General features: G+C 61.0%; 37 protein-coding genes, 2 tRNA genes, 1 other RNA gene and 10 pseudogenes (2 of these 50 running past the window's edge). 30 read left to right on the forward strand and 20 right to left on the reverse strand.

The features are described from left to right. Both LN139_RS00790 and LN139_RS00795 read left to right on the forward strand, forming a co-directional pair. Window positions 1-1,641: the 3' portion of a DEAD/DEAH box helicase gene (locus tag LN139_RS00790; RefSeq protein ID WP_236357961.1), read on the forward strand. The gene continues 1,395 nt to the left of window position 1, outside the view; the window shows 1,641 of its 3,036 coding nt (coding positions 1,396-3,036); the start codon falls outside the window, past its left edge; it ends in the stop codon at window positions 1,639-1,641. A 147-nt stretch (window positions 1,642-1,788) separates the two neighbouring features. After that, the gene (locus tag LN139_RS00795; protein WP_236357962.1) at window positions 1,789-6,294 is read left to right on the forward strand and encodes a sacsin N-terminal ATP-binding-like domain-containing protein; all 4,506 of its coding nucleotides are present in this window, start codon (window positions 1,789-1,791) and stop codon (window positions 6,292-6,294) included. A gap of 158 nt (window positions 6,295-6,452) precedes the next feature. On the opposite strand, the gene LN139_RS00800 is transcribed toward LN139_RS00795, so the two are convergent. The 8 genes and pseudogenes from LN139_RS00800 to LN139_RS00835 all read right to left on the reverse strand — a co-directional run bounded on the left by LN139_RS00800 (window position 6,453) and on the right by LN139_RS00835 (window position 16,430). Continuing rightward, on the reverse strand, window positions 6,453-7,709 hold the full coding sequence (locus tag LN139_RS00800; protein WP_236357964.1) for an integrase domain-containing protein: 1,257 nt from the start codon (window positions 7,707-7,709) through the stop codon (window positions 6,453-6,455). A gap of 184 nt (window positions 7,710-7,893) precedes the next feature. Continuing rightward, window positions 7,894-8,284, reverse strand: a transfer-messenger RNA (tmRNA) gene (gene ssrA, locus LN139_RS00805). 91 nt (window positions 8,285-8,375) lie between these two features. After that, window positions 8,376-8,663, reverse strand: a complete 288-nt coding sequence (locus LN139_RS00810; RefSeq protein WP_236357966.1) for a hypothetical protein — start codon at window positions 8,661-8,663, stop codon at window positions 8,376-8,378. Window positions 8,664-8,963: 300 nt separating this feature from the next. Then, window positions 8,964-11,775 (reverse strand): annotated as a pseudogene (locus LN139_RS00815) (FAD-binding and (Fe-S)-binding domain-containing protein). Continuing rightward, the gene (locus tag LN139_RS00820) at window positions 11,772-12,443 is read right to left on the reverse strand and encodes a LutC/YkgG family protein (RefSeq protein WP_236357968.1); all 672 of its coding nucleotides are present in this window, start codon (window positions 12,441-12,443) and stop codon (window positions 11,772-11,774) included. Before LN139_RS00820 ends, LN139_RS00815 begins: the two are co-directional and overlap by 4 nt. Next, a complete protein-coding gene (locus LN139_RS00825) occupies window positions 12,440-13,897 on the reverse strand; it encodes a LutB/LldF family L-lactate oxidation iron-sulfur protein (protein ID WP_236357970.1) in 1,458 nt (485 codons plus the stop codon). The genes LN139_RS00820 and LN139_RS00825 overlap by 4 nt, the downstream gene beginning before the upstream one ends. Continuing rightward, the gene (locus LN139_RS00830; RefSeq protein ID WP_236357972.1) at window positions 13,894-14,718 is read right to left on the reverse strand and encodes a (Fe-S)-binding protein; all 825 of its coding nucleotides are present in this window, start codon (window positions 14,716-14,718) and stop codon (window positions 13,894-13,896) included. The genes LN139_RS00825 and LN139_RS00830 overlap by 4 nt, the downstream gene beginning before the upstream one ends. Before the next feature lie 79 nt (window positions 14,719-14,797). Next, window positions 14,798-16,430 (reverse strand): annotated as a pseudogene (locus LN139_RS00835) (lactate permease LctP family transporter). Between the two features lie 217 nt (window positions 16,431-16,647). Between LN139_RS00835 and LN139_RS00840 the strand changes: the two are divergent. Next, entirely contained in the window at window positions 16,648-17,415 is a 768-nt protein-coding gene (locus tag LN139_RS00840) for an FCD domain-containing protein (protein WP_236357974.1), read from the forward strand. A gap of 159 nt (window positions 17,416-17,574) precedes the next feature. On the opposite strand, the pseudogene smpB reads toward LN139_RS00840, so the two are convergent. Beyond that, window positions 17,575-18,056, reverse strand: a pseudogene (gene smpB / locus LN139_RS00845) (SsrA-binding protein SmpB). 155 nt (window positions 18,057-18,211) lie between these two features. On the opposite strand from smpB, the gene LN139_RS00850 reads away from it, so the two are divergent. Together LN139_RS00850 and LN139_RS00855 are read left to right on the forward strand one after the other, a co-directional pair. Then, window positions 18,212-18,646: a type II toxin-antitoxin system RatA family toxin gene (locus tag LN139_RS00850; RefSeq protein ID WP_236357975.1), complete on the forward strand. Its 435-nt coding sequence runs from the start codon at window positions 18,212-18,214 to the stop codon at window positions 18,644-18,646. Next, window positions 18,639-18,953, forward strand: a complete 315-nt coding sequence (locus LN139_RS00855) for an RnfH family protein (RefSeq protein WP_236357977.1) — start codon at window positions 18,639-18,641, stop codon at window positions 18,951-18,953. The genes LN139_RS00850 and LN139_RS00855 overlap by 8 nt, the downstream gene beginning before the upstream one ends. Window positions 18,954-19,011: 58 nt before the next feature. Here LN139_RS00855 and LN139_RS00860 read toward each other — a convergent pair. Continuing rightward, window positions 19,012-19,532: pseudogene (locus tag LN139_RS00860) on the reverse strand (outer membrane protein assembly factor BamE). Between the two features lie 98 nt (window positions 19,533-19,630). On the opposite strand from LN139_RS00860, the gene fur reads away from it, so the two are divergent. Then, window positions 19,631-20,038, forward strand: coding sequence for a ferric iron uptake transcriptional regulator (gene fur / locus LN139_RS00865; protein WP_236357979.1), 408 nt, complete (start codon window positions 19,631-19,633; stop codon window positions 20,036-20,038). A 63-nt stretch (window positions 20,039-20,101) separates the two neighbouring features. Here the strand turns inward: fur and recN are convergent, their stop codons facing one another. Then, entirely contained in the window at window positions 20,102-21,772 is a 1,671-nt protein-coding gene (recN, locus tag LN139_RS00870; protein ID WP_236357981.1) for a DNA repair protein RecN, read from the reverse strand. A 232-nt stretch (window positions 21,773-22,004) separates the two neighbouring features. Here recN and grpE point away from each other — a divergent pair, with 232 nt between their 5' ends. The 8 genes and pseudogenes from grpE to LN139_RS00910 all read left to right on the forward strand — a co-directional run bounded on the left by grpE (window position 22,005) and on the right by LN139_RS00910 (window position 32,317). Further along, a complete protein-coding gene (grpE, locus tag LN139_RS00875; protein ID WP_236357983.1) occupies window positions 22,005-22,571 on the forward strand; it encodes a nucleotide exchange factor GrpE in 567 nt (188 codons plus the stop codon). Between the two features lie 104 nt (window positions 22,572-22,675). Beyond that, window positions 22,676-24,598, forward strand: coding sequence for a molecular chaperone DnaK (dnaK, locus tag LN139_RS00880; protein ID WP_236357986.1), 1,923 nt, complete (start codon window positions 22,676-22,678; stop codon window positions 24,596-24,598). A gap of 234 nt (window positions 24,599-24,832) precedes the next feature. Next, on the forward strand, window positions 24,833-25,966 hold the full coding sequence (gene dnaJ / locus LN139_RS00885) for a molecular chaperone DnaJ (protein ID WP_236357988.1): 1,134 nt from the start codon (window positions 24,833-24,835) through the stop codon (window positions 25,964-25,966). Between the two features lie 21 nt (window positions 25,967-25,987). After that, window positions 25,988-26,791: a 4-hydroxy-tetrahydrodipicolinate reductase gene (dapB, locus tag LN139_RS00890; protein ID WP_236357990.1), complete on the forward strand. Its 804-nt coding sequence runs from the start codon at window positions 25,988-25,990 to the stop codon at window positions 26,789-26,791. Window positions 26,792-26,974: 183 nt separating this feature from the next. After that, window positions 26,975-28,111, forward strand: coding sequence for a glutamine-hydrolyzing carbamoyl-phosphate synthase small subunit (gene carA / locus LN139_RS00895; protein WP_236357992.1), 1,137 nt, complete (start codon window positions 26,975-26,977; stop codon window positions 28,109-28,111). A gap of 117 nt (window positions 28,112-28,228) precedes the next feature. Beyond that, a pseudogene (gene carB, locus LN139_RS00900) lies at window positions 28,229-31,450 on the forward strand (carbamoyl-phosphate synthase large subunit). Beyond that, window positions 31,447-31,920 (forward strand): transcription elongation factor GreA, encoded by a 474-nt coding sequence (greA, locus tag LN139_RS00905; protein WP_236357993.1) that lies wholly within the window; start codon window positions 31,447-31,449, stop codon window positions 31,918-31,920. Before carB ends, greA begins: the two are co-directional and overlap by 4 nt. Then, on the forward strand, window positions 31,898-32,317 hold the full coding sequence (locus tag LN139_RS00910) for an MFS transporter (RefSeq protein WP_236357995.1): 420 nt from the start codon (window positions 31,898-31,900) through the stop codon (window positions 32,315-32,317). The genes greA and LN139_RS00910 overlap by 23 nt, the downstream gene beginning before the upstream one ends. Before the next feature lie 15 nt (window positions 32,318-32,332). Here the strand turns inward: LN139_RS00910 and LN139_RS00915 are convergent, their stop codons facing one another. Beyond that, entirely contained in the window at window positions 32,333-32,641 is a 309-nt protein-coding gene (locus LN139_RS00915) for a YhbY family RNA-binding protein (RefSeq protein ID WP_236357997.1), read from the reverse strand. Window positions 32,642-32,746: 105 nt separating this feature from the next. Between LN139_RS00915 and rlmE the strand changes: the two genes are divergently transcribed. From rlmE to LN139_RS00995, 16 genes and pseudogenes are all read left to right on the forward strand, one after another. After that, complete coding sequence (rlmE, locus tag LN139_RS00920) at window positions 32,747-33,367, forward strand: 23S rRNA (uridine(2552)-2'-O)-methyltransferase RlmE (protein WP_236357999.1); 621 nt, start codon at window positions 32,747-32,749, stop codon at window positions 33,365-33,367. 222 nt (window positions 33,368-33,589) lie between these two features. Then, window positions 33,590-35,493: pseudogene (ftsH, locus tag LN139_RS00925) on the forward strand (ATP-dependent zinc metalloprotease FtsH). 8 nt (window positions 35,494-35,501) lie between these two features. Next, a complete protein-coding gene (gene folP / locus LN139_RS00930; protein WP_236358001.1) occupies window positions 35,502-36,368 on the forward strand; it encodes a dihydropteroate synthase in 867 nt (288 codons plus the stop codon). Window positions 36,369-36,370: 2 nt separating this feature from the next. Next, a pseudogene (gene glmM / locus LN139_RS00935) lies at window positions 36,371-37,707 on the forward strand (phosphoglucosamine mutase). 66 nt (window positions 37,708-37,773) lie between these two features. After that, window positions 37,774-38,529: a triose-phosphate isomerase gene (gene tpiA, locus LN139_RS00940; RefSeq protein WP_236358003.1), complete on the forward strand. Its 756-nt coding sequence runs from the start codon at window positions 37,774-37,776 to the stop codon at window positions 38,527-38,529. A 4-nt stretch (window positions 38,530-38,533) separates the two neighbouring features. After that, window positions 38,534-38,920 carry a preprotein translocase subunit SecG gene (gene secG, locus LN139_RS00945; protein ID WP_236358005.1) on the forward strand — a complete coding sequence of 129 codons (387 nt, stop codon included), beginning with the start codon at window positions 38,534-38,536 and terminating at the stop codon, window positions 38,918-38,920. A 21-nt stretch (window positions 38,921-38,941) separates the two neighbouring features. After that, window positions 38,942-39,027: transfer RNA gene (locus LN139_RS00950), tRNA-Leu, on the forward strand. Between the two features lie 99 nt (window positions 39,028-39,126). Next, window positions 39,127-39,203 (forward strand) — tRNA-Met (locus LN139_RS00955). Between the two features lie 129 nt (window positions 39,204-39,332). Continuing rightward, a complete protein-coding gene (gene rimP / locus LN139_RS00960; RefSeq protein ID WP_165830332.1) occupies window positions 39,333-39,791 on the forward strand; it encodes a ribosome maturation factor RimP in 459 nt (152 codons plus the stop codon). A gap of 65 nt (window positions 39,792-39,856) precedes the next feature. Continuing rightward, window positions 39,857-41,338, forward strand: coding sequence for a transcription termination factor NusA (gene nusA / locus LN139_RS00965; RefSeq protein WP_097085723.1), 1,482 nt, complete (start codon window positions 39,857-39,859; stop codon window positions 41,336-41,338). A gap of 26 nt (window positions 41,339-41,364) precedes the next feature. Continuing rightward, window positions 41,365-43,903, forward strand: a pseudogene (gene infB, locus LN139_RS00970) (translation initiation factor IF-2). A gap of 110 nt (window positions 43,904-44,013) precedes the next feature. Further along, window positions 44,014-44,400, forward strand: coding sequence for a 30S ribosome-binding factor RbfA (gene rbfA, locus LN139_RS00975; RefSeq protein WP_236358007.1), 387 nt, complete (start codon window positions 44,014-44,016; stop codon window positions 44,398-44,400). Between the two features lie 2 nt (window positions 44,401-44,402). After that, on the forward strand, window positions 44,403-45,320 hold the full coding sequence (gene truB / locus LN139_RS00980; protein ID WP_236358009.1) for a tRNA pseudouridine(55) synthase TruB: 918 nt from the start codon (window positions 44,403-44,405) through the stop codon (window positions 45,318-45,320). A 111-nt stretch (window positions 45,321-45,431) separates the two neighbouring features. After that, window positions 45,432-45,701: a 30S ribosomal protein S15 gene (gene rpsO, locus LN139_RS00985; protein ID WP_110968912.1), complete on the forward strand. Its 270-nt coding sequence runs from the start codon at window positions 45,432-45,434 to the stop codon at window positions 45,699-45,701. Window positions 45,702-45,939: 238 nt separating this feature from the next. Continuing rightward, a complete protein-coding gene (pnp, locus tag LN139_RS00990) occupies window positions 45,940-48,048 on the forward strand; it encodes a polyribonucleotide nucleotidyltransferase (RefSeq protein ID WP_236358011.1) in 2,109 nt (702 codons plus the stop codon). Window positions 48,049-48,318: 270 nt separating this feature from the next. Next, window positions 48,319-48,663, forward strand: coding sequence for a BON domain-containing protein (locus LN139_RS00995; RefSeq protein WP_236358013.1), 345 nt, complete (start codon window positions 48,319-48,321; stop codon window positions 48,661-48,663). Window positions 48,664-48,778: 115 nt separating this feature from the next. Here the strand turns inward: LN139_RS00995 and LN139_RS01000 are convergent, their stop codons facing one another. The 8 genes and pseudogenes from LN139_RS01000 to LN139_RS01035 form a co-directional block, all read right to left on the reverse strand. Beyond that, entirely contained in the window at window positions 48,779-49,396 is a 618-nt protein-coding gene (locus LN139_RS01000; protein WP_236358015.1) for a hypothetical protein, read from the reverse strand. A 113-nt stretch (window positions 49,397-49,509) separates the two neighbouring features. Next, window positions 49,510-52,440 (reverse strand): annotated as a pseudogene (locus LN139_RS01005) (DUF748 domain-containing protein). Between the two features lie 89 nt (window positions 52,441-52,529). Then, window positions 52,530-53,394 (reverse strand): annotated as a pseudogene (locus LN139_RS01010) (oxygenase MpaB family protein). Between the two features lie 43 nt (window positions 53,395-53,437). Then, entirely contained in the window at window positions 53,438-55,102 is a 1,665-nt protein-coding gene (gene pgi, locus LN139_RS01015) for a glucose-6-phosphate isomerase (protein WP_236358017.1), read from the reverse strand. A 204-nt stretch (window positions 55,103-55,306) separates the two neighbouring features. Continuing rightward, entirely contained in the window at window positions 55,307-56,164 is an 858-nt protein-coding gene (panC, locus tag LN139_RS01020) for a pantoate--beta-alanine ligase (protein WP_236358019.1), read from the reverse strand. Further along, the gene (gene panB, locus LN139_RS01025; RefSeq protein ID WP_236358021.1) at window positions 56,161-56,961 is read right to left on the reverse strand and encodes a 3-methyl-2-oxobutanoate hydroxymethyltransferase; all 801 of its coding nucleotides are present in this window, start codon (window positions 56,959-56,961) and stop codon (window positions 56,161-56,163) included. Before panB ends, panC begins: the two co-directional genes overlap by 4 nt. A 184-nt stretch (window positions 56,962-57,145) precedes the next feature. Further along, window positions 57,146-57,634, reverse strand: a complete 489-nt coding sequence (folK, locus tag LN139_RS01030) for a 2-amino-4-hydroxy-6-hydroxymethyldihydropteridine diphosphokinase (RefSeq protein WP_236358023.1) — start codon at window positions 57,632-57,634, stop codon at window positions 57,146-57,148. Continuing rightward, a protein-coding gene (locus tag LN139_RS01035; RefSeq protein WP_236358025.1) for a polynucleotide adenylyltransferase PcnB crosses the window boundary here: on the reverse strand, window positions 57,631-57,671 show its 3' end. The gene runs 1,333 nt beyond the window's last position; 41 of the gene's 1,374 nt are visible here — the last part of the coding sequence; its start codon lies beyond the right edge, outside the window; the stop codon is at window positions 57,631-57,633. The genes folK and LN139_RS01035 overlap by 4 nt, the downstream gene beginning before the upstream one ends.

Below are 57,671 nucleotides of genomic sequence, written 5' to 3' on the forward strand. Positions count from 1 at the left end.
TCTTTGCAATCGTTCAAGCTTCTAGATCCCCAGCTTGGTATCTGCGAATTTACGCTGGCCACGCATAAACGGGTGAATGAAGCTGAGATCAACCCCTTCGATTTGTTTAGGCTTGAACTAGTCAGGGAAGGCAGTCAAAAGGAAACGCTCTCCAAAGCACTTGAAAAGGCGATTTCCGGCGATTTTGTAGCGCCTTCGGTGCACAGTGCGATCTTTACACTTGACCCTGAGCCCGTCGAGACGTCGAATCTGGGACAGGAAGCAGTACTCCAAATCTTGGCGTCAAAAGAGCCCGTACTGGCAGTCTGGGGACCCCCGGGGGCTGGGAAGACCACCACCTTGGTGCAGTGGCTCAAAACCCTGTTTCCAGAACAAGCACCACATCTCTGGCCACGCATACTGATCACCGGCCCTACTCACGTAGCGGTAACTAAGCTGATTGAAGATCTACTCAAGGCCGCAGAGTACTTAAGGCCTGTCACGGTTCGCTACGGTAAGGAGGACAAGATCAGTGAAGCGCTTGAAGCCAACTGGCATCAAATCAAAATCGATGCACTGAGCGCAGGAGATGCGCAAATCAATCCCCAGCTGCACGATACTTGGTTGTCCCTCCTGAAGTCTCGCAAGGGGCGCGAAGCGGCAAGTCGCTGGACGTTCCGCGACAAGTTGATCCACGGTGCCACCTGCACAGGGATGGCGCGTACTGACTTTGCTTTGATTAAGGAACCTTTCGATTGGGTGATCGTGGATGAAGCAGGCAAAGCCTTTGCTGCCGAGCTAATGATCCCGGCTGCCATTGCTCGGCGGATAGTCCTTGTTGGGGATCACAACCAGCTGCCACCCACGGTGACTACCGATGTGTTGGATGAGCGCATTGGCTATACATTGCCTCTGGCGGAGGTGGAAACCCTACTGCGAAAAAATTTCTTCCAGGAATTGTATGAAGGGTTGGAACCACAGGCCAAGGGAATGCTGACCGTACAGTACCGAATGCATGAAGATATCGGTGACTTGGTCAGCGCGCTATTTTATGAAGACCAACTGCGATCGCACCGCAAGGGTGGTACCTGGGCGCTGACGGCTGCCCGCGCATTATTTGTAGACTTTTCCAAGATGCAGAACTATCGGCACAAGAAGGCAGGTACAGGAGATTCTCCTTCATCGCTGGTTAACTCCACCGAGCGCGCTGCGCTCTACCAACTGCTGAATGCGCTGCACAAAAAGGTGAGAGCAACAAAAACTCCCTTGAAGCTATTGATTGTGTGCCCTTACAAGGGGCAGCTGGAAATCGTCACCCAAGATACGGAAGGCAAGCAATACGCATTCGAATTGTCTGTTGCGACTGTTGATGCCGTACAGGGCGGAGAAGCCGACATGGTGATTCTGCTGATGACCCGCGCAAGCGGAGACACTCAGTTTCTTCTGGATCGCCATCGCCTGAATGTGGCGCTATCAAGGGCTCGTGATTCAGTCATTATCCTAGGTCACCTGGATTGCCTGGCAGGCGATGGTCAAGGCCCAGTTGCGGAGCTGGTCGCGGTGGGGCGAGCAAAGAAAAGCTTGAAAGTCATTTCACTGCCCGCTGAGGCAAAATTTCACAAAGACCTAGTGCCGGCGGTATTTCCGAGCGCAACGGCTTAGGCGACTTATTTCATTTCCAAGGGATCTCACACCGCTTCAGCAACAGCAAAGGCTCCAGTCAATTCGTTCGACCTTGTGGGGCGTGCGAAAGGGTTGTGCCTGCAGATTGGTTTGGCGAAAACGAAGAATCACGAACTAGGTGACGCAATGGCACTACAGCGGGAGCAGCGGATTTTTACTGCTGAGGATTCACAATGGCATGCCCGCGAAGTCGTTCACCACGACCCCGCAATGCGTCGTGCCTTTTCGTTTGTTCCTCTAGATGGACTTGCTGCAGACGCTGGTGTCGCAGCACTTTCGACCCAACTCAAGACGCTGCCTGCAAGCATTCGGAATGCTCTGGCCAATGCTGAATCGAGTGCTGGTCATATCAGCGATGATCGGCTGCAAGGGCTTGCTGAGCTCATTCAAAATGCCGACGATCTCGGTGCAACATCTGCAGAGTTTGTAGTTGACGTGAACGGGTCGCGCCTCATGTTTCGGCACAACGGGGCCGGGCTTACTCTTCACGACGTGTGGGCACTCGCGATTCCCTGGCTAAGCCTCAAATTCGACGATCCGAACCAGTTGGGTCGATTTGGAATTGGCTTGAAAACGCTTCATGCGCTGTCAGAGATCCTTGAGGTCCATCAGGGCCATTTTCGCGTTCGTTACCAGGCAAACGATCTGTCGGTTGCCAAAAGCGATGTGACGTGGCCGGGCGAAGAGCCAACGGACGCCATGACCACGTTCGTGATCCCATTGGAGGCTGACGCATCAACCGCAGCGATCGTGGCCCAGTGGCTGAAGCATTGGAGTGATGCCGGATTGGTTTTCTTGTCCTCTCTCAATACTGTGACGTTGCGAGGGGCTACCGGTGATGTGCTAGCCAGACTTCACATAGATCGCACCGCTCCTGAGACTGTAAAGGGCACGGGTGGTGAGATGACTCGGCGTATTGCCAAGGCCTCCGACTCTCGCGAGTGGGTCATCTATTCACGATCAGTCCGGGTGCCCACGGGCCACGCTCGAGCACGCAAGGCCCAGACGCGTTACACACCAATCGCTATTGCGTTTTCTCTCGTCGGGTTAGATGCCGGACATTTGCATGTTGGCCTTCCGGTACGTCCAATCGGCCTGCCATTTCGAATGATGGCCCAGTTTGATCCACTGACCAGCCGCCGAGACATCTCTGACGATCCATGGAATCACTCATTAGTCGAGCCGCTGAGCGCCCTGTGGCTTGACGCTGTGCTTGAACACTTTGAGCGCAATCCTGCTGCCGCATGGGCTGCGATTCCCCTGAACAGCGATTTGGATGACGACGGACAAACAATTGGACTACTGCGAGCCGAAATTGACCGTCATTTGATGGAAAATGCCAGAACGACATTTGCCAAGAAAATTACTCTACAGGACGGTCAGCAGCGCTATCACCTTCATGAACTATCGTACGAAGTCCCTGAACTTGAGCATGTCTTGACCCCTCACAATGTCAAGACCGTCGCAGGCACCGCTGGAACAGTTATCGCGGCAGTAAGATCAGGCGACAACCGTTGGCGAGATGCCCTTGAAGAGCTCCGCGGCATTGGAGCGCAAGCGCCAACACTCGTCGAGGTGGTCGACGCCCTTCAACTACTCGACGACGTCCATTGCTCTCCTGCATTCGTCGCGGACCTTGTCGCTATCGCTGTAGAGAAAAACTCCACGAATGAACTGGAAAATCGTCCCTGCCTCGTTCTGAATGACTCCGCCCGAGTCACCCCCATAGATGTCATCGGACTTGGCGTGCTGCTGCCTGAAGAAGCCGCAAATTTGTGGGACATTCTTGACATCGGTCGACGACTTCATCCGGCATACAGGGAGCGGCCGGGATGGAAGAGCGTGCGGGAATGGCTCCACAGAGGTGATCGGCTTCTGATCGAGGCCACCGATAAGGTGGCATTGGGTGTGCTCGCGAAAGCAGGCAACAACGGCGTTGAACTCAATACACCATTAACCGACGATCAGGCTGACGGGTTACGAAAAGCGTTTGAGCAACTGTCAATTGGCGATCGCCAAACGTTGGGAGAAGGTATCGGTCGGGCGGTCCGATTCGCTGCTATCACCTACGACGAGGCCGGAAAGAAAATACTCATGGCCGCGAGACCGAGTGAGGCCTACATCATCGAGCGTGAGACGAACGCATGGAAAGTGGCCGCGGGCAAAACTCCCGGCCTGGTCTGGCTTCACAGTCGATATGCGGAGAAGTTTCGCGCCGAGTCCGGCCGTGAAGGGATCGGGGCTCAGCGTCTGTTTCGCTATATGGGGGCAGAGACTGCTCCTCGGCTGACCAAGCATTCAGCGCACGTTCAACGTTTTGCATATATCGAGCCGGGAGTCCCTCGCCTCAGCACTAGCTCACCGCAACGCCGAAATATCCAGATGAAGGATGCCGGGGCAACGTATACGCTGGCGGATCTAGTGTCACCCCACCTGGATGCAGTGCTTTCGAACATTGCACATGAAAAGAAAACCACCGACAGGGTCCGCCGCGCAAGCGCAGTCTTGAACAGTCTTAATCGAGCCTGGGATCGTCTCGTTTCAGATACCAAAGTGCGCGCAGTCAGCGATTACCGCTCCTGGCAGGATAGGGGTCATGTCGATGCGTGGTGGGTGGCGAAGGCTGCTTCGATTCCTTGGCTCACTTCTGCCAGCGGGGCCGCTGCTGCCCCCGACCATCTCCGGATCCGGACGGCAGCTACCGAGGCGTTTTTCGGAAGTAACCCTGCCGGATACCTCAATGGCCAACTTGATAATGTCGCGTATCAGGAAGTGCTTGCCACTCTGGGGGTTGCGGGTGATCCACGTCCTGATCAACTCCTCGATAAACTCTGCGCGATTCGGGACGAGTTTTTTAATGATGCGACCGCCGCTGCAGATCATGCAGCACCTCTATATCGCGCGCTTGCAACCCAGCTCTCCGGTCGAGGTACATCCCGTCGACCTGGCCAATTGACCCTCAGCGCACTGCGTTCAGAATTCGGGAAGGGTGAGGGGCTGATTGCAACCAACGTCGGGTGGCGGCGGCCGTCAGTCGTCCGAAGTGGGCGCGTCGTATTTGGGCCAATGCAGCCGTTCGTTCCCGCCATCGATGGTACAGATCCGCTGTGGAAAGCGCTGGAGATCCGCCCACCGGATGTAACAGACGCAAAGGAGACGCTCCGTAAGTTAGCCAAGCGAAATACTCTTACCGAAGACCAACGCCTCGTGATGCTCGAAGCATTGCGCATTCTTGCTGGAGCACCGATCGATCAACGAGGAAAACTAGCTAGAAGCCCTGTGTGGGTAGGCGATCGCTGGTTGTCGGTACGCCCCATCTTCGCGGTTGAAAATCCGCTTATCGCTGGCGGTTTGGCAGGCCAGATTCCGGTCTGGAACCCAGGCGGAGCGCTGGCGCAACTAGAAGCGCTGGTCGAACCATACGGGCTTACGCGCATCGACGCCTCCCAGGCGTGGGTCAAGGGAGCCGAGCATGCAGAGTACGACCCCGAACTCACCCACCTATTCTCTAATGCGGTTTCCAACCTGCGTAGAGACCTAGCGTTGAGCGACTCCTACAGTGAAGCCAGCATACGAGTGTCATGGGACGCGCTATCGCGATTCAATGTCTGCGTTCTGCACGACCTAACCATTGAATTGGCCGATCTTCTACCCGGTAAGGTCTTGTCCTTTACGCCGAAGGCTTGGATCGACACGAATGCAGCCACGTTTTATATCTCCAATCCGGACGATCTCGGCGATCCAGATTCCGGCGCGTACGCGATCGCTACAGTCTTTGCCAGCGATATGCGGAGGATGGCTCATGATTGGCTGGCTGCTTGGGCGGCCGCAAAAGCGGGGCGCCGAGCGGAGGTGATCAAAACAGCCGCGAGTCTGGAGGCTGAGCAAAAGCAAGCTCGGGCCGAGCGAGAGGCATCTGCTGGTGCCGGGCTTTTAAAGCTGTCAGAGGAGTGGGAGCGACGTCGTCAGAAGAAGTTGAGTACAAAGTTGGGAGGCAAGCAGACCGAGAGTGCGGAAGAAGAAACCGCGCGGAAGCAGTCTCCCAAGACCCTGGTAGATCTTTCGAAACTGAAACTGAAGAATTCCGCCGGGCAGATTCTTGAGGGATCCAACTCGAAAGGCTCTGTGCCCCCAGACAACCGGAGAAAGGACAATCCTCTGCTGCAGGAAGTCGATAGAAACAGGCCTAAAGCGAAGCGAAAAGCAGGAACTGGGGCGTCCCCGCGTAACTATACGCAAGAAGAGCAGGAGAGCCTTGGCGCAGAGATCTGCCGCTGGGTTCTTGGGCTCGACGAAAGCGAGATCGTCGACATTCGCAATCAACATAACGTCGGAGCAGATGCTATCGACATGTTCAACAACCTCTATGAGTACAAGGTGTATGCGGGCGCCATCCCTGACGTGATTCGACTTGAGCCCAGCCAGATAGAAAGGGCTCGGACTACTCCCAATTTCTTTCTCGTCGTGATTGGAAATCTTCAAGCAGGGGTGGGCGATCCCGAGGTGCGAATAATCACAAATCCTTTGGACAAGCTCGCATTGCGGCCAACTGCATCTGTTCAGTTCGCCGGCGTGCTCGCTGCTAAAGCGCTGACTTATCGATTCACATTAGAAAATAGCGGCGAGGAGTAGGGTAGGGTCATCGATAACTATCTGACACCGGCAGTAAGGTTTAGCTTGTGCGTTGCATCGATCGGCTGATTCACAGCCGAAACCAATCGCCCTAGATTGACCGGCTTCTGGCCTCAAAGTAGCCTGTTGCGACCGGCTACTTTGAGGCAGTTTGATGGTCAGCGTATCGAAACGACTTTTCTGTCCCGATTCTCCTGGATAGCTGACACCGACAGATTGCCCGTCGCTGATTCCTGGATGTGCTCACTCCACCAGGTCATCATCGGGCGTCTCCGCTCGATGTAGTCCGCACGGTTGTAGGCGCTGCGAACCTCGTCTTTATCGACGTGGGCAAGTGCTACTTCGATCAACTCAGGATCCCAGCCATGCTCATTCAGGATGGTGCTGGCCATCGAACGCATACCGTGGCTGACCAGACGCCCCTCGAAGCCCATTCGTTTCAAGGCCATGTTTGCGGTCTGGCTGTTGCAGTGGGTGCGAGGGTTCCGGTCCGCAGGGAAAACATACTCACGGTGGCCACTGTAGGGCTTGATTGCTTCTAACAGTACGAGAGCCTGCTCGGTGAGCGGGACGATGTGTGTGCGGCGCTTCTTCATGCGCTCCGCAGGGATCGTCCAGATCTTTTTCTCGATGTCGATATCTGCCCAGCGGGTGGTAGCTGCCTCGGCTGGCCGGGTCATGGTGTGAAGTTGCCATTCGATCAGGCAGCGAGTCGTCCTTTTGATACTGGCATTGGAGATTGCCACCATGAGCTCTTTCAGCTCATCAGGGGGAAGTGCCGCCATATTTTTTTTCTTCGGCTTTTTGAAGACAGAGCGGATCCCGCTGAGTGGGTTTGTGTGAATCAGTCCCGAGTTGACCCCGTAAGTCATGATTTCGTTGAGTCGTTGCGTCAGCCGTTTAACGGTCTCAAGGCTGCCCTTGGTTTCGAGCGGCCGGAGCAGGTTGATGACCTGCGGTGCATTGATGGCGGATATAGGGGTAGTGCCTAGGTCCGGGAAGATGTGAAGTGTGAGGGAGCGCCAGATGTCGTCGGCGTAGGCCTGGGTAACCGAGTCCTTTTTCAGCTCATACCAAGCCGTCGCGATGTTCTGAAAGGTATGTTCGGTCGCCGCTTTTTTTGCCTGCCGATCAGCGTTGCGCTGTTCCTTCGGATCGATCCCTTGAGCGACAAGCTCCCTGGCCTCAACAGTTCGCTTACGTGCCTGAGCCAGGCTCACCTCTGGGAATGTGCCTAGACCCATATTGATCCGTTTCTTCGTTACGGGATGGATGTAGTTGAAATTCCACAGCTTAGAGCCATTGATTCTTACTCGCATTTGAAGGCCGTTGCCATCGGTTAGTGTGTAGTCCTTTTCCTTTGGCTTGGCGGCTTTGACTTTGAGGTCAGAGAGGCGCGTGGCTTGGGCACCCATGATGTATTCCAGAGCTGGTTGTGTATTCCAAAAAATACCAGCTGAGTGCTTGGAATACCACGTGGAATACACCAAAACGTAGATGCTGCTGGACGCTATTGGATCGCCATGGCGCTAAAAGCCCCGTATTTCCTGGCTCTCAGGCACAAAAAAAGACGTCCGTGGACGTCTTTAGATGATGAAGTGGTGGAGCCGGGGGATTTGAACCCCCGTCCGCCAGTACTCCGCTGTCGGTACTACATGCTTAGCCCGTTCTACTGAGTTAACCCGCGGCCGCCCGAGGGGCAGGGTGCTTTGGGCGAGTCGTGTAAGTTTTAGCTGTTTCGTCCACGACGTACTACGCAGCGATCCTGTTCTGTATGACAGTCAGTTCAGGTTTACAGGCATCCCCTAGTGACTGCTGGCACCGAAGTAGCCAGGAGGACGTGTCAGCTGCAATTAAGCAGCGAGACGTGTGCCCTCGAAGGTTTCGTCATTGGCAACTATAGAAGTTGCAACAGTGGATTTACGAGTTCTGTTACCAACTCGGCATGCACCTAGAGTTTCGTTACCGGCGTCGAATCCTGATCGGCCCCGACCCGCCTGCATCGGCGGATAGCGTGGAGTCTACGGCAAATCGCCGAGCGCGTCGACCCTGCAATGGAAAGCGCGCCCGGGCAGGCGGGATCAGTTACCCGCGCCGCTGCCTTTCTTGGTGGTCTTGTCCAGCTGGGTCAGCACCTTCTGGCTTTCGGCGATGCAATCTTTGGTGTTGCCGGCAGCCTGGTCAGCCTTGGCTTTGTCGACACTGGCTTTCAGGGTTTTGGCCAGGCTCGGATTGGACGGGGCGACGGTTGCCAGTTCGTTGTCGATCTTCTGCAGGTTGGCCTGGCAGAGGTCTTCCGCGGCGAATGCCGGGGCGGCGCCGAGCAGGGCGGTGGAGAGGAACAGGCCAGCGAGTGCAGTGCGCTTCATGGGCAAATCTCCTTGAATGATGAGGCTCGGGACTGGCCGAGCGTCGGGCCCCGGCGGCGCCGGTGCGTAAAAAGTGGACTTCCGACGCGCGCGAGGGGTTCTATTTTTCTTTGGGTGATGTCGTTTTTTGCATAAAAGGTCGGTGCTGGGGGGATTTACGAGGTACTGGGCAATTATGTGGGAGGCCGGCTGCGCCGGGCGACGAGCTGATCTGCGCGCTGGGGGGAGCCTGCGGTGCGATCGGAATCGCGCGTCGCGCGGCAAGCCGCCCTCCCACTGGCGCCCGATATGCCACCGGAGTCAGGTGGCCCTGGGGCGGGTTACGCGGTCTACCAGGTACACCAGGCCGTGGTAGTCGATCCCGCTGTGATGGCTCAGGCCGATCTCGCAGGTGCGGCTGGTGGAGATGCCCTCGCTGCAATACTGCACCGCATCCTTGAGCGACCGTAGCGCGTGCTGGTTCAGCTCCGGCGTAGTGAAGCCTTTATCGCCGGCAAAGCCGCAGCAGTGAATGCCTTCGGGAATGATGACCTGCTGGCTGCACAGCCGGGCCAGATCGATCAGCGCCTGGCTTTCGCCCAGGTGTTGGGTGCTGCAGGTCACGTGCACGGCGATCGGTTCGGCTTGCGGGGTGAAGTCCAGCTTGTCGAGCAGGTGGGTGCGGATGAAGCGTACCGGGTCGTAGAGGTCCAGTTGCGTGCCGGCCAGGCCTTGGGCCAGGCGCAGGGTGCAGGGGCTGGTGTCGCAATAGATCGGGTCGAGGCCGCCGCGGCTGGCGCGCAGCAGGGCGTCGAGCAGTTGCTGGCGCTTGGCGTCGGCTTGTTCAGGGTAGCCCTTTGAGGCGAAAGGCTGGCCGCAGCACAGCTGCTCGCCCTGTTCGGGGTAGACGACCTGATAGCCAGCCTTCTCCAGCAACTGCCGGGTTTTGCTCGGCAGGTCGGTTTGCTCGCGGTCGCTGGCGCTTGGGCCCATCACCTTGGTGACGCAGGCGCTCAGATACACCACGCGCGGGCGCGAATCGCTGGCGGGCGGGATGAAGTGAATCGGCGCTGCGGCCTGAGGCAGAGCGGGTGTCCATTGCGGCAGGCGGTTGCCGCTGGTTTTGCTGAGCGCGGCCGACCAGCGCGCCAGGCGCGGGGCGCCGAGCAGTTTGCGTGCGCCATTGGCAGTGCGCAGCGTGAAGCGGGCGCCCTTGAGGGTGGCGGCGAAATGCTCGGCCAGCCAGTGGGCGGCCTTGCCGTGGTGAGCGGTGCGGGCACGTAGCTTCTTCACCAGGTCGCCGGTGTTGATGCCCACCGGGCAGCGTTGGGCGCAGAGGCCAGTGGCGGCGCAGGTGTCCAGGCCTTGGTATTGAAAGCTTTGCTCCAGGGAAGCGGTGTTCTCGCCGGCACGTCGGCGTGCCTGAATATCACGCCACATCACGATGCGTTGGCGCGGGCTGAGGGTCAGCCCCTTCGACGGGCATACCGGCTCGCAGAACCCGCACTCGATGCACTTGTCCACCAGCTCATCGGCGGCGGGCAGCGGCTTGAGGTGCTTGAGGTGGATGTGCGGGTCTTCGCTCAGCACCACGTCAGGGTTCGAGAATGCCAGCGGGGTCGAGCAGGCGCTTGAGCTGCCACATCAACTGGTAGGCATCCTCACCCCATTCCAGCTCAACGAACGGCGCCATGTTGCGGCCGGTGCCGTGTTCGGCCTTGAGCGAGCCGCCGAACTCCACGGCCACCAGTTGCGCCACATCGTCCATGAAGCCCTGGTAGCGGGCGATCTCTTCGGGGTTGTTGAAGCCCTGGGTGAAGACGAAGTGCAGGTTGCCTTCAAGGGCGTGGCCGAACAGGATCGCCTCGTCGTAGCGGTGCTTCTCGAACAGGGCGATCAGGCGGTTGACGCCCTCGGCCAGCCGCTCGATGGGGAAGGTCACGTCTTCGATGATGACCGTGGTGCCGGTTTCGCGCACCGCGCCCACGGCAGGAAAGGTGTCCTTGCGGATGGCCCAGAGCCGTGCGTTTTCGCGGGCGTCGCGGGTGAACGGCACCTGTTGCTCGACGGCGAAGCCGGAGAGCGACGCCATGACCTGCTGGATATCCCGCTCCAGCCCTTCATCCGTGGCGGCGCGGGCTTCGATCAACAGCGCACAGGCGCCGGCCGAGAGCTGCTGCACGAAGGCCGGCATGCCCGGCTTGGCCTGCACCGAGCGCAAGCTGCGGCGGTCGAGCAATTCCACGGCGCTCACCGGTTGTTGCTTGAGCACGGTGACGGCGAGGCAGCAACTGACCACGTCGGGGAAGACGATCAGCGCCGAGGCCTTGTGCGGGTGGTCGGGCACGGTGTGGTAGGTGACCGCGCTGATGAAGCCCAGGGTGCCCTCGGAGCCGACCATCAGGTGGCTGAGAATATCGATCGGGTCTTCGAAGTCGACCAGCGCGTTGAGCGAGAGGCCGGTGGTGTTCTTCAACCGGTACTTGTGGCGGATCTTGTTTGCCAGCGGCGCGTTGGCGCGGGTTTGCCGACCCAGTTCGGCCAGTTGCTCAAGCAGCGCGCGATGGCTGCTGCGCAGGGCCTGGCGGCTGTCGCGGCTTTCGGTGTCGAGCAGGGTGCCGTCGGCCAGCACCAGGCGCATGCCGGCCAAGGTGTGATAGGTATTTTGAGCGGTGCCGCAGCACATACCGCTGGCGTTGTTGGCGACGATGCCGCCGATCTTGCAGGCGTTGATCGAGGCAGGGTCCGGGCCGATCTTGCGCCCGTACGGCGCGAGCCAGGCATTGGCCTGAGCGCCAATGACGCCGGGCTGCAGGCGCACCTGGGCGCCGTTGTCGCGAATCTCCCGCTGGTTCCAGTGGTCACCCAGCACCAGCAGCACCGAGTCGCTCAAGGCCTGGCCGGAGAGGCTGGTGCCGGCGGCGCGGAAGGTCACCGGCACGCGCATGCGCTGGGCCAGCTTGAGCAGGGCGATCACTTCCTCTTCGCTTTCCACACGGATCACCAGCTTGGGGATCAGCCGGTAGAAGCTGGCATCGGTGCCGAAGGCCAGGGTCGAGGTGGCGTCGCTGAAGCGGCGTTCGGCCGGGATCAGCCGAGCCGCCTCGGCCATGAACGCGGCGGGCAGGCTCATGCGTCCTCCAGGATGATCACGATCAGGTCTTTCGGGCCGTGGGCACCATAGGCCAGCACTTGTTCGATGTCGGCGGTTTTGGAGGGGCCGGAGATCAACAGCGCGTTGGTCGGCATGCCCTCGGCCCAGCCGTGGTCGCGTTGCACGCTGTAGAAGTTGTCGTGTACCTGGCTGGCCTTGAGCAGGGCGATGTGAACTGGCGGCACCAGGCTCATCAACCGCGGCTCTTCAGGCGTGGGCCACAGCACCAGGCTGCCGGTGGCGGCGATGGCGCCGAGGGTGCCGGTAAGGCTGGCGGGCGTTTCGTTGAACAGTTCGTGCTTCCAGGCTTCGACCGGCTGGTCGTAGCCCTTGAGCAGCAGGCCATGGCCTTGGGCGTGTACGTGCTCGGCCAGCTGCCGGCCGTGGCCGGTGTGTGGCGACACCAGCAGCCGATCGATGCCGCGCGCTTCCAGTAATTCCACCAGCAACGCAGGCCATTGCCCGGTGCGGCTCAGGTGCACCTGAGTGTGTACCGCTTCCATCAGAGTTTCGAGCCGGCCGACGCGCTCATGCGGCGGGTACTGCCAAGGCTCGGTGACCAGCGCCGCGTCGAAATTGGGCGCAATCGGCGTGGTGCCTTCCAGGCTCTGGCGCAGGCGCGCGAGGATGTTGTCGCGGGCACTCATGGCTTGGGCTCCTGCTTGGCGAGGTGGGCGGCGGCGCGCTCATGCAGCGATTGCGCGGCGGGGCGCGGGGCGCTGTGGTTCTGTGTCCAGGGGCCGAGCTGGGCCGGGGCAAGCCCGCGCAGGCGAGTGGCCAGGCGCAGGAACGCGCGGTACAGCGCCGGGCTGCGGTTCAGCCGCGCCCAGGCGTTCCACATCAGCCGCTCCTTGCGCGAGTACTTGCTGCCCTGGCCGCGCATGGCGGGGTGCGGGGCGTCGGGCGCTTTGACGTTTTCTTCGCGCAGCCGCCGCAGCAGCGAAGGGATCGGGATTTTCACCGGGCACACTTCACCGCAGGCGCCGCACAGCGAGGAGGCGCTGGGGTGGTCGGGCACCTTGTTCAGGCCCACCAGGTGTGGGGTGATGATCTTGCCGATGGGGCCGGGGTACACCTCGCCGTAGGTGTGGCCGCCGATGCGGGTGTACACCGGGCAGTGGTTCATGCAAGCGCCGCAGCGGATGCAGTTGAGCGTCTGGCGCAACTCGCCGTCAGCGAAGGCCTGGCTGCGGCCGTTATCCAGCAGCACCAGGTGCACTTCCTGCGGGCCGTCCAGCTCGCCGGGCTTGCGCGGGCCGGAGATCATGTTGACGTAGGTGGTGATCGGGATACCCAGCGCCGAGCGGGTGAGCAGCGACAGCAGCGGCACCACGTCTTCGAGGTTCTCGACCACCTTTTCGATGCCGGTCACGGCGATGTGCACCGGTGGCACGGTGGTTACCATGCGGCCGTTGCCTTCGTTTTCCACCAGCAGCAGGGTGCCGGTTTCAGCCACGGCGAAGTTCACGCCGGAGACGCCGATATCGGCTTCGAAGAACTTCTGCCGCAATACCCGCCGGCCGATCTGGATCAACTGGTCGACATCTTCGGTGTACTCCACCTCAAGCCGGTGCTGGAACAGCTTCGCCACCTGCCGGGCGTTCTTGTGGATCGCCGGGACGATGATGTGCGAGGGCTTTTCGTTGTCCAGTTGTACGATGAACTCGCCCATGTCGGCTTCCAGGCATTCGATGCCGCGTTCGCCGAGAAAGTGGTTCATCTCCATCTCTTCGCTGACCATCGACTTGCCCTTGACCACCTGCCGCGCCTGATGCGCCTCGGCGATCTCGAGCACGATGGCGTTGGCCTGTTCGATGGTTTCGGCCCAGTGCACCTTCACGCCCTGGCGGGTGAGGTTGGCCTCGAGTTTTTCGAGTAGTTCAGGGAGCTTGGAGAGGGCACGGGCGCGGATGGCGTTGCCCTGGGCGCGCAGTCGCTCACGCTCGTCGGCGTTGGCAAAGGCGTTGGCGCGCTTGAGCATCAGCCCGTCCATGGCCTTGCGAAAGTTACCGCGCAACTCGCTGTCGCCCAGCGCATCACGGGCGCGGGTGCGGAAGTCGTCGGAAATCTCCTGCGCGGGGATGCGCATCGGCTCGTTCATTGGCCACCTCCGGTGCGCTGCCACAGAAAGCTCGCTAGGTGCTGGCCACGCAGGGCTGCGCGTTGTTTCTCCAGCGAGCCGTTGATGTTCATCAGGCAGCCGCAGTCAGCGCTGATGATCTGATCGGCGCCCGAGTCGACCAGCTGGCGGGTTTTGTCCTGCACCATGGCGCCGGAGATGTCGGGCATGCGCACGCTGAAGGTGCCGCCGAAGCCGCAGCACTCGCTCTCATGGCCATGCTCGACGCGCTCCACATTGGCCAGTTGTGCCAGCAGCGCGCGGCCGTGCAGGTGGGTGTTCATCTCGCGGCGGGCCGAGCACGAGGTGTGCAGCGCCACCTTGGCCGGCGCGCCCCGGTCTTGCAGGTTCACCTTGCACACGTGCAGCAGGAACTCTGCCAATTCATAGGTGCGCTCGGCCAGGGCCTGAGCCTTGGCGCGCAGGGCGGGCTCGTCCTTGAATACCTCCACGTAATGCTCGCGAAACATGCCGGCGCAGGAGCCGGAGGGCACCACCACCGGCCAGTCTTCCTCGAACAGCGCCAACTGGGCGCGCGCCACGTCCCGGGCCTGCTCGCTGTAGCCGCTGGTCCAGGCGGGCTGGCCGCAACAGGTTTGCCCTTGTGGATAACTCGCCGCGATGCCTTCGCGCTCGAGCAGGTGGATGGCGTCCATGCCCGCGTCGGGGAAGAACAGGTCGACCACGCAGGTGCCGAACAGGTACACCTTGGCGGGTTTGCTTGCCGGGTACTGGCGCGGCGGCGCGAGGGGCGGGGCCACGCGGGTGGCATTGGGGGCAGCGTCGTAGAACAGGTCGGTCATCAGGCTATCTCCGGATCGGGCCGGTTTTTATGTGTGGCCGCCGCCCATGCATTCAGGCGGCGGCTCTCACAGTGTGGCATCAATGCACGAGCATGCCGGTCAGCCAGTAGGCCTGGATGAGCGTGATCAGGCCGACGATGGTGGCGAAGAACAGGCTGTGCTTGAGCGTGAAGCGGAACAGGTCGGCCTCTTTGCCCACCAGGCCAGTGGCAGCGCAGGCCACGGCGATGGACTGTGGCGAGATCATCTTGCCGGTCACGCCGCCACTGGTGTTGGCAGCGACCAGCAGCGTGTCGTTCACGCCGATCTGATGCGCGGTGGTGGCTTGCAGCGAGCTGAACAGCGCGTTGGACGAGGTATCGGAGCCGGTGAGGAACACGCCCAGCCAGCCCAGGAACGGCGAAAAGAACGGGAACGCGGCGCCGGTGCCGGCCAATACCAGGGCAAGCGTGGAAGACATCCCCGAGTAGTTGGTGACGAACGCGAAGGCCAGCACCATGCCGATGGAAAGAATCGGCCAGCGCAGCTCGAACAGCGTTTCCTTGAAAGTGGTCAGGCCAATTCTTGGCGTGATGCGCAGCACCAGCATGCTGATCAACGCCGAGAGGAAGATCGCCGAACCGGTCGCGGAAATCAGGGTCGAACTTGAACACTGCGGCCAGCGGAGTCGGCGTGGCCACGATGGGCGCGCCCTTGATGACCAGTTGGTCCAGGTGCGGTACAGCGATGGCGGCGACGGTGCTGTACAACGCACCTCCGGCGGCGAACAGCGCCTTGAAGGGTTTGAGGGTCCAGATCGTCACCAGCACGGTGAGGATCAGGAACGGCGACCAGGCTTTGAAGATGGCCCCGGCGCTGTAGGCCGTGCCCTGCGCCTTGCTGGCGGCCTGGCTGTTGCGTGGGCGCCAGGCTTTGAGGAACAGCGTGGTGGCGATCAGGCTGGCCAGGGCCGAGGTGATATCGGGCAGCTCGGGGCCAATGAAGTTGGAGGTCAGGTATTGGGTGACGGCGAAGCTGCTGCCGGCCACCAGCGCTGCCGGCCAGGTTTCTTTCACGCCGCGCATGCCGTCCATGATGAACACCAGCCAGAACGGCACGAACAGCGACAGCAGCGGCAGCTGGCGGCCGGTCATGGCGCCGATCTTCATGGCGTCGATACCGGTGACTTGGCCTGCGACGATGATCGGAATGCCCAGCGCCCCAAAGGCGACCGGCGCGGTGTTGGCAATCAGGCACAGGCCTGCGGCGTACAGCGGATTGAAGCCCAGGCCTACCAACAATGCGGCGGTGATAGCCACTGGCGCGCCGAAGCCGGCAGCGCCTTCGAGGAAGGCCCCGAAGCAGAAGCCGATCAGCAGCACCTGCAGGCGCTGGTCGTCGGTGATCGACAACACCGAGCTGCGGATCACTTCGAACTGGCCGCTTTTGACCGTGAGTTTGTACAGGAACACCGCCGCCACGATGATCCAGGCGATGGGCCACAGGCCGTACATGAAGCCATAGCCGGCCGCAGCCAGCGCCATGTCGGCGGGCATGCCGAACGCCAGGATCGCCACGCCCAACGCCAGCATCAGGGTGATGAAGCCGGCGACATGGCCTTTGAGTCGCAGCAACGCCAGGGCGATGAAGAAGAATACGATAGGGAGTACGGCGGCCACGGCGGAAAGCCCCAGGCTGCCAAGCGGGCTGTAGAGTTGTTGCCAGGTCTGCATGGTGATGAACCTTATTGTTTTTGGGCGGCTCGGCGAGTTACGGTAAATTGGTAAGACCAATTTTTAACGTTCGATGGCTAGCGTAGTGGCCCTCCGGTTCGTGTGTCAATTGCCCTAGGGTGTACGTTCGTCGTAGAGCGCTTGCGGCGGCTGATGCTCTACGCGCGGGAATCGGCGAGAATGTGCCGCCCGCCTCATGCGGGATGGAGAACAGGTAATGAGCTTTGATCAGGTACGCCAGCGGCGTTTGTCCGACGGGATCGTCGAGCGGCTGGAGGCCATGCTGTTGGAAGGCACGCTCAAGGCCGGCGAACGCCTGCCTGCCGAGCGCACGCTGGCCGAGCAGTTCGGCGTGTCACGGCCGTCGCTGCGCGAGGCGATCCAGAAGCTGGTGGCCAAGGGCATTCTGGTCAGCCGCCAGGGCGGTGGGCACTTTGTGATCGAAAGCCTGGGAGCGACCTTCAGCGATCCGTTGATGGCCTTGCTGGAAAACAGCATCCATGCCCAGCAGGACTTGCTCGAATTCCGCCACACGCTGGAAGCCTCATGCGCCTGGTACGCGGCCCAACGTGCCACCGAGGGTGATCGCGAGCGCCTCACGGCTGCCTTCGAGTGCCTGGCCGACTGCTACAGGCGGCCTGCTGAGGTGAGCCGGCTGGAAGAGGGCGCCGCCGATGCGAGTTTTCACCTGGCCATCGCCGAGGCCAGCCATAACGCGGTGCTGCTGCATACGATCCGTGGCCTGTTCGACCTGCTCAAGCGCAATGTGGTCACCAACATCGGTGGGATGTACCAACAGCGTAGCGAAACCCGGGACATGTTGATCAGCCAGCACCGAGAGCTGTACGAAGCGATCATGAGTGGGCAGGCGGATTTGGCTCGCGAAGTGTCGAGCCGGCACATTCTGTATGTGCAGGAGGTGCTGCTGGAGGCGCAGCAAGAGGCGGAGCGAGTGGCTCGGGCGGAGCGGCGGCGGGGGTTCTAGAGCATTTCGCTTCGTCCGTTACACGGCGTCCGTTACACGTCGCCCGGCTAGCCGGCCTCCCACTGATTGAACAGCGCCGCTGAGTCTTTGTGGGAGGCCGGCTTGCCGGACGACGTGTAACGGACGCCGTGTAACGGGCGACGCAGGCGAAGAGAAGGATTACTCCTCACGCCCCTTGTTGCGCACCGCACGCTGAATCTCGCGGTCGGAGTCGCGCTCGCGCTGCGTATCGCGCTTGTCGAACTCCTTCTTGCCCTTGGCCAGCGCAATCTCGCACTTGATCAGGTGCTTGCTCCAATACAGCGCCGTGGCCACGCAGGTGTAGCCCTTTTGCTGAACATCGGAGAACAGCCGGTCAAGCTCGCGGCGGTTGAGCAGCAGCTTGCGCGTGCGGATGGGGTCGGCGATCACGTGGGTGCTGGCAGCGTTGAGCGGCGTGATGTGTGCGCCGAACAGCCAGGCCTCGTTATCCTTGAGCAGGATGTAACTGTCGACCAGTTGCGCCTTGCCGGCGCGCAGGCTCTTCACCTCCCAACCCGCAAGGGCCAGGCCAGCTTCGAAGCGGTGTTCGATGAAGTAATCGTGCCGCGCTTTTTGTTCAGCGCGATGGTCCCGGTGGGGTGTTTCTTTTGTTTAGCCATAGGCCGCGCATTATAGGGGTAAGCACAGCGGCAGGCTATGGCCTTGAGCGCAAGGATTGAATCCCGGACAATGCCGCTAACACTTCGCTGATGAACTGCTGGCGCCACTGCGCACTCCCAAGAGTTTGCTGGCGCGCCACGGACGTGACGGATAGATGACGACCCATATACAACGCTCAGCCCTGCTGCCATACCCCGCCCAGGCCCTTTACGACCTGGTCAACGATGTGGCCAGTTACCCGCAGTTCCTGCCCTGGTGCTCCGCCACCACCGTGATCGACAGCAGCGCCACGCACATGCGTGCGAGCCTGGAGGTCGCCAAGGCCGGTTTGAGCCAGAAGCTGGTCACGCTCAACACGCTTGACCCTGGCCAGCGCATCGAAATGAACCTCGAAGAGGGCCCCTTCACCCAGCTCAATGGAGTCTGGGTGTTCAAGCCCCTGGGCGAGAAAGCCTGCAAGATCAGCCTCGACCTTGCTTTCGACTACGATGGCCCGATCGTGCGCGCAACCCTCGGCCCGCTGTTCAACCAGGCCGCCAACACGCTCGTCGATGCCTTCTGCCAGCGCGCCAAGCAGTTGTATGGCTGAGCGGTCGATCAAGGTTGAAGTCGCGCATGCCGGGGTGGCCGAGCAGGCGTTGATTGCGCTTGAGGTGCCGGAAGGGTGTACTGCCACGCAGGCAATCCAGCGCTCTGGCATCCTGCAGCGCTTCGTTGGGCTCGACACCAGCGCAGTCGGCATCTTCGGCAAGTTGCTCAAAGCGCCAGCCAGCCATGTGCTCGAGCCTGGCGACCGCGTGGAGATCTACCGCCCACTGCTTGCCGACCCGATGGAGGTGCGACGCCAGCGTGCTGCACGTGCCAAGGCCAAAGCTGCGCAGGCCGGCAAACGCTGAAAGGCAGGCAATAAAAAGCCCGGCACCAAGGCCGGGCTTTTTGCTGTTCGCTGGTTGCTTACCGAGGATCGGTGTCCAGCGGCTCGGGCGACGGAACGGCGGTCGGCTTGGCTTCGTCGACGCTGTGCTGAATGTCTTCGAGCAGCGAGCCGGGCTTGGGCGGCGCTTCCTTGGGTTGCTGCGGCTGTTGCGGCTCGGTCACCGAATTGCCACTGTCATTGCCCATGATGGCCTGGTCACGGCTTACGCCGGGCATGAAGTCGCCCGAAAGGCTCGCCAACTGGTCGTTGTCGTTGAAGTGCAGGCTCACACGCTCCTGCTGGCGAGCAGCGCCACCAGGCATCATGCTGTAGAGGTAATCCCAGCGGTTGGGGTGGAACGTGTCGATGATCAGCGGGTTACCCATGATGAAACGCACCTGGCGGCGCGACATGCCAGGTTTGAGCTGGTCTATCATGTCTTGCGTAACGACATTGCCCTGCTGGATGTCGATTTTGTAAACCCCGGGAAAGAACAACCGGCGAGTGCGAGCAGGCTCACGAGGGTGAGGCTGGTGAGCAGGTGCTTGGTGTTTTGCATCGGTGGGCGACTTCCACTATCTTGGCTGGGTCAACGAAAGCCCGATCATACCCGCATTGAATGAAGCTGCGAAAGCAGCATTGGCGAGAAAGCTCACCATGGTTGAAAACAACGAACTACGAAAAGCAGGCCTGAAAGTGACCCTTCCACGGGTCAAGATCCTGCAAATGCTGGACTCTGCCGAGCAAAGGCACATGAGCGCCGAGGACGTATACAAGGCGCTGATGGAAGCTGGCGAAGACGTGGGCCTGGCCACCGTTTATCGCGTACTGACCCAATTCGAGGCCGCTGGCCTGGTGGTGCGTCACAACTTCGACGGCGGCCACGCGGTGTTCGAACTGGCCGATAGCGGCCACCACGACCACATGGTCAATATGGATACCAACGAAGTCATCGAATTCGTCGACCACGACATCGAGAAGCTGCAGCACGATATTGCAGACAAGTACGGTTACGATCTGATCGACCATAACCTGGTGCTGTACGTGCGCAAACGCAAGAAATAAGAAACGTTGCCTTGTGCCCGAGGCTCAAAAGGCGCCCCTGCGAGGGCGCCTTTTTATGCGCGCTCAACGGCTGGCGGTGACCATCTTCTTGGCGTGCGCCAAGGATTCCTTGGTCAGGTCGATGCCGCCGAGCATGCGCGCTACCTCTTCGATGCGCTCGGCCTTGGTGAGCGCCCGCACGGCGGTGTGGGTGTCATGTTCGCTGCGCACCTTGTGCACGAACAGGTGGTGGTGCCCCTGGGCTGCGACCTGTGGCAGGTGCGTGACCGTCAGCACCTGGCCGCGGTCGCCCAGGCGCCGGAGCAACTGGCCGACGATTTCAGCAGTAGGCCCGCCGATGCCGACATCCACCTCGTCGAACACCAGCGTAGGCGTGCGTGAGGTTTGTGCGGTGATGACCTGAATCGCCAGGCTGATGCGTGACAGCTCCCCGCCGGACGCCACTTTGGCGATCGACTTGAGCGGCTGGCCGGGGTTGGCACTGACCAACAGCTCCACCTGTTCCAGGCCATGCGGGTGAAGATCACCAGCACTGCTGGCGCGCAAGGCGATTTCGAAACGGCCGCCCGGCATGCCCAGGCGCTGGATTTCCGTAGCCACGGCGTCCGCCAGATGGCTCGCGGCTTGCTGGCGCAGTGCGCTGAGTTCCTGGGCCTTCTCCTGATAGTGGCGCGCGTAGGCTGCAAGTTCTTCGCCCAGCCGCTCCAGGGTTTCGTCGCTGGCGTCCAGGCTCTCTACCTCGTCGAGCAGCCGCTGATGCAGGGCGTTGACCTCGTTGGGCTGTACCCGGTGCTTGCGTGCCAGGGTATAGATGGTGTCGAGCCGTTCTTCGATGAATTGCAGGCGTGAGGGGTCGGCATCGAAATGGTCGATGAAGCGGTTGAGTTCGCCCACTGCCTCCTCGACCTGGATCTGTGCGTTGGCCAGCAGGTTGGCGGCTTCCTGCAAAGCCTTGGGCGGGTTGTTCACGCTGCCCAGGCGATTCAGGCAACCGTGCAGGGCGCTGAGCAGGTTGCCTGAATCGCTTTCGCTGCACAGTTCGAGCACCTGGCGGCTGTTGACCAGCAAACCCTCTGCGTTGGCCAGGTTGCGGTGCTCCTCTTCCAGCGCTTCGACTTCGCCGTCACCCAGGGCAAGGTTTTCAAGTTCCTCGAGCTGATAACTGAGCAGCTGGTGGCGAGCACGCTGTTCGTCGCTGGCATTGCTCAGGCGGTCGAGGCTTTGACGTGCCTGGCGCCAACGCTGGGAGGCCAGTTGTACCTGGCGGGCAAGGTCTGCGGCGCCGGCGTATTCGTCGAGCAGGCGGCGGTGGGTGTCGGGCTTGAGCAACGACTGGTGCTCATGCTGGCCGTGGATATCGATCAGCAATTCGCCGAGAGCCTTGAGGTCGCCCAAGGGGCAGGGCGTGCCGTTGATATAGGCCCGTGACCGGCCTTCGGCGGTGATGACCCGGCGCATGATGCACTGACCTTCATGCTCCAGGTCGCGTTCGTCGAGCCAGTCGCGGGCTTCGCCGATCTGGCTGATGTCGAAGGTGGCCAGGATATCGGCCTTGTCGGCGCCGGGGCGTACCACTCCGGGCTCGGCACGGTCACCCAGGGTAAGGCCCAGGGCGTCGAGCATGATCGACTTGCCTGCTCCGGTTTCGCCGGTGATCACGCTCATGCCACGCGCCAGCTCAAGGTCGAGGTGTTCGACGATCGCGTAGTTGTGGACGGACAGGTGCACCAGCATGCTCGGCTCCGGCGGTGGCTGATAGGGGTGGTTATTTATACAGTGATCTGGCTTGGCTGGGCAATTGCCATTTTTAGGCCGATTTGGATGAAGCGCTCCCGTTTTTATCGCCAGGCGAAATTTATGCCCGTTGGCACGGCCTGCACCCTTGAAGGTCAAACCCATGGCCCCATATAGGCGGGCAAGTGTGCGAGCTCATCCGCTCCACGAGCCGATACCAAAGGAGACTTTCATGGCTGACGAACAGACGCTGGATGATCAGAACCCAGGCGCGGCCCAGGCCCCGAACGCTGCAGGCGATGACCTCGCGGCTCGCGTGGCGGCCCTTGAAGAAGAAATAGCGGCGGCCAAGGATCAGTCCCTGCGCGCCGTCGCCGACCTGCAGAACGTGCGCCGCCGCGCCGAGCAGGATGTCGAAAAAGCCCACAAGTTTGCGCTGGAGAAGTTTTCCTCCGACCTGCTGCCGGTGATCGACAGCCTGGAGCGCGGCCTGGAGCTGTCCAATGCCGAAGACGAAGCCCTGCGCCCGATGCGCGAAGGCATGCAACTGACGCTGAAGATGTTCGAAGACACCCTCAAGCGCTACAACCTGGAAGCGGTCGACCCGCATGGCGAACCCTTCAACGCCGAGTTCCACCAGGCCATGGCCATGCAGGAAAGCGCCGAGGTCGAGCCCAATACCGTGCTCAAGGTGTTCCAGAAGGGCTATCAGCTCAACGGCCGCCTGCTGCGCCCCGCCATGGTGGTGGTCAGCAAGCCTGCCGCGCCAGTTTCGCCGTCCATCGACGAAAAGGCTTGAAATACTAAAGCCGGCCCCCATTTAACCGGCAAGCGCTTCCCTGCTACCGCAGCCAGCCACCACTGGCGCGGCAACCCGATTCGAAGTTTCTGGAGAGTTTCAACATGGGCAAAATCATCGGTATCGACCTGGGGACCACCAACTCCTGCGTCTCCGTGCTGGAAAACGGCAAATCCAAAGTGATCGAGAACGCCGAAGGCGCGCGCACCACGCCTTCGATCATCGCTTACACCAACGACGGCGAAATTCTGGTTGGCCAGTCGGCCAAGCGCCAGGCGGTCACCAACCCGCAGAACACCCTCTATGCGGTCAAGCGCCTGATCGGCCGCCGCTTCGAAGAGCAGGTCGTTCAGAAAGACATCGAGCTGGTGCCTTACAAGATCGTCAAGGCCAAGAACGGCGACGCATGGGTTGAAGCCAAGGGCCAGGAAATGGCGCCTCCGCAGATCTCCGCCGAAGTGCTGAAAAAGATGAAGAAGACCGCCGAGGACTACCTGGGCGAGCCTGTGACCGAGGCGGTGATCACCGTGCCGGCCTACTTCAACGACAGCCAGCGCCAAGCCACCAAGGATGCCGGCAAGATCGCGGGCCTGGACGTCAAGCGCATCATCAACGAGCCGACCGCAGCTGCGCTGGCCTATGGCATGGACAAGGCCAAGGGCGACCACACCATCATCGTTTATGACCTGGGTGGCGGTACCTTCGACGTGTCGGTGATCGAGATCGCTGAAGTCGACGGCGAGCACCAGTTCGAAGTACTGGCAACCAACGGTGACACGTTCCTCGGCGGTGAAGACTTCGACATTCGCCTGATCGACTACCTCGTCGACGAATTCAAGAAAGAAAGCGGCATCAACCTCAAGGGCGACCCGCTGGCCATGCAGCGCCTGAAGGAAGCTGCCGAGAAAGCGAAGATCGAGCTGTCTTCCGCTCAGCAGACCGACGTGAACCTGCCGTATGTGACCGCCGATGCCTCCGGGCCGAAGCACCTGAACGTGAAGATCTCCCGTGCCAAGCTCGAGTCGCTGGTCGAGGACCTGGTTCAGCGCACCATCGAACCGTGCCGCGTAGCCCTGAAAGACGCCGGGATCGACGCTTCGAAGATCGACGACGTGATCCTGGTCGGTGGCCAGACCCGTATGCCGATGGTGCAGAAAGCCGTCAGCGACTTCTTCGGCAAGGAAGCACGCAAGGACGTGAACCCCGACGAAGCCGTTGCCATGGGTGCAGCGATTCAGGGTGCGGTACTGTCCGGTGACGTGAAGGACGTACTGCTGCTGGACGTAAGCCCGCTGACCCTGGGTATCGAAACCATGGGCGGCGTGATGACTCCGCTGATCGAGAAGAACACCACCATCCCGACCAAGAAGTCGCAGGTGTTCTCCACTGCCGATGACAACCAGAACGCCGTGACCATTCACGTGCTGCAGGGTGAGCGCAAGCAGGCTGGCCAGAACAAGTCCCTGGGCAAGTTCGACCTGGCCGAGATCCCGCCGGCGCCACGCGGCGTGCCGCAGATCGAAGTGACCTTCGACATCGACGCCAACGGCATCCTGCACGTAGGCGCCAAGGACAAGGCCACCGGCAAGCAGCAGTCGATCGTGATCAAGGCCAACTCCGGCCTGTCCGACGATGAAATCGAGCGCATGGTGCGTGACGCCGAGGCCAATGCCGAGGAAGACCGCAAGTTCGAAGAGCTGGCCGCAGCCCGCAACCAGGGTGACGCACTGGTGCACTCGACTCGCAAGATGGTCAGCGAAGCCGGTGACAAGGTGACTGCCGAAGAGAAAACCGCCATCGAAGCTGCGGTGTCGGCGCTGGAAGTTGCCGTGAAGGGTGACGACAAGGCTGCCATCGAAGCCAAGATCGAGGAGTTGTCCAAAGTCACCGCGCCGGTTGCTCAGAAAATGTACGCTGAGCCGGGCGAGCAGCCTCAGGGCGGCGCACAGGCGGGTGAGGCTGAACAAGGCAAGAAGCATGACGACGTGGTCGATGCCGAGTTCGAAGAAGTCAAAGACAACAAGTAATCGCTTGTTATCAGCCAGTTGTTCGCGCTTGCGCGGCAGCTGGTAGGATGTCGCCGCGCGGGGGCCATGCCCCCGCGTTGGCATGTCTGGGCATCCGAATTTATTTTTCGCGCCTGCCTGTCTTGGCGGGCGCATGCGGCCAGCGATGCTGGCTGCTTTCTACTCACGGGGTGCTGCGTGCGGCACACCAGGCGGCGATGGCCGCCGAACGTCAGCGAGAGTGTGAAAGAACTTATGGCTAAGCGTGATTACTACGAGGTGCTGGGGGTCGAACGCGGCGCCAGTGAAGGGGACCTGAAAAAAGCCTATCGCCGCCTGGCGATGAAGTATCACCCCGACCGCAATCCGGGCGACAAGGAAGCCGAAGACCGCTTCAAAGAGGCCAACGAGGCTTATGAAGTGCTCTCCGACGCCAGCAAGCGCGCGGCGTTCGACCAGTATGGCCATGCTGCCTTCGAGGCGGGCATGGGCGGCGGTGGTGGTGGCCAGGGCTTTGGTGGTGCCAACTTCTCCGACATTTTCGGCGACGTCTTCAGCGATTTCTTCGGTGGTGGCGGTCGCGGCGGTGGCCGTGGTGGTGCCCAGCGGGGCGCCGACCTGCGCTACACCCTGGAGCTGGACCTCGAAGAAGCCGTGCGCGGCACCACTGTCAGCATTCGCGTGCCCACCCTGGTCAACTGCAAGCCCTGCGACGGCAGTGGCGCCAAGAAGGGTTCAGCCCCTGTCACCTGCCCGACCTGCGGCGGCATTGGCCAGGTGCGTATGCAGCAAGGCTTCTTCTCGGTGCAGCAAACCTGCCCGCGCTGCCATGGCCAGGGCCGGATCATTTCCGACCCGTGCGAGCATTGCCACGGTGAAGGCCGGGTCGAAGAATTCAAGACCTTGTCGGTCAAGGTGCCGGCGGGCGTGGACACTGGCGACCGTATCCGCCTGGCGGGCGAGGGCGAGGCTGGTGCGCAGGGCGGGCCGACTGGCGACCTTTACGTCGTGATCAATGTGCGTGAGCACGACATCTTCCAGCGCGACGGCAAGCACCTGTTCTGCGAAGTGCCGATCAGCTTCACCGATGCTGCCCTGGGCGGTGAGCTGGAAGTGCCGACTCTCGATGGTCGGGTCAAGCTCAAGATCCCCGAAGGCACGCAGACCGGGAAGCAGTTCCGCCTGCGCGGCAAGGGCGTGGCGCCGGTGCGTGGCGGCGGCCCGGGCGATCTGATGTGCAGTGTGATCGTCGAAACGCCGGTCAATCTCGATCGTCGCCAGCGCGAGTTGCTCGAAGAGTTCCGCGCCACCCTGGAGGGCAACAGCTCCAATTCGCCCAAGGCCAGCGGCTGGTTCGATGGCGTGAAGCGCTTCTTCGGCGACCTGTAATCTTTTTCAAGGGATGCAAGCATGCGACGCATTGCAGTAACCGGCGCGGCCGGTCGGATGGGCAAGGCCCTGATCGAAGCTGTTCACAAGGAGGCCGGCGCCGGCCTCACCGCCGCCATTCACCGCCCCGATAGCACCCTTGTGGGAGCGGATGCGGGCGAGTTGGCTGCACTGGGGCGCATTGGCGTGCCGCTCTCGGGTGATATCACGCGGGTGATGGACGAGTTCGACGTGCTGATCGATTTCGTGCATCCCTCGGTCACACTCAAGAACCTGGCTGCCTGCCGCAAGGCCGGCAAGGCCATGGTGATCGGCACCACCGGCTTCAGTGAGGAAGAAAAAGCTCGCCTGGTCGAGGCCGGCAAGGATATCCCGATCGTGTTCGCGGCCAACTTCAGCGTGGGGGTCAACCTGTGCCTGAAGCTGCTCGACACCGCTGCCCGCGTCATGGCTGAAGAAGCCGACATCGAGATCATCGAGGCGCATCACCGGCACAAGGTCGATGCCCCGTCAGGCACTGCGCTGCGCATGGGCGAAGTGGTTGCCAATGCACTGGGCCGTGATTTGCGCGAAGTGGCGGTTTACGGCCGTGAAGGCCAGACCGGTGCGCGTGACCGCCAGACAATCGGCTTCGCCACCGTGCGAGCCGGCGACGTGGTGGGGGATCACACCGTACTGTTTGCCACAGAGGGTGAGCGCGTGGAAATTACCCACAAGGCTTCCAGCCGCATGACCTTCGCCAAGGGAGCCGTGCGAGCTGCAATGTGGCTGCAGGGGCGCGAGCCGGGCCTGTACGACATGCAGGATGTGCTTGGGCTGCACTGAAACGCTCGCTTGCGGGCTAATTAGCGGTGGACCGAAAAACGATTTTTCTGTAAGCTTTTCGCTTTAGTGTGTCCACTAAAAGCGCGCAGATGAATTCGTTAAAAAAGCGGGGTGACGTGAATACGTCATTCCGCTTTTTACAACCTGCGATCGCCCCTTCAGGCTTGAATTTCGGAGGTCTTCTTGACTAAGCCAGCCATACTCGCCCTTGCCGACGGCAGCATCTTTCGCGGCCAAGCGATCGGAGCCGACGGCCAGACCGTCGGAGAGGTGGTGTTCAACACCGCTATGACCGGTTATCAGGAAATCCTCACAGATCCTTCGTACGCCCAGCAGATCGTAACGCTCACTTATCCGCACATCGGCAACACCGGCACCACCGAACTCGACGCCGAGTCGAACAAGGTCTGGTCGGCTGGCCTGGTGATCCGCGACCTGCCGTTGCTGGCAAGCAACTGGCGTAACACCCAGTCGTTGCCCGACTACCTCAAGGCCAACGGCGTCGTTGCCATTGCCGGCATCGATACCCGCCGCCTGACCCGCATCCTGCGTGAGAAGGGCGCGCAGAACGGCGCGATCCTGGCGGGCGACGGCATCACCGAAGAAGCGGCCATCGCCGCTGCGCGCGGGTTCGCGGGCCTGAAGGGCATGGACCTGGCCAAGGAAGTCACCACTGCCAAGGCCTATGAGTGGCGTTCCAGCGTCTGGGAATTGGCCAGTGACAGCCACCCGGACCGCACCGATGCAGAGCTGCCCTACCACGTGGTCGCCTATGACTACGGCGTGAAGCTCAACATCCTGCGCATGCTCGTGGCCCGCGGCTGCCGCCTGACGGTAGTGCCTGCGAAAACGCCCGCTGCCCAGGTGCTGGCGATGAACCCTGATGGCGTGTTCCTCTCCAACGGCCCTGGCGATCCCGAGCCGTGCGATTACGCTATCGAAGCGATCAAGCAGGTGCTGGAAACCGAAGTGCCGGTGTTCGGTATCTGCCTGGGCCATCAGCTGCTCGCCCTGGCATCCGGTGCACGCACTGTGAAGATGGATACCGGTCACCACGGGGCCAACCACCCGGTTCAGGACCTGGACACCGGCGTGGTCATGATCACCAGCCAGAACCACGGCTTCGCGGTCGACGAGAAAACCCTGCCGGCAAACCTGCGCGCCACGCACAAGTCGTTGTTCGACGGCACCCTGCAGGGCATCGAGCGCACCGACAAGAGCGCGTTCAGCTTCCAGGGCCACCCCGAGGCGAGCCCAGGCCCCACCGACGTGGCGCCGCTGTTCGATCGTTTCATCGATGCCATGGCCAAGCGCCGTTAATCGGCTGCCCCAGGTGGCGCGCCCCGCAAGCCCACAGGGCCGGGGCGCCGCCAGAGACTGTTACAGGCGGCTTGCTGAACAGGCCTGCCGACTGACCCGCGGATTCGAGTGACAACCATGCCAAAACGTACAGACATCAAAAGCATCCTGATTCTCGGCGCCGGCCCGATCGTGATCGGCCAGGCCTGCGAGTTCGACTACTCCGGCGCCCAGGCCTGCAAGGCTCTGCGCGAAGAGGGCTACCGCGTCATCCTGGTCAACTCCAACCCGGCGACCATCATGACCGACCCGGCCATGGCCGATGCCACTTACATCGAACCGATCAAGTGGGCGACCGTTGCCAAGATCATCGAAAAAGAGCGCCCCGACGCGTTGCTGCCGACCATGGGCGGCCAGACTGCGCTGAACTGCGCACTGGACCTGGAGCGCGAAGGCGTGCTCGAGAAGTTCGGCGTCGAAATGATCGGTGCCAACGCCGACACCATCGACAAGGCTGAAGACCGTTCGCGTTTCGACAAGGCAATGAAGGCGATCGGCCTGGAGTGCCCGCGCTCCGGCATCGCCCACACCATGGAAGAGTCGTTCGCGGTGCTCGAGCGCCTGGGCTTCCCGTGCATCATCCGCCCTTCGTTCACCATGGGCGGCACCGGTGGCGGCATCGCGTACAACCGTGAAGAGTTCGAAGAAATCTGCGCCCGCGGCCTCGACCTTTCGCCGACCAAGGAACTGCTGATCGACGAATCGCTGATCGGCTGGAAGGAATACGAGATGGAGGTGGTCCGCGACAAGAAGGACAACTGCATCATCGTTTGCTCCATCGAGAACTTCGACCCGATGGGCGTGCACACTGGCGATTCCATCACCGTCGCACCTGCGCAAACCCTGACCGACAAGGAATACCAGATCATGCGCAACGCCTCGCTGGCGGTGCTGCGTGAGATCGGGGTGGAAACCGGCGGCTCGAACGTACAGTTCGGCATCTGCCCCGACACCGGGCGCATGGTCGTGATCGAGATGAACCCGCGTGTTTCGCGTTCCTCGGCACTGGCTTCCAAGGCCACCGGCTTCCCGATCGCCAAGGTCGCGGCCAAGCTTGCTGTCGGTTACACCCTTGATGAGCTGCAGAACGACATCACTGGCGGCCGCACTCCGGCGTCGTTCGAGCCTTCGATTGACTACGTGGTGACCAAGCTGCCGCGTTTCGCCTTTGAGAAATTCCCTAACGCCGACGCTCGCCTGACTACTCAGATGAAGTCGGTCGGTGAAGTGATGGCTATCGGCCGCACCTTCCAGGAATCCATGCAGAAAGCCCTGCGCGGGCTGGAAGTCGGCGTATGCGGCCTCGACCCGAAGGTCGACCTGGCCGATGCCGAGGCGCGCAGCGTTCTCAAGCGTGAGCTGACTGTGCCCGGTGCCGACCGTATCTGGTACGTCGCCGACGCCTTCCGTGCCGGCATGACGCGCGACGAAATCTTCGCCCTGACCATGATCGATCACTGGTTCCTGGTGCAGATCGAAGACCTGATCGCCGAGGAAGAGAAGGTCAAGACCCTGGGCCTTGCCGATATCGACCGCGACACCATGTTCCGCCTCAAGCGCAAGGGCTTCAGCGACCAACGCCTGGCCAAGCTGCTCGGCGTGACCGAGAAGAACCTGCGCCGCCACCGCCACAAGCTCGAAGTGCTGCCGGTGTACAAGCGCGTCGACACTTGCGCCGCCGAGTTCGCCACCGACACTGCCTACCTCTACTCCACATACGAGGAAGAGTGCGAAGCCAGCCCGACCGGCCGCGACAAGATCATGATCCTCGGCGGTGGCCCGAACCGCATCGGCCAGGGTATCGAGTTCGACTACTGCTGCGTGCATGCCGCGCTCGCCCTGCGCGATGACGGCTATGAAACCATCATGGTCAACTGCAACCCTGAAACCGTTTCCACCGACTACGACACCTCCGACCGCCTGTACTTCGAGCCGCTGACGCTCGAAGAGCGTGCTGGAAGTGGTACGCGTCGAGAAGCCCAAAGGCGTGATCGTCCACTACGGCGGCCAAACCCCGCTGAAACTGGCGCGTGCCCTGGAAGAAGCTGGCGTGCCTATCATCGGTACCAGCCCTGACTCGATCGACCGCGCCGAAGACCGCGAGCGCTTCCAGCAGATGGTCGAGCGCCTGAACCTGCTGCAGCCGCCGAACGCGACCGTGCGCAGCGAAGACGAAGCGATCCGTGCTGCCGGCCGCATCGGCTACCCGCTGGTGGTGCGCCCGTCTTACGTACTGGGCGGCCGCGCCATGGAAATCGTCTACAACGAAGACGAGATCCGCCGCTACCTGCGTGATGCGGTTCAGGTATCCAATGACAGCCCTGTGCTGTTGGACCACTTCCTCAACTGCGCCATCGAAATGGACGTGGATGCGGTCTGTGACGGTACCGACGTGGTCATTGGTGCGATCATGCAGCACATCGAGCAGGCCGGCGTTCACTCCGGTGACTCCGCGTGCTCGCTGCCACCTTACTCGCTGCCTGCCCATGTGCAGGATGAAGTGCGCGAGCAGGTGAAGAAAATGGCCCTGGAGCTGGGTGTGGTCGGCCTGATGAACGTGCAACTGGCGCTGCAGGGCGACAAGATCTACGTCATCGAAGTCAACCCGCGTGCTTCGCGTACCGTTCCGTTCGTGTCCAAGTGCATCGGCACTTCGCTGGCAATGATTGCCGCGCGTGTAATGGCCGGCAAGAGCCTGCAGGAACTGGGCTTCACCCAGGAAATCATCCCCAACTTCTATAGTGTCAAGGAAGCGGTCTTCCCGTTTGCCAAGTTCCCGGGCGTCGACCCGATCCTTGGCCCGGAGATGAAGTCCACCGGTGAGGTGATGGGCGTTGGCGACAGCTTCGGCGAAGCCTTCGCCAAGGCGCAGATGGGCGCCAGCGAAGTGCTGCCTACCGGCGGCACCGCATTCATCAGTGTGCGCGATGACGACAAGCCACTGGTGGCCAAGGTCGCCGGCGACCTGATCGGCCTGGGCTTCGAGATCGTTGCCACCGCAGGCACCGCCAAGGTGATCGAGGCTGCGGGCCTGAAAGTGCGCCGCGTGAACAAGGTGACCGAGGGCCGCCCGCATGTGGTCGACATGATCAAGAACGACGAAGTCACTTTGATCATCAACACCACTGAAGGCCGCCAATCGATCGCCGATTCCTACTCGATCCGCCGCAACGCGCTGCAACACAAGATCTACTGCACCACCACCATTGCGGCTGGCGAAGCCATCTGCGAAGCGCTGAAGTTCGGTGCTGAGAAACCGTTCGCCGCTTGCAGGATCTCCACGCAGGATTGAACGCATGAACAAGTACCCGATGACTGTCCAGGGCGCACGCGCCCTGGAAGACGAGCTCAAGAAGCTCAAGGAAGAGCGCCCGCTGATCAGTGCCAAGATCGGCGAGGCACGCGAGCTGGGCGATCTCAAGGAAAACGCCGAGTATCACGCTGCGCGCGAAGAGCAGGGCCTCGCCGAGGCTCGTATCCGTGACATCGAGGGCCGCCTGCAGAATGCAGTGGTGATCGATGTGGCCAACATCGCCAAGACGGGCAAAGTGATCTTTGGTGTGACGGTCGAAATAGCTAACGTCGAAACCGATGAAAGCGTGAAGTACCAGATCGTTGGTGAAGACGAGGCCGATATCAAGATTGGCAAGCTATCGGTCGGTTCGCCCATTGCTCGTGCTTTGATCGGCAAGGAGGAGGGTGATGTGGTGACCGTGAAAACGCCCAGCGGTGTAGTCGAGTACGAGATTGTCGAAGTCGCGCACGTCTGATCTGCCTGCAGCCCTCTGGCAACTGGCCCAGGTAATCTGGGTCGGCGGCCTTTGGGGTATTCAGGTGCTGTTGGTGCCAGCGCTGGAGCGTACCGGCCTGGCCGACCTGCTTGTGCGGGACATCCTTCTCGCGACCAACGCCTGGGTAGCGGTTCTGGCGGTATTCGGCATTGGCTTGCAACTGGCAATATTGGGAAGGCGCATGGGCCTGCGCGCGTGGCTGCTTGACCGGCGGGGGCACCTGCTTTGGGTAGGGATGGCCGCAGCGCTGGCATATACCTGGCTGTCGAACGCCGGCTTGCCACCTTCTCGGCTGGATGCGTTGCCGCTCCTGGTGCTGGGCGTCAGCGGGTTGTTGCTGGTGCTCTGGCCCGCGCCTGTGCGCCGCGAGCCATGACACCAGGCACCGCCGTTATTGGTGGCGGTGAATGTTCGACAGGTTGCGGTTGGGCTGGGCATTCTTGCGATACACCAGCGCCATTTTGCCGATAGACTGTACCAGGTCTGCACGGCCCGCCTTGCACAGCGCAGCGATGCTGGCGACTCGCTCTTCACGATCGAGGATATTGAACTTGACCTTGATCAGTTCATGGTCGCTCAGCGCACGGTCCAGCTCCGCGATCACACCCTCGGTCAGGCCGTTATCGGCAACGATCAGCACCGGTTTAAGGTGATGGCCGATGGACTTGTATTGCTTTTTCTGCTCCGGAGTGAGCGGCATATTCGTTTGACCCTTTTTGAATCTGTATGAAAACGGCGGCCATTTTACCCGAGCGCAGGGGCTTACGCCCAGTCACTTGCTAGGTCCGCCCACACCGAGGTGCCAATGGCCCGCTCCAAATCCAGCCACAACTGGCTCAGAGAACACTTCAACGACCCCTTCGTCAAGCAGGCGCAAAAGGACGGCTACCGTTCGCGCGCCAGTTACAAGCTGCTGGAAATTCAGGAAAAAGACAAACTCATCCGGCCGGGTATGAGCGTGATCGACCTGGGTGCCGCGCCTGGTGGCTGGTCTCAGGTCACCAGCCGTCTGATCGGAGGGCAGGGCAGCCTGATCGCGTCCGACATCCTGGATATGGACGCTATTGCCGATGTGACCTTCATCAAAGGCGACTTTACCGACGATGCCGTGCTCGCTCGTATTCTCGAGGCGGTAGGCGATTCGCAGGTAGACCTTGTGATTTCAGACATGGCCCCCAATATGAGTGGCTTGAGTGCGGTGGACATGCCCAAGGCAATGTTCCTGTGCGAATTGGCCCTTGATCTGTCTGGGCGTGTGTTGCGCCCGGGTGGTGATTTTCTGATCAAGATCTTCCAGGGAGAAGGCTTCGACAGCTATCTGAAGACCGTTCGGCAGATGTTCGAGAAGGTGCAAATGCGCAAGCCCAGTTCTTCGCGCGACCGCTCCCGGGAACAATACCTGCTGGCGCGGGGGTTTAAGGGCTGAGGCCGCCCTGATTGGAGCTCCAAGCTCTGGTCGATAGCTTTTTTCAAATGGTGCGGCTAATTGAGCAGAGCGAATATTTCAGCAGTCTATGTTTCACAACGTGTTACAGACCGTGTCTGCTGTTCGTGATGGATATGTAGTAAGTTAGGCCGATGATTATCATGCGGAGCGCGTAGCCCCAGGTCCTGGTAGCGCGGTCCAGAGGGTAGTGAATTGAACGATATGGCAAAGAATCTGATCCTGTGGTTGATCATCGCCGCCGTGCTCGTCACGGTGATGAACAACTTTTCAAGCCCGAACGAGCCGCAGACCCTCAACTACTCGGATTTCATTCAGCAGGTGAAGGACGGGAAAATCGAGCGCGTCGTTTTCGACGGCTATGCGATCACCGGCAAGCGCAACGATGGCGACAACTTCAAGACCATCCGCCCCGTAATTCAGGACAACGGCCTGATGGGTGATTTGATCGACAACAAGGTGGTGGTGGAGGGCAAGCAACCTGAGCAGCAGAGCATCTGGACTCAACTGCTGGTCGCAAGCTTCCCGATTCTTGTGATTATCGCCGTCTTCATGTTCTTCATGCGGCAAATGCAGGGTGGTGCTGGAGGCAAGGGCGGGCCGATGAGCTTCGGCAAGAGCAAGGCCCGGCTGCTATCCGAAGATCAGGTGAAAACGACCCTGGCCGATGTCGCAGGTTGCGACGAGGCCAAGGAAGAGGTGGGTGAGCTGGTCGAGTTCCTGCGCGATCCTGGCAAGTTCCAGCGCCTCGGTGGTCGTATTCCTCGCGGCGTGCTGATGGTCGGCCCGCCTGGTACTGGTAAAACGTTGCTTGCCAAGGCTATTGCGGGCGAGGCGAAGGTTCCGTTCTTTACCATCTCCGGCTCAGACTTCGTTGAAATGTTTGTAGGTGTGGGCGCCAGCCGCGTCCGCGACATGTTTGAACAGGCCAAGAAACACGCGCCTTGCATCATCTTCATCGACGAGATCGATGCTGTCGGTCGCCATCGTGGCGCCGGCATGGGAGGCGGCCACGACGAGCGTGAGCAGACTCTCAACCAGCTCCTTGTCGAGATGGACGGGTTCGAGATGAACGACGGCATTATCGTCATCGCGGCTACCAACCGGCCAGATGTGCTCGACCCTGCGCTGCTGCGCCCAGGCCGCTTTGACCGCCAGGTGGTTGTAGGTTTGCCGGACATTCGGGGTCGTGAGCAGATTCTCAAGGTCCACATGCGCAAGGTCCCGGCCCATGACGACGTCAACCCTGGTGTGATTGCCCGGGGTACGCCTGGCTTCTCCGGCGCTGACCTGGCCAACCTTGTAAACGAGGCTTCCCTCTTTGCTGCCCGGGCCGGTAAGCGCATTGTTGAAATGCGCGAGTTCGAGCTGGCCAAGGACAAGATCATGATGGGCGCCGAGCGCAAGACCATGGTCATGTCCGAGAAGGAAAAGCAGAACACTGCCTATCACGAAGCGGGCCATGCCATTGTCGGCCGCGTGGTGCCAGAGCACGATCCTGTGTACAAGGTCTCTATCATTCCGCGCGGTCGTGCCCTGGGTGTAACCATGTTCCTTCCCGAGGAAGATCGTTACAGCCTGTCCAAGCGCGCGCTGATCAGCCAGATCTGTTCGTTGTACGGTGGCCGCATCGCTGAAGAGATGACGCTTGGTTTCGACGGTGTAACCACCGGGGCTTCCAACGACATCATGCGTGCCAGCCAGATCGCAAGGAACATGGTCACCAAGTGGGGCCTTTCCGAAAAACTGGGCCCACTGCTGTACGCAGAGGATGAGGGCGAGGTGTTCCTGGGCGCGGCGGTGGCGGTCAAAATGCCAATGTTTCCGGGGAAACAGCGAAACTGATCGACGCCGAGGTACGCAGCATCATCGACCAGTGCTACTCGACTGCCACACAGATCCTTACAGACAATCGTGACAAGCTTGACGCCATGGCCGAGGCGCTGATGAAGTACGAGACTATCGATGCTGATCAGATTGACGACATCATGGCTGGCCGTACCATTCGTGAGCCTCGCGACTGGGGTGACTCAGGCTCGTCTGGCACGCCTTCTTCACGCGATGATCGCCCCCAAAGTCCGATCGGTGGTCCAGCGGCAGAAGTTTAAGGTTACAGATGACTTACGCGCTTCATCCAACCCGGTTGCCTTGCGGCAACCGGGTTCTTGATTTAAACCGTACCCATGTCATGGGTATCCTCAATGTCACCCCGGACTCCTTCTCCGATGGCGGCCAGTTCCGCGGCCATGAGCAGGCGCTTGCGCATGCACGCGCGATGGCCGAAGCCGGCGCCACCCTCATCGATGTTGGTGGCGAGTCCACCCGGCCTGGGGCTGCACCGGTCAGCGAACAGGAAGAGCTTGATCGGGTTATCCCGGTTGTCCAGCAGATAGCCGGTGCGCTCGATGTGGTCGTTTCGGTTGACACTTCCACGGCTTTGGTAATGCGCGAAGCGGCAGCAGCCGGCGCGGGTATGATCAACGACGTGCGTGCGTTGCGGCGCGTGGGTGCCCTGCAGGCGGCAGCGGACACCGGCTTGGCGGTATGCCTGATGCATATGTTGGGTGAGCCAGGCGATATGCAGAATGCGCCCAGCTACTGCGACCTGGTGCGCGAGGTGAGCGATTTTCTCGCCGAGCGCATGCTTGCCTGTCACAATGCCGGGATCGCAGAGCAGCGCATCGTCCTTGACCCTGGATTTGGTTTTGCGAAAACCCACGCTCATAATCTAAGCCTGTTTCGTCAGATGCCTGCGCTCCTCGAGCTTGGCCGGCCCCTTCTGGTAGGGGTGTCGCGCAAAAGCATGGTGGGATTGGCGCTTGGTCGCCCGGTCTCCGAGCGGCTCTATGGCAGCCTGGCCCTGGCTGCGCTGGCCCAGGTCAAGGGTGCACGAATACTGCGTGTGCACGATGTGGCGGAAACCGTCGACGTGATTCGCATGCTGGAAGCCGTCGAGTCGGCTGAACAAGAAAATCTGGAGTAAATATGAGCAGAAAATACTTTGGCACCGATGGCATTCGCGGCCGCGTTGGTGAATATCCCATCACTCCAGATTTCATGCTCAAACTGGGCTGGGCAGCCGGCAAGGCGTTTCAGAAGATGGGGGCCTGCCGTGTATTGGTGGGCAAAGACACACGTATCTCCGGCTACATGTTCGAATCCGCGCTGGAGGCCGGCTTGTCTGCTGCCGGCGCGGACGTGATGCTGCTGGGCCCCATGCCCACCCCGGGTATCGCCTACCTGACGCGAACCTTCCACGCCGAGGCAGGGATCGTGATCAGCGCTTCGCACAACCCTCACGATGACAACGGCATCAGAGTTTTCTCTGGCCAGGGTACCAAGCTGCCGGACGATATCGAATTGATGATCGAAGAACTGATGGACCAGCCCATGACGGTGGTTGAGTCCGCCAGGCTGGGCAAGGTTTCGCGCATCAACGATGCCGCCGGGCGCTATATCGAATTCTGCAAGAGCAGCGTGCCGACCAGCACGGATTTTGCGGGCCTGCGCATCGTAATCGACTGCGCTCATGGCGCGACTTACAAAGTGGCACCGAACGTATTCCGAGAGCTAGGGGCCCAGGTTACTGTACTGTCGGCGGCACCCGATGGTTTGAATATCAACGAGAATTGTGGCTCCACCCACATGGAGGCCTTGCAAGCCGCCGTACTGGTGGGGCATGCCGACCTGGGCATTGCCTTCGACGGTGACGGCGACCGCGTGCTGATGGTCGATGGCTCTGGCGCTGTGGTCGATGGTGATGAGCTGCTGTTCATCATTGCGCGTGACCTCAAAGAGCGCGGCAAGCTGCATGGTGGGGTAGTGGGCACTCTGATGAGCAACCTGGGCCTGGAACTTGCACTTCAGGAGCTCGACATCCCCTTCAATCGTGCCAAGGTCGGTGATCGATATGTCATCGCCGAGATGCTTGAGCGTGAATGGCTATTAGGTGGGGAAACTCTGGCCATATCGTGTGCGCGCAGCACACCACCACGGGCGATGCGATCATCGCTGCCTTGCAGGTACTGCTTTCGCTCAAGCGCCGAGGGGAAACCCTGGCCCAGGCGCGCCGAGCCATTCGCAAGTGCCCGCAAGTGCTCATCAATGTGCGCTTTGGGGGCGGTGTCGACCCGGTAGAGCATCCGGACGTCAAGGCAGCCTGCGCTCGCGTAACCGAGGCGATGGAAGGGCGCGGCCGAGTGCTGCTGCGCAAGTCCGGTACCGAGCCGCTGGTGCGGGTGATGGTCGAGGGTGACGAGGAAACTCAGGTACGCCGCCATGCCGAATCGCTCGCAAGCCTGGTGGCTGAACTTTGTGCATGATTTTGGCTTGCCACTTATTCATGGGTTGGGTACTATCTGCGCCCACTTTGACCGACGAGGTACAGCATGCGTCGTAAGATGGTAGCTGGTAACTGGAAAATGCACGGTACTGGCGCCAGCGTCGCTGAGCTTACCAAGTCGTTGAAAAGTCTGGATTTTCCGAGTAATGTAGAGGTCGCGGTGTTTCCGCCCAGTCTTTACGTCGTTCAGGTCATCCAAGGCTTGCAGGGTGCTTCTGTCACTGTTGGCGCTCAAAACAGTGCGCGTCAGTTGAAAGAAGGCGCCTTGACCGGGGAGGTTTCCCCGGCGCAGTTGAAGGACGCAGGTTGTTCCCTGGTTTTGATTGGTCACTCCGAGCGCCGCCAGGTGTTTGGCGAGGGTAATCAGGAGCTGGTGGCCAAGTTCGAAGCTGCACAGGCTGCTGGCCTGACTCCTGTCTTGTGTGTGGGTGAAACGCTTGAAGAGCGTGAGGCCGGTTGCACACTGAGCGTGGTGGGGGAGCAGTTGTCCAGCGTCGTCGATGCCTTGGGTATCGAAGTGTTTGGTCAGGCCGTGATTGCTTATGAGCCCGTTTGGGCTATCGGTACCGGTTTGACAGCCACGCCGGAGCAAGCGCAAGAGGTCCATGCGGCCATTCGCGCTCAGCTGGCAGGCAAGAATGCCGAAGTTGCGCAGGGTGTGCGGCTTCTATACGGCGGTAGCGTAAAAGCTGCCAATGCGGCTGAGTTGTTCCGCATGCCGGATATCGACGGGGGGCTGATTGGTGGTGCCTCCCTGAATGCAGATGAATTCGGTGCGATCTGTCGCGCCGCGGGAAACTGACAAAATGCTGGAAACAGTCGTAGTTGTGTTTCATCTGTTGGCGGCACTGGGTGTTGTTGTCCTGGTTCTGCTGCAACAGGGTAAGGGTGCGGAAGCGGGTGCATCTTTTGGCGCAGGTGCTTCAAATACTGTGTTCGGAAGCCAAGGTTCTGCTACCTTTCTGAGTAAGTTTACTGCTATACTTGCCGCCGGTTTCTTCTTGACCAGCTTGGGGTTAGGTTACTTTGCTAAAGAGAAAGCTCATGAGCTGACTCAGGTAGGGTTGCCGCAACAGCCAGCTGCAATCGAGGCGCCAAAGCAGAAGCCCGCTTCAGATGATGTACCAGTGCTCGAAAGTCAAAAGAACAACGCAGCTCCAGCTGATGTTCCTCAAGCTCCAGAGCAGAAGTAAAAGGGTTTTTGAAGTAGTTTTGCCGAGGTGGTGGAATTGGTAGACACGCAACCTTGAGGTGGTTGTGCCCATAGGGTGTAGGGGTTCGAGTCCCCTTCTCGGTACCAATTATTCAGGAGAGCCCGCTTTATGCGGGCTTTTCTGTCGCTGGAAGTGTTCGATTGACCCCGGCGGGGTTCGGTCGTATACTTTCGGCCCAGCTTTGTCGCGGGATGGAGCAGTCTGGTAGCTCGTCGGGCTCATAACCCGAAGGTCGTTGGTTCAAATCCAGCTCCCGCAACCAGTTTCGTAGAGCCCCTGTCCAGGGGCTTTTTGTTAGCTGATCAGTTCAAGGCACCGCTTGTTCGAGGGTGTTCTCAGGATGGGCGTTACGCCCATTTTTTATTTGCACAGCATGCACGAGGGGGTTCAGGTGTCGAGCAAGCTAGAACAGTTGCAGGCCTTGTTGGCCCCGGTGGTTGAAGCGCTTGGCTATCAATGCTGGGGATTGGAATACATTTCTCAGGGGCGCCACACGCTGTTGCGTGTCTACATCGACAAGGAAGGCGGGATCGGCGTCGAGGACTGCGAAGTCGTCAGCCGCCAGGTCAGCGGCGTTCTGGATGTCGAAGACCCCATCAGCGTCGAATACACCCTCGAAGTTTCCTCTCCCGGCATGGACCGCCCGCTGTTCACGCTTGAACAGTTTGCCGCTCACGCCGGTGAGCAAGTGAAGATCCGGTTGCGCTCCCCGTACGAAGGGCGTCGCAACTTTCAGGGCCTGCTCCGCGGTGTGGAGGAACAGGATGTCGTGGTCCAAGTCGATAACCATGAGTTTCTTTTGCCGATCGACTCGATCGACAAGGCCAACATCATTCCAAGGTTTGACTGAAGACGTTTCGGGTTCCGCGCCCTTCGGCGCGTATCCAAAAGGGCTTGCGAAAGGCGAGGCGTACGATGAGTAAAGAAGTACTGCTGGTTGTAGAGTCGGTATCCAATGAAAAGGGCGTACCGGCAGGAGTCATCTTCGAAGCGCTGGAAGTCGCGCTGGCAACCGCTACCAAAAAGCGGTTCGAGGATGAAGTCGACCTGCGTGTTGAAATCAACCGTCATACCGGTAGCTACGAGACTTTTCGTCGCTGGGCGGTAGTCGAGGACGAAAACTTCGACGACCCAGCCATCCAGCTGGCTGTCGACCAGGCCCAGGCGCGCAAGCCAGGTGCCGTGGCTGGCGAGGTGATCGAAGAGAAGATCGAATCGATCGAGTTCGGCCGTATCGCCGCGCAAACCGCCAAACAGGTCATCGTGCAGAAGGTTCGCGAAGCCGAACGCGCCCAGGTGGTAGATGCCTATCGCGAGAGGGTCGGTGAGATCATCTCCGGTACCGTCAAGAAGGTTACCCGCGACAACGTCATCGTCGACCTGGGCAACAACGCCGAAGCGTTGCTTGCCCGTGAAGACATCATTTCTCGCGAGACTTTCCGAGTCGGCGTTCGCCTGCGTGCGTTCCTCAAGGAAATCCGCAGCGAGAACCGAGGCCCGCAGCTGATCCTGTCGCGTACCGCGCCAGGCATGCTGATCGAGCTTTTCCGCATCGAGGTGCCTGAAATCGCCGAGGGGCTGATCGAAGTCATGGGGGCCTCGCGTGATCCGGGCTCTCGCGCCAAGATCGCTGTGCGCTCGAAGGACAAGCGCATCGACCCGCAGGGCGCTTGCATCGGCATGCGTGGCTCGCGCGTTCAGGCAGTATCGGGTGAGCTGGGTGGTGAACGGGTAGACATCGTGCTGTGGGATGAAAACCCTGCCCAGTTCGTCATCAACGCCATGTCGCCGGCTGAAGTCGCGGCGATCATTGTCGATGAAGACGCCCATGCCATGGACATCGCTGTGGGTGCCGACAATTTGGCCCAGGCTATTGGCCGCGGTGGTCAGAACGTCCGCCTGGCCAGCCAGCTGACCGGCTGGACGCTCAACGTGATGACCGAATCGGACATCCAGGCCAAGCAACAAGCCGAGACCGGCGACATCCTGCGCAATTTCGTCAACGAGCTGGAAGTGGACGAAGAGCTGGCGCAGGTGCTGGTCGACGAAGGATTCACCAGCCTGGAAGAGATCGCTTACGTTCCTCTGGAAGAAATGCTCAACATCGATGGGTTCGACGAGGACATCGTCAACGAGCTGCGTGCTCGCGCCAAGGATCGCCTGTTGACCGCAGCCATCGCTTCCGAAGAAAAACTGGCAGACGCCCATCCTGCAGATGACCTGCTCTCTCTCGAGGGCATGGACAAGGAACTGGCGATGGAACTGGCGGTACGCGGCGTCGTAAACCGCGAAGACCTGGCCGAGCAGTCGATTGACGACCTGCTCGACATCGACGGCATCGACCAAGAGCGTGCCGGCAAGTTGATCATGGCCGCCCGAGCCCATTGGTTCGAGTAAGTGCAGCGGCCTGAGGAGAGAAGTGCATGACGCAAGTCACGGTTAAAGAACTGGCCCAAGAGGTTGCCGCACCGGTAGAGCGCCTGTTGCAGCAGATGCGTGAGGCAGGCCTGCCGCACACGGATGCTGGCCAAGTTGTTACCGACAGCGAGAAGCAAGCGTTGCTGGCCCACCTTAAAAGCAGCCACAAGGCCAAGGTGGAAGAGCCGCGCAAGATTACCTTGCAACGCAAGACCACCAGCACCCTGAAGGTTGCCGGTAGCAAGACCATCAGCGTTGAAGTGCGCAAGAAGAAAACCTTCGTCAAGCGCAGCCCTGAAGAGATCGAGGCCGAACAGCGCCGCGAGCTCGAAGAGCGCCGTGCTGCCGAAAACGCCGCGCGTGAAAAGGCCGGCGAGCAATCGCGCCCGCAACAAGGCGCAGAAAGCACTGCCCGCCAGGCCGAAGCACCGGCTGCCGCGCCATCTGTACCGGTTGCTCCGGTTGCAGCCCAGGCTGCGCCCACGCGTGCTGCCGAGCCCACTGCGTCAGCACCGCGCGCTCCTGCAGCGCCGGAGCGCCCAGCGGTTCCGGTTACCACCGTTCAGGTGCGCAAGCGTGAAGACCGTCCTGAGAAGGGTGCACGCACTGCCGACGATGATCGCCGCAACGGCCGCAGCCAGCCGCATCGCCCTGCCGACAAGCAGAAGGCCCCCACCGTACGCGCCGCGCCGCGTACCACCGAGGAAGAGAGCGACGGCCATCGCCGCCGCGGTGGCAAGTCCAAGCTCAAGAAGCGCAACGCGCATGGCTTCCAGAGCCCGACCGGCCCAGTGGTACGTGATGTGGTCATTGGCGAAACCATCACCGTGGCAGAACTTGCCCAGCAGATGTCCGTCAAGGGCGCCGAAGTCGTCAAGTTCATGTTTAAGATGGGTACTCCGGTCACCATCAACCAGGTGCTCGACCAGGAGACTGCTCAGCTGATCGCCGAGGAGCTGGGCCACAAGGTCAAGCTTGTCAGCGACAATGCCCTGGAAGAATCTCTGGCCGAATCGCTCAGGTACGAAGGCGAAACCATGTCTCGTGCACCTGTCGTGACCGTAATGGGCCACGTCGACCACGGCAAGACTTCGCTCCTCGACTATATCCGCCGCGCCAAGGTTGCCTCTGGCGAAGCTGGCGGCATCACCCAGCACATCGGTGCCTACCACGTCGAAACCGACCGTGGCATGGTCACCTTCCTGGATACTCCGGGCCACGCCGCGTTCACCGCGATGCGTGCACGGGGCGCCAGGGCCACCGATATCGTGATCCTGGTGGTAGCCGCAGACGACGGCGTGATGCCGCAGACCGAGGAAGCTGTACAGCACGCCAAGGCTGCCGGTGTTCCGCTGGTCGTCGCGGTGAACAAGATCGACAAGCAGGGCGCTGACCTTGATCGCATCAAGAACGGCCTGGCCGCGATGGATGTGATCCCGGAAGAATGGGGTGGCAACACCATGTTCGTGCCGGTGTCCGCCAAGATGGGTACCGGTGTCGACGAGTTGCTCGAAGCTGTTCTGCTGCAGGCCGAAGTGCTTGAGCTGCAGGCCAGCCCTGCAGCCCCTGGCCGCGGTGTCGTAGTCGAGTCGCGCCTGGACAAGGGCCGCGGCCCGGTCGCTACCGTGCTGGTTCAGGACGGTACCTTGCGCCAGGGTGACATGGTGCTGGTCGGTTCCAATTTCGGCCGCATCCGTGCGATGTACGACGAAAACGGCAAGACCGTCAAGGAAGCCGGCCCGTCGATCCCTGTCGAGATTCTCGGCCTGGATGGCACCCCGGAAGCGGGTGACGAAATGAGCGTTGTGGCCGACGAGAAGAAGGCCCGTGAAGTTGCGCTATTCCGTCAAGGCAAGTTCCGCGAGGTCAAGCTGGCGCGTGCTCAGGCCGGCAAGCTCGAAAACATTTTCGAGACCATGGGCCAGGAAGAAAAAGACGCTCAACATCGTGCTCAAGACCGACGTACGCGGTTCGCTCGAAGCCCTGCATGGCGCCTTGGGCGGCCTGGGCAACGACGAAGTGCAAGTACGCGTGGTTGGCGGTGGTGTCGGTGGCATCACCGAGAGCGACGCGAACCTGGCATTGGCGTCCAATGCGGTGCTGTTCGGCTTCAACGTGCGTGCTGACGCCGGTGCGCGCAAGATCGTCGAGCAGGAAGGCCTGGATCTGCGTTACTACAACGTGATCTACGACATCATAGAGGACGTCAAGAAAGCCTTGACCGGCATGCTCGGCAGCGATGTTCGCGAGAACATCCTGGGTGTCGCCGAGGTGCGCGACGTGTTCCGCTCGCCGAAATTCGGTGCAGTCGCAGGTTGTATGGTCATCGAAGGTACGGTTTACCGTAACCGCCCGATTCGCGTACTGCGCGAAGACGTGGTGATCTTCGAAGGCGAGCTCGAGTCGCTGCGTCGCTTCAAGGACGATATGGCCGAAGTGCGTAACGGCATGGAGTGCGGTATCGGCGTGAAGAGCTACAACGACGTCAAGGTCGGTGACAAGATCGAAGTCTTCGAGAAGGTCCAGGTGGCCCGTACGCTCTGATCGAACGTCACGGCGCACAATCCGCAACGCCCGGCCCGGCTTTCCGCCAGGCCGGGCGTTTGCCGCTTTCAAACCGCCCCACAATGGCGGGCGATACAGGTAGCTTCACCATGGCAAAAGAATACAGCCGTACCCAACGCATCGGGGATCAGATGCAGCGTGAGCTGGCCCAGCTGATCCGCCGTGAGGTCAAAGACCCGCGCGTTGGCCTGGTCACCATTACCGCAGTGGACGTAGCCCGCGACCTTGGGCACGCCAAGGTATACATCACCGTGATGGGCAATGACGGTGCCGAGCAAGTGACTCAGTCGATCAAGGTCCTCACAGCCGCTTCGGGCTTTCTTCGCACCCAGTTGGGCCGCGAGATGAAGCTGCGCAGTGTGCCGCAACTGCACTTTGTCTACGATGAGAGCGTGGCGCGTGGCGTACACCTGTCTGCGCTCATCGAGCGCGCGGTGGCAGAAGACAGCCAGCACCGCGACGCCGACAAGGAGTGAGCGTGGCCCAGGTCAAGCGAATCCGCCGCAATGTCAGCGGCATCATCCTGCTGGATAAACCTCAGGGTTTCACTTCCAACGCGGCTCTGCAAAAAGTGCGCTGGTTGCTCAACGCCGAAAAGGCTGGCCATACCGGCAGCCTCGATCCGTTGGCCACTGGCGTATTACCGCTGTGCTTCGGCGAGGCGACCAAGTTTTCGCAGTTCTTGCTCGAATCCGACAAGGCCTATGAAACCGTCATGCAGATGGGCATGACCACCACCACGGCCGATGCCGAAGGTGAAGTGCTCAAGCGCCGTGACGTCAACGTGACCGCTGACGATATTCAAGCCGCGCTGCCTGCCTTTCGCGGCTCGATCCAGCAGGTGCCACCGATGTATTCAGCGCTCAAGCGTGACGGCCAACCCTTGTACAAGCTTGCAAGGGCAGGGGAAGTAGTGGAGCGCGAGGCGCGTTCTGTTACTATTGGCAGCCTTGAAATGCTGGCACTGGACGGAACCTGCGCTACGCTTGCCGTCAGTTGCAGCAAGGGTACCTACATCCGCACTCTGGTCGAGGACCTCGGGGAGCGTCTGGGCTGCGGTGCTTACGTTGCTCAACTGCGTCGTACGCAGGCCGGCCCGTTCGACCTCACGCGTACTGTAACGCTCGAGGCACTGGAGGCCGCGCATGCAGAAGGTGGCAATGAAGCGCTCGACCGCTTCCTGTTGCCAGCCGACAGCGGCTTGCAGGACTGGCCGTTGGTCAGTTTCTCCGAGCACAGCACGTACTATTGGCTCCATGGCCAGCCGGTGCGGGCACCACAGGCGCCGGAAAGCGGCATGGTGCGGGTAGAAGATCACACAGGTCGCTTCATCGGGATCGGTGAAGTGAGCGAAGACGGGCGCATTGCGCCGCGTCGTTTGATTCGGTCGGAATGACCGAACGAGGGTGGCTGTCAGTAGGCGCGGTCATTCCTCACTTATCCATACGGGGAGTAGTCCCTGGCCTATTGGGTGTGCGCAAGCGTTCCCGTTTTAAGGAGATGCCTCATGGCCCTCAGCGTTGAAGAAAAAGCAAAAATCGTTGGTGATTATCAGCAAGCCGCCGGCGACACCGGTTCTCCGGAAGTTCAGGTTGCCCTGCTGACCGCAAACATCAACAAACTGCAAGGCCACTTCAAGGCCAACGGTAAAGACCACCACTCCCGTCGTGGCCTGATCCGCATGGTAAACCAGCGTCGCAAGCTGCTGGACTACCTGAAAGGCAAGGACACCACTCGTTACAGCGCCCTGATCGGTCGTCTGGGCCTGCGTCGCTAATAGCGAACAGGCAGTGGTGAGCATGCCACGTGGTTCCGCGTACTGGCCCCGGCCATATGCGGTCACTGCGTCATGCGCTTCGATGAGGCTGGTGGCTCGTGCGCCGGTGCGGTTTACCGCACGGCGCCGGGCTCCGGCCTCATGTTGTATCTGGACGGTCGACGGGCCGAATCCCGCGCTCGCCCCCAAATTCGAGTTTCAAACAGTTCCCCCAAGCGAAAATGGAAGGTAGGAAGCCGTGAACCCGGTAATCAAGAAATTCCAGTTCGGTCAGTCGACCGTTACCCTCGAGACTGGCCGCATCGCCCGTCAAGCAAGCGGTGCCGTGCTGGTCAGCATCGATAATGACGTGACCGTGCTGGTCACCGTCGTGGGCGCCAAGCAGGCCGACCCAGGCAAGGGCTTTTTCCCGCTGTCGGTCCACTACCAGGAAAAAACCTACGCTGCCGGCAAGATCCCTGGTGGTTTCTTCAAGCGTGAAGGCCGCCCTTCAGAGAAGGAAACGCTGACTTCCCGCTTGATCGATCGCCCGATCCGCCCCCTGTTCCCCGAAGGCTTCCTGAACGAAGTCCAGGTAGTCTGCACCGTGCTGTCCACCAGCAAGAAGACTGACCCGGACATCGCCGCCATGATCGGTACCTCGGCCGCACTGGCTGTCTCCGGCATTCCGTTCAGCGGCCCGATCGGCGCTGCTCGCGTGGCTTACCACGAAGCCACCGGTTACCTGCTCAACCCCAACTACGAACAACTGGCCGCTTCGCGCCTGGACATGGTCGTAGCCGGTACTTCCGACGCGGTGCTGATGGTCGAATCCGAAGCCCAGGAGCTGACCGAAGACCAGATGCTGGGTGCAGTGCTGTTCGCGCATGACGAGTTCCAGGTAGTGATCAACGCTGTCAAGGAACTGGCCGCTGAAGCCGCCAAGCCGACCTGGGCATGGCAGGCGCCGGTTGCCAACACTCCGCTGATGGACGCCGTGCGCGGCGAGTTCGGCCAAGGCATCTCGCAGGCCTACACCATCACCCAGAAGGCAGACCGCTACGCTCGCCTGGGCGAGCTGCGTGACCAGGCTATCGCCCGTTTTGCGGTGGAGCAGGACGGCGCGCCATCGGCAGGTGAGGTCAAAGACATCTTCGGTGAGCTGGAATACCGCACGGTTCGCGAAAACATCGTCAATGGCGTACCACGCATCGACGGCCGCGATACCCGCACTGTTCGCCCGCTGAATATCCAGGTTGGTGTGCTCGACAAGACTCACGGCTCGGCCCTGTTCACCCGCGGTGAAACTCAGGCCCTGGTCGTAGCAACGTTGGGTACCGCCCGCGACGCACAACTGCTAGACACCCTCGAAGGCGAGAAGAAAGACGCCTTCCTGCTGCACTACAACTTCCCTCCGTTCTCGGTGGGCGAGTGTGGCCGCATGGGTAGTGCCGGCCGCCGCGAAATCGGCCACGGCCGCCTCGCACGCCGTGGTGTCCAGGCCATGCTGCCGGACAACACCGAGTTCCCGTACACCATTCGTGTGGTATCGGAAATCACCGAATCCAACGGCTCCAGCTCCATGGCTTCGGTTTGCGGTGCTTCCCTCGCACTGATGGACGCTGGTGTTCCGATGAAGGCACCGGTAGCTGGTATCGCCATGGGCCTGGTCAAAGAAGGCGACAAGTTCGCTGTACTGACCGACATTCTGGGTGACGAAGACCACCTCGGCGATATGGACTTCAAAGTAGCCGGTACCGCTAAAGGCGTGACTGCGCTGCAGATGGACATCAAGATCAACGGCATCACCGAAGAGATCATGGAGATCGCCCTGAATCAGGCACTGGAAGCACGCCTGAACATTCTGGGCCAGATGAACCAGGTGATCGCCCAGTCGCGCACCGAGCTGTCGGCCAATGCACCGACCATGCTGGCGATGAAGATCGACACCGACAAGATCCGCGACGTGATCGGCAAGGGCGGCGCGACCATCCGCGCCATCTGCGAAGAAACCAAGGCCTCGATCGACATCGAAGACGATGGCTCGATCAAGATCTTCGGTGAAACCAAGGAAGCTGCCGAAGCTGCTCGCCAGCGCGTGCTGGGCATCACCGCCGAGGCTGAGATCGGCAAGATCTACGTCGGCAAGGTCGAGCGCATCGTTGACTTCGGCGCGTTCGTCAACATCCTGCCTGGCAAGGACGGCCTGGTGCATATCTCCATGCTCAGCAATGAGCGTGTAGAGAAGGTGACAGATATCCTCAAGGAAGGTCAGGAAGTTGAAGTGCTGGTGCTGGACGTGGACAACCGCGGCCGTATCAAGCTGTCGATCAAGGACGTTGCGGCGGCGAAAGCCTCCGGCGTTTAAGCAGCAGCAGCGAGAAAAGGCCCTGCGGGGCCTTTTTTTGTGCCCGTGATTTTCTTATCCGAGGATTTGCCAAGCCTGCAACTTGCACGCAAGCAATTGCCCCCTCCTTGCAACTTGCACGAAAGCCGCTGCGTTGTGAACTGCATAAGTTGCTGAAATATATGATTTTTATTTATATGCGATAGCTGGCACGCGTTCTGCAATCTCTCTGTCAACTGCCCCCGCTGCAAAGGCTTCGGGGGGAGCTTCCAGAAAACAGGAGTTACTCGTATGAAGAAGTTTGCTATCGCTGCCGCCGCTACTGCTCTGACCCTGGGCCTGGGTGTACCAGCCTTCGCTCAAACGACTCAAGCGCCTATGGTACTGGCAGCCAACACCGTAGATAACGCCAAGCAGGAAGGCTCTGACACCTGGATCACCACCAAGGTGAAAGCGGACCTGTTGACCGAGAAAGGCATCCCAGGCAGCGACATCACCGTTGAAACCAGCCACGGTGTTGTATCCCTGTCGTCGCAAGTGAAAGTGACCGACGCTCAGAAGAAACAAGCAGTCGCTATCACCAAGAACATCAAAGGCGTCAAATCCGTTTCGGCTGATGGCCTGAAATCGGAGTAAGACCTCGCTTTTGATGAAACCCGAACATTGGGTTCATGCGAAGATCAGAAGGATCTGATCACCCCTCAAGCCCTGGCCTAGCGCCAGGGCTTTTTTATAAGGGGTGAAACCTGGCTTACTTGATCAGATCGGGCCGGGTTGTCTTGAGCATTTCGGTGGTCACCTTGCCTTGAACCGAACAAGTGACCATCCCCTTGCTGCCATGGCCTGCATCAGGCGAGGCCGGCTCGACCATCAAAATGCGTTCGGCCGTATCGGTAACCAACTTGCCCGCCGTGTCATCGCTGCTTTCGGCTACCCATGTGGAGTCTTTGCCAGACCAGGCCTGCGCGCGAGCATAGATGCCTTGGGTCGATTCCAGTTGGCTTCCCTGGACTTTTTTCAACTGCTCGTAGGCCTTTTCAGGGGCCTCTTGAGTATAAAAGCCCGAGCCGATGATCCGGGAGCCCATCAAGTCCTGGTCTTCCAGAAAAAAGCCCGTCAGCGTGAGCCCCTCAAGGGTGAGAGGTTTATCGAACATCCAACGCACGCCGGCGTCGGTCTTACTCCCGCCACTGAGCACGATCTTGCCATTGTCCCGTTTACTGGGGACACGCTCCTTGAACCCTGGTTGCTCAACGACGGAAAGCGAGTTGGCGTCACAGGCGACAAAGGTTTGCAGGGCGGGGGTAGCGGCAAAGCTGGCGCAGGGCGCCAGGGCGGTGAACGGGATGATCAGGTACTGCAACTTCATTGCTTCACTCCTTGTTGAAATCAGAATCCTTGAACCGGGCGCCCCGAATACAAGATGCCCGGATTAAAGCGGATGGCGGTCTGGTAGCCGGGGCTATGTTCCGCCGGCCTGCGTCATTCGGCATCCAGATGAAGGTTGGTCGCGACATTGCCGCCTTGGCCGGCTTCTACCAGGCTGGCATCGATCAGGAACACGCGCTCATCCGGCAACTTGCCTTGCTCGACCAAAAAGCCCTTGATCGCGCCAGCGCGCGCCTGGCCCAACTGGCGCAGCAATGCCGTGCTGTCGCTCCAGGATGCGACCACTGCGTCGCGCAGCTTTTGCTCCCTGGCCTCATCGCTGAGCTTGGCCCATTCCGCCGGCGGCTGCTGCTTGAGGCGCGTGCGGTAGATCCCCTCGAGCAACGCCGGTTTTTCCCCTGCCGGCACTTCCAGCAGGGAGGCCTGGGCGGGCACCTTGTCGCCACGGCGCTGGAGGATCTTGTACCAGGTGCTCTGGTATTCCCGCTCCAGCCGCTGCTGTGCCAACAGGCTGCCGTCACTGCTCCTGGCACTGGTGCCTTCCACTTCAAGGCGAAGCTCAGGCCGCTGGCGAAGGGCGTCGGCAAGCTTGAGCAAGCTGGCCTGGGCCGTTGCGTCCAGGTCGGCGCTACCGGGGGCGAAGTCGACGTTGCTCAGATCTTCCTGACTGGCACCGTGCACCAGCCCGCCGAGCAGCTTGAATGGCGCTGCCGCAGCACGCACCACCATGTTGCGCAAGGTTTGCCAGACGATCGGCATGACCGAGAATTGCGGGTTCTTGAGGTCGCCTTTGATCGGCAAGGCGATGGAGATCTTGCCCTGAGTGTCCTTGAGCAGGGCAATGGCCAGTTTGATCGGCAGGGTGGTGGCATCAGGGCTGTCGACCCGGTCACCCAGTTGCAGCTGCTCCACCAGCACGTTGTTCTCCGCCTCCAGTTGCCCCTGGCGGATCTTGTAGTGCAAATCCAGAGTCAAGCGGCCCTTGCGGATGCGGTAGCCGGCGAATTTGCCCGAGTAGGGGGTCAGGGTCGTCAGCTCGACACGCTTGAAGCTGGTGGCAATATCCAGGCTGTTGAGCGGGTCGAACGGGATCAGGCTGCCCTCGATGGTGACGGGCGCGTAGCGGTCTACGCGGCCCTCGATGTCGACCCGGGCGGCTTTGGGCTGGGTGTTGTCGAGTGCGCCGATCTGCCCTTGCAACTGCTGGACGGCGGTCGCGAAATTGGGTGTGAGGCTAAAATCGGCGAAGTTGGCCGAGCCGTCATTGAGGGTGATGCCGCCGATGCGGATGGGCATCGCCGGTTCTTTCGAGGCTTTGGCCTTGGCTTGGGCGGCATTTCTGTCGGCAGGTTGAGCAATGATCAGGTCATCGATGTTGGTGCTTTGATCTTCGTTGATCATGAACCGGGCGTAGGGCTTGTCGAGCTTGACCTGTGCGATGATCAAACCGCTCCCTTGCTGATAGCTCGATCCCTTGCACGTCCAGTTTCTGCCAGCGCACCAGGTCACGCGATTTGAGCGTATCGAGGGTATGCAGCTGGTTTACCTGGGCGTTGCCGGTGATGCCGAACGCCAAAGGCTCGGTGCTCTTGAGGTTGAATGCCAGGTCGCTGTCCAGCAGGCCGCTGCGCAGTTCCAGCCGCACAAAGGGGCTGATGTAGGCCTGTGCAATGCGCAAGTCCAGATCTTGGCTTGCGACCTGCAGGTTGGCGCTGACCGGCTTGAGGTTGACCTGCCCGCTGGCGCGCAGCTTGCCCTGGCGACCGACACCGGTATCGAGTTTGAGATCGAAGGGCTTGCCGGCCAGGGTGTCGAAGTTGTTCAGCTCGATGTTGAGTGGCGTGAGCTCGAGCGCGACTGCGTTTTCCGGTACCCGGTCCGCCAGGTGAATGGTGTTGCCGGCCAGTTGCGCGTGCTTGACCACCACTTGCCAGGGCTTGGCAGGAGCGGTGCTGGAAGGTTTTGCAGGCGCCGGCGCTGCGGTGGCCGGGGCTTGCTTTTCAGCCGCCGAGGGCGCCTTGGCGGTGGGGGCGAACAGCTTCTGCCAATCCAGTTCGCCATCTTTTTCACGCGCAGCCCAGGTTTCCAGCCCTTCACTGCGCAGGTCGCCGATCAGCACCTGTTGCTTGGCAAGGTCGAGCGAGGCCTTGGAGACATTCAGCTTGCTCAGCCGCACCAGCGGGCGACCATCGATGCTGTCCAGGTTCAGAGGCGCCAGGTTCAGCGTGGCGCCTTCAAGCTTGAGCTCGGTGGTGTGGGAGAGGTCGAGGCTGTAACGGGTGCTGAAGTCGAAGCGCCCGTCCTTGAGTGCCAACGGCACGGCGTCGCGCACGTAGGGCCACCATACTTTCAGCCGGCCATCGCTGAATTTCAGGGTGCCTTTGGAAGTGATCGGGGCCAGGCTCAGCTGGCCTTGCCAGTCGATGCGCCCGCCAGTTGGGCCGCTGGCCACCATGGTCATGTCAGCGTTGTCTTCCGGCAGCGTGCTGAGGTTCTTGAGCTCCAGTGTCATGGCATCGTAGAGGAACTCGATCGGCTCACTGGGCCGCTCATCCTTGAAATGCAGGTAGCCCTGGTTCAGCGCAATGCGGTCGATACGCAGCGGGAATGGCTTGCCGGGGGCTCCTGGGGCTTATCTTGGCTGGGCGGCAGGTCGAAGAGGTTGGCCAGGTTCAACGAGCCGTCTTTTCGGAAATGCAGCTCGGTGCGCGGTTTATCGAGGGCGACATCGGCAAGGTGCAGTGCTCCGGTCCAGAGGCTGTCCGCTTGCAGGTTCGCGTACAGGCGCTCGAAGGCTACCTGCTCCTTGCCTGGCGCGCCGATTCGCAGGCCCCAGACGGTCAGCTCGAGGCTGAAGGGGTTGAATTCCAGACGTTCAAGGCGCGCTGGCTCACGAGCGTACTGGGTCAGTTGCTGGTTGGCGATGCGCAGTGCGATGCCTGGCAGTATCAGAAAACCCAGCAGGCTGTAGAGCGCCAGCGCAATGAGCGCCGCCAGGCCTGCACGTTTCAATCCCTTGGGCATGAAAGTTCCGCTTCGTCGATCAAAAGCGCCTGGAGTATCGCACGAGGCGGCGGTTCAATGCGCGCGGAGCAAAGCCTTGTGGTGGCCGGTCACGCGCTGTCCAGGCCCAGCCGTCGGCAGGCACGGGCGTATGAGCCATTGCGCACTGCCCAGCGCAGTACCGGTGCCATAGCGTGGGCCGCGTGGCGCGCTGCCGGGTAGGCGGCAAGGCCAAGCTGCGAGCGTGCCCAGCCAGGCAGCAGGTCGATACCGGCGCGCATCATCACTTGCCCTGCAGGTTTGGCAAGGCGGCTGGGGGCAGGGGCATCGAGCAACAGGCGTACGACCTCCCGGCAGCGATCGTCGCAGACCAGCCCGGCACGTTGCTGGTTCAGGTAGGCGGCGACCTGCTCACGGGAGCGCGGCACCTCCCTGGCACCAAGGCGTATCGCTATCAAGGCAATTTCGTCGTAATAGCGATCCTGCTCGGCACCGGGCATGGAAGGGTTGACGTAACGCAGGTGTGCGGCCAGAAACTGGCTGACTTCCGCCACGTGCACCCAGGCTAGCAGGTCCGGATCGCTTGCCGCATAGGTGCGTCCGTCCGGCGCAGTGCCGTTGACGCTCTGATGAATGCGGATGACCTTGTCGATCAGCCAGTTGGCATCCCGGGTTGAGCCGAAGGTGGTGCCGGCAATGAACTGGCTGGTGCGGCGCAACCTGCCGAGCATGTCCTGGCGAAAGTTGGAATGGTCCCAGTACCCCGGCCAGTGCCAGAGGGTGAAGCATCTGCAGCATCAGGGCCGAGATGCCCCCGATGAGCATGCTGGGAAAGTCCCGATGCACTCGCCAGGGTGCAGAGCCAGGGCCGAACAGCCCCGGGTCGCCAGGCGGGTTCTCAAGGTCCAGTTGGCCAAGCGACAGCCCGGTCAAGCCTATGATCTGGCTTTCGAGGCGGCGTCGCAGCGCTTCCATGAGGGAAAGGTCGGCCCTGCGGTTACCCGCAAGGCCAGGCCGGTCAGCCGCGATGGCGGCTACGGAAGAAGTCGATAAGGCCTTGAGTGGAGGCATCCTCGGCGGGCTCCTCGATGCCGCCGATCAAGCGTTGGAACACGCCCTTGCCCAACTCCTTGCCCAGCTCCACGCCCCATTGGTCGAAGGCATTGATGCCCCAGATCACGCTCTGCACGAACACCTTGTGCTCATACATCGCAACCAGTGCACCCAGGCGGCGCGGGCTGATGCGTTCGACGACCAATGCGTTGCTCGGGCGGTTGCCCGGAATCACCTTGTGCGGCGCCAAGGCCTGGATGGCCTCGTCGGTCATGCCCTTCTCGCGCAACTCGGCTTCTGCCTCATCGCGGGTCTTGCCCAGCATCAGCGCCTGGCTCTGCGACAGGCAGTTGGCGAACAGCCACTGGTGGTGGTCCGAGACCGGGTTGAAACTCACCACCGGAACGATGAAGTCGGCCGGAATCAGCTGGGTGCCCTGATGCAGCAACTGGTGATAGGCGTGTTGGCCGTTACAGCCCACACCGCCCCAGATTACCGGGCCGGTATCGGTAACGACCGGGCTGCCGTCCTGGCGCACGCTCTTGCCGTTGGACTCCATGTCCAGCTGTTGCAAGTGTTTGGTGATGTTGCGCAGGTAGTGGTCGTACGGCAGGATCGCATGGCTTTGCGCGCCCCAGAAGTTGCCATACCACACACCCAGCAACGCCAGCAGCACAGGCATGTTGCGCTCGAACGGGGCAGTCTGGAAATGCTGGTCCATGGTGTGAGCACCGGAAAGCAGTTCCTTGAAGTTGGCGGTGCCGATGCTCATGGCGATCGGCAGGCCGATGGCAGACCACAGCGAATAGCGCCCGCCGACCCAGTCCCACATCGGGAAAATGTTCTCTTCACGAATGCCGAACGCCACCGCAGCGGCATTGTTGCTCGAGACGGCGATGAAGTGCCGATGCAGCTCGGCCTCCGAGCCCCCCTGAGCCAGGTACCAGGCACGTGCGGCCTGGGCGTTCTTGAGTGTTTCCAGCGTGCCGAAGGATTTCGACGAAACGATGAACAAGGTGGTCTCGGCACGCAGGCGCGCCGCCAGCTCGTGGAACTCGCTGCCGTCGATATTGGCCAGGTAGTGGCAACGCACGCCTTTTTGCGCATAGGGCAGCAGCGCTTCGGACACCAGCTCAGGGCCCAGGAACGAGCCGCCAATACCGATGTTCACCACATCGGTGATGGGCTTCTCGGTGTAGCCACGCCACAAGCCGTCATGAACACGGGTGACCAGTTCGGTCATCTGGTTCAGCACCTTGTGCACTTCAGGCATCACATTGGTGCCGTTGACCTTGAGCTTGTCGCCCACTGGCCGGCGCAAGGCGGTATGCAGAGCGGGGCGGTTCTCGGAGGCGTTGAGGATTTCGCCGCTGAACATTGCGGTGATCGCCTCTTGCAGGTCGACTTCCTTGGCCAGCTGCACCAGCAGGTCACGGGTTTGCTGGGTGATCAGGTTCTTCGAATAGTCGAGGAACAGGCCGCAGGCGCTCAGCGAGAATCGATTGAAACGTTCGGGTTCGGCGCTGAAGGCTTCGCGCATGCTGAAGCCCTTCATGGCCGCGCGGTGGTCGCTCAGTGCCTGCCAGGCGGGCAGGGTGGTCACGTCGTGGGGGGTACGGTAGTACGGCATCGCGGCGGGATTCCTTATTGCGTGTGCTGCCTCGTTGGACATTCGGGCGGCAGGCCGGTTGCGTGAAATTCGTACCCTACGGCGCCGGCTCGCGGTTGTCTTCGCGAATCTGCCCATTGCACCGGTACGATTTCCCAACGCGGCCCTTGGCCACATGCCCTAGAGCATACGCCCAGATGACCCGACGGTCATCCGGGCACACGTTCAATTGCCCGCCAGCTCCAGGTGAAGGTTGTCGATCAGCCGCGTGGCGCCGTTCCAGGCAGCCACCAGGATCACCAGGTCGCGGTCTTCTGCGCGTGCCGGGCGTAGCGTCTGGCCGTGGCGGATCTCCAGGTAATCCAGGCGCAGGCCGCTGTCGACGATCTGTTGCCGGTAGCGCGTCATCAGCGCCTCGAAACCCTTGTCGCCCGAGCGCAATGCCACGGCCATGTCGCTGAGCACACGGTAGAGCACCGGCGCGGCGGCGCGCTGGGCGGGGTCGAGAAAGCCGTTGCGCGAAGACAGCGCCAGGCCGTCATCGGCCCGCACAGTGGGTGCGCCGATGATGCTGATGGGCATGTTCAAGTCGCGCACCATTGCGCGGATCACCGCCAGTTGCTGGTAGTCCTTCTGGCCGAACACGGCGACATCCGGCTGCACCATGTTGAACAGCTTGCTGACCACCGTGGTGACACCGTCGAAGTGGCCCGGGCGGCTCGCCCCGCACAGCTCCTGGCCCAGCTCAGGCACGCTCACGCGAGTTTGCACGGCCATGCCGCCTGGGTACATTTCGGCGACAGTGGGGGCGAACAGCAGGTTACAGCCTGCGGCCTGCAGGCGTCGCTGGTCGGCAGCCAGGGTGCGCGGGTACTTGTCGAGGTCTTCGTTGGGGCCGAACTGCATGGGGTTGACGAAGATACTGGCCACGACAAAGGCTGCCTCCTCACGGGCGCGCGCCACCAGCGCAATATGGCCATCGTGCAGGTTGCCCATGGTCGGAACGAAAGCGATGCGCTGGCCTTGTGCGCGTGCCTGTGCGACGGCGGCGCGCAGGGCCTGGACATTGTCGAGGGTGTTCATGCGTTGAATCCGTGTTCGCTGGCGGGGAAAGACAGGTCCTTGACGGCGCCGACGTAGGCGCGCAGGGCGCTGGAGATGTCGTGCTGGCCGCTCATGAAGTTGCGCACGAAACGCGCAGTGCGCCCACTCAGAGACAGGCCGAGCATGTCATGCAGCACCAATACCTGGCCGTCGGTCTCAACCCCGGCGCCGATACCGATCACCGGCACCTTGGCTGCACGCGCTACCTGGGCGGCGAGGGCGGTGGGCACGCATTCGAGCAACAGCATGGCGGCACCGGCCTGCTCAAGGTCCAGAGCGTCGGCCAGTAACTGCTCGGCCTGCGCCTGTTCGCGGCCTTGCACTTTATAGCCGCCGAACACGTTCACCGATTGCGGCGTGAGGCCCAGATGCACGCAACTGGGAATACCGCGCTCGGCCAGTTGCGTGACGGTGCTTGCCAGCCAGCCGGCGCCTTCGAGCTTGACCATGTGCGCGCCGGCCTGCATCAGCACTGTGCAGTTAGCGAAGGCCTGTTCGGGCGTGGCGCAGGCCATGAACGGCAGGTCGGCCAGGATCAGCGCGCCCTGGTTGCCCCGTTTCACGCAGGCGGTGTGATAGGCCATGTCGGCAGTGCTGACTGGCAGGGTGCTGTCGTGGCCCTGCAGCACCATGCCGAGGGAGTCGCCCACCAGCAGGATCTCGACGCCGGCCTGGCTCGCGGCATGGGCGAAGGTGGCGTCATAGCAGGTCAGCATTGTTATTTTTTCACCTTGCGCCTTGAGCTTGTGCAAGGTGGTGAGTGTGATCGCTGGCATGAAAAAGTTTTCCTCGGTCGGCCGCAGGCGATGGCGCGGCGCTGGCAGGGTTCACCTCATCTTCCGTAAGGTTCAGGCCACTGCGGGTTCAGCTCGTTCACCCAGCCGTCCGGGCGGGGCGGCCTATAGTCCCGAGGCGATGGCAGGAAGTCAATCGTGGTGTTACCAGGATGTTACCGCTGTGTTACCGCGGCGCTGCAAGGCGCTCCAGCCCTGTGAACGGGCAGGCTTGCAGCAATGCGCGCAGTGTACGGCCATCGCTGAAAACGAAGGCTTCAGGCACCAGTTCCGCAAGCGGGTAAAGCACAAAGGCGCGGGCCTGCATTTCGCGATGTGGCACGTGCAAGCGCGGCTCATCGATCACCTGGTCGCCGTAGAGCAGGATGTCCAGGTCGAGGGTGCGCGGGCCCCAGCGTTCGGTGCGAACGCGGCCTTGAGCGTTTTCGATTGCCTGCAGGGCGTCGAGCAGTGCCAGTGGCGCGAGCTCGGTGTCCAGTGCTGCCACTGCATTGGTGTAGCGCGGCTGGCCGGCGAGGATGGAATCACTGGTGTACAACGAAGAGAGGCCGGCCCACCGGCTGCCAGGCAGTTGCTTCAGCGCCTGCACGGCGCTGGCCAATTGCGCTGCCGGGTCGGCAAGGTTGCTGCCCAGGCCGATGAAAACCCTTGTCACTCGACGTCGCTTTTGCGCTTGCTGGTGCGACGGCGCT

It is taken from the genome of Pseudomonas sp. KNUC1026, assembly GCF_021650705.1.
In the GTDB taxonomy this organism is placed as follows: Bacteria; Pseudomonadota; Gammaproteobacteria; order Pseudomonadales; family Pseudomonadaceae; genus Aquipseudomonas.

Coding starts and splice junctions, on each gene's coding strand:
- dnaK (WP_236357986.1), top strand. CDS start 22,676: ATGGGCAAAATCATCGGTATCGACCTGGGGACCACCAACTCCTGCGTC.
- rbfA (WP_236358007.1), top strand. CDS start 44,014: ATGGCAAAAGAATACAGCCGTACCCAACGCATCGGGGATCAGATGCAG.
- pgi (WP_236358017.1), bottom strand. CDS start 55,102: ATGCCGTACTACCGTACCCCCCACGACGTGACCACCCTGCCCGCCTGG.
- LN139_RS00795 (WP_236357962.1), top strand. CDS start 1,789: ATGGCACTACAGCGGGAGCAGCGGATTTTTACTGCTGAGGATTCACAA.
- dapB (WP_236357990.1), top strand. CDS start 25,988: ATGCGACGCATTGCAGTAACCGGCGCGGCCGGTCGGATGGGCAAGGCC.
- panC (WP_236358019.1), bottom strand. CDS start 56,164: ATGAACACCCTCGACAATGTCCAGGCCCTGCGCGCCGCCGTCGCACAG.
- LN139_RS00840 (WP_236357974.1), top strand. CDS start 16,648: ATGAGCTTTGATCAGGTACGCCAGCGGCGTTTGTCCGACGGGATCGTC.
- LN139_RS00820 (WP_236357968.1), bottom strand. CDS start 12,443: ATGAGTGCCCGCGACAACATCCTCGCGCGCCTGCGCCAGAGCCTGGAA.
- tpiA (WP_236358003.1), top strand. CDS start 37,774: ATGCGTCGTAAGATGGTAGCTGGTAACTGGAAAATGCACGGTACTGGC.
- folP (WP_236358001.1), top strand. CDS start 35,502: ATGACTTACGCGCTTCATCCAACCCGGTTGCCTTGCGGCAACCGGGTT.
- fur (WP_236357979.1), top strand. CDS start 19,631: ATGGTTGAAAACAACGAACTACGAAAAGCAGGCCTGAAAGTGACCCTT.
- grpE (WP_236357983.1), top strand. CDS start 22,005: ATGGCTGACGAACAGACGCTGGATGATCAGAACCCAGGCGCGGCCCAG.
- secG (WP_236358005.1), top strand. CDS start 38,534: ATGCTGGAAACAGTCGTAGTTGTGTTTCATCTGTTGGCGGCACTGGGT.
- LN139_RS00825 (WP_236357970.1), bottom strand. CDS start 13,897: ATGAACGAGCCGATGCGCATCCCCGCGCAGGAGATTTCCGACGACTTC.
- panB (WP_236358021.1), bottom strand. CDS start 56,961: ATGCCAGCGATCACACTCACCACCTTGCACAAGCTCAAGGCGCAAGGT.
- nusA (WP_097085723.1), top strand. CDS start 39,857: ATGAGTAAAGAAGTACTGCTGGTTGTAGAGTCGGTATCCAATGAAAAG.
- greA (WP_236357993.1), top strand. CDS start 31,447: ATGAACAAGTACCCGATGACTGTCCAGGGCGCACGCGCCCTGGAAGAC.
- recN (WP_236357981.1), bottom strand. CDS start 21,772: ATGCTGGTGCACCTGTCCGTCCACAACTACGCGATCGTCGAACACCTC.
- LN139_RS00995 (WP_236358013.1), top strand. CDS start 48,319: ATGAAGAAGTTTGCTATCGCTGCCGCCGCTACTGCTCTGACCCTGGGC.
- LN139_RS01000 (WP_236358015.1), bottom strand. CDS start 49,396: ATGAAGTTGCAGTACCTGATCATCCCGTTCACCGCCCTGGCGCCCTGC.
- LN139_RS00800 (WP_236357964.1), bottom strand. CDS start 7,709: ATGGGTGCCCAAGCCACGCGCCTCTCTGACCTCAAAGTCAAAGCCGCC.
- rpsO (WP_110968912.1), top strand. CDS start 45,432: ATGGCCCTCAGCGTTGAAGAAAAAGCAAAAATCGTTGGTGATTATCAG.
- LN139_RS00850 (WP_236357975.1), top strand. CDS start 18,212: ATGACGACCCATATACAACGCTCAGCCCTGCTGCCATACCCCGCCCAG.
- LN139_RS00855 (WP_236357977.1), top strand. CDS start 18,639: ATGGCTGAGCGGTCGATCAAGGTTGAAGTCGCGCATGCCGGGGTGGCC.
- dnaJ (WP_236357988.1), top strand. CDS start 24,833: ATGGCTAAGCGTGATTACTACGAGGTGCTGGGGGTCGAACGCGGCGCC.
- LN139_RS00830 (WP_236357972.1), bottom strand. CDS start 14,718: ATGACCGACCTGTTCTACGACGCTGCCCCCAATGCCACCCGCGTGGCC.
- LN139_RS00915 (WP_236357997.1), bottom strand. CDS start 32,641: ATGCCGCTCACTCCGGAGCAGAAAAAGCAATACAAGTCCATCGGCCAT.
- LN139_RS00810 (WP_236357966.1), bottom strand. CDS start 8,663: ATGAAGCGCACTGCACTCGCTGGCCTGTTCCTCTCCACCGCCCTGCTC.
- rlmE (WP_236357999.1), top strand. CDS start 32,747: ATGGCCCGCTCCAAATCCAGCCACAACTGGCTCAGAGAACACTTCAAC.